Origin of the sequence: Burkholderia sp. S171 (genome assembly GCF_009766085.1) — a bacterium.
GTDB lineage: Bacteria > Pseudomonadota > Gammaproteobacteria > Burkholderiales > Burkholderiaceae > Caballeronia.
In genome coordinates, this window is the sequence record NZ_LMUF01000061.1 from 62,182 (window position 1) to 118,518 (window position 56,337).

General features: G+C 60.4%; 52 protein-coding genes and 1 pseudogene (1 of these 53 only partly in view). 28 read left to right on the top strand and 25 right to left on the bottom strand.

Annotated elements, in window-relative coordinates:
• Positions 1-148: 148 nt before the first annotated feature.
• The 7 genes from GSQ93_RS33595 to GSQ93_RS33625 all read left to right on the top strand — a co-directional run bounded on the left by GSQ93_RS33595 (position 149) and on the right by GSQ93_RS33625 (position 5,828).
• Positions 149-1,288 (top strand): ABC transporter substrate-binding protein, encoded by a 1,140-nt coding sequence (locus tag GSQ93_RS33595; protein ID WP_158940237.1) that lies wholly within the window; start codon positions 149-151, stop codon positions 1,286-1,288.
• Between the two features lie 219 nt (positions 1,289-1,507).
• A complete protein-coding gene (locus GSQ93_RS33600) occupies positions 1,508-2,371 on the top strand; it encodes an ABC transporter permease subunit (protein ID WP_254074210.1) in 864 nt (287 codons plus the stop codon).
• A complete protein-coding gene (locus tag GSQ93_RS33605; protein ID WP_158940238.1) occupies positions 2,368-3,201 on the top strand; it encodes an ABC transporter permease in 834 nt (277 codons plus the stop codon). Before GSQ93_RS33600 ends, GSQ93_RS33605 begins: the two co-directional genes overlap by 4 nt.
• Positions 3,202-3,215: 14 nt before the next feature.
• On the top strand, positions 3,216-4,283 hold the full coding sequence (locus GSQ93_RS33610; protein ID WP_158940239.1) for an ABC transporter ATP-binding protein: 1,068 nt from the start codon (positions 3,216-3,218) through the stop codon (positions 4,281-4,283).
• Positions 4,284-4,459: 176 nt separating this feature from the next.
• Positions 4,460-4,726 (top strand): BrnT family toxin, encoded by a 267-nt coding sequence (locus GSQ93_RS33615; protein WP_158940240.1) that lies wholly within the window; start codon positions 4,460-4,462, stop codon positions 4,724-4,726.
• Positions 4,713-5,018: a BrnA antitoxin family protein gene (locus tag GSQ93_RS33620; protein WP_158940241.1), complete on the top strand. Its 306-nt coding sequence runs from the start codon at positions 4,713-4,715 to the stop codon at positions 5,016-5,018. The genes GSQ93_RS33615 and GSQ93_RS33620 overlap by 14 nt, the downstream gene beginning before the upstream one ends.
• A gap of 264 nt (positions 5,019-5,282) precedes the next feature.
• Positions 5,283-5,828: a hypothetical protein gene (locus GSQ93_RS33625; RefSeq protein WP_158940242.1), complete on the top strand. Its 546-nt coding sequence runs from the start codon at positions 5,283-5,285 to the stop codon at positions 5,826-5,828.
• Positions 5,829-5,844: 16 nt separating this feature from the next.
• Here GSQ93_RS33625 and GSQ93_RS33630 read toward each other — a convergent pair whose 3' ends face one another.
• Complete coding sequence (locus tag GSQ93_RS33630) at positions 5,845-6,207, bottom strand: hypothetical protein (protein ID WP_254074203.1); 363 nt, start codon at positions 6,205-6,207, stop codon at positions 5,845-5,847.
• 347 nt (positions 6,208-6,554) lie between these two features.
• Between GSQ93_RS33630 and mprF the strand changes: the two genes are divergently transcribed.
• Together mprF and GSQ93_RS33640 are read left to right on the top strand one after the other, a co-directional pair.
• Positions 6,555-9,149, top strand: coding sequence for a bifunctional lysylphosphatidylglycerol flippase/synthetase MprF (gene mprF, locus GSQ93_RS33635; RefSeq protein WP_158940243.1), 2,595 nt, complete (start codon positions 6,555-6,557; stop codon positions 9,147-9,149).
• On the top strand, positions 9,146-10,408 hold the full coding sequence (locus GSQ93_RS33640; RefSeq protein ID WP_254074204.1) for a virulence factor family protein: 1,263 nt from the start codon (positions 9,146-9,148) through the stop codon (positions 10,406-10,408). Before mprF ends, GSQ93_RS33640 begins: the two co-directional genes overlap by 4 nt.
• Before the next feature lie 51 nt (positions 10,409-10,459).
• Here the strand turns inward: GSQ93_RS33640 and GSQ93_RS33645 are convergent, their stop codons facing one another.
• Positions 10,460-10,975: a DUF1993 family protein gene (locus GSQ93_RS33645; RefSeq protein ID WP_158940244.1), complete on the bottom strand. Its 516-nt coding sequence runs from the start codon at positions 10,973-10,975 to the stop codon at positions 10,460-10,462.
• Between the two features lie 245 nt (positions 10,976-11,220).
• Here GSQ93_RS33645 and GSQ93_RS33650 point away from each other — a divergent pair, with 245 nt between their 5' ends.
• Both GSQ93_RS33650 and GSQ93_RS33655 read left to right on the top strand, forming a co-directional pair.
• Positions 11,221-12,693: a M20 family metallopeptidase gene (locus tag GSQ93_RS33650; RefSeq protein ID WP_158940245.1), complete on the top strand. Its 1,473-nt coding sequence runs from the start codon at positions 11,221-11,223 to the stop codon at positions 12,691-12,693.
• Positions 12,694-12,824: 131 nt separating this feature from the next.
• Entirely contained in the window at positions 12,825-13,919 is a 1,095-nt protein-coding gene (locus GSQ93_RS33655; RefSeq protein WP_158940246.1) for a malate/lactate/ureidoglycolate dehydrogenase, read from the top strand.
• Positions 13,920-14,034: 115 nt separating this feature from the next.
• Here GSQ93_RS33655 and GSQ93_RS33660 read toward each other — a convergent pair whose 3' ends face one another.
• On the bottom strand, positions 14,035-14,937 hold the full coding sequence (locus tag GSQ93_RS33660; protein WP_158940247.1) for an NAD-dependent epimerase/dehydratase family protein: 903 nt from the start codon (positions 14,935-14,937) through the stop codon (positions 14,035-14,037).
• Between the two features lie 119 nt (positions 14,938-15,056).
• Between GSQ93_RS33660 and GSQ93_RS33665 the strand changes: the two genes are divergently transcribed.
• The 3 genes from GSQ93_RS33665 (at position 15,057) to GSQ93_RS33675 (ending at position 17,996) form a co-directional block, all read left to right on the top strand.
• Positions 15,057-15,962: a LysR family transcriptional regulator gene (locus GSQ93_RS33665; protein WP_158940248.1), complete on the top strand. Its 906-nt coding sequence runs from the start codon at positions 15,057-15,059 to the stop codon at positions 15,960-15,962.
• Positions 15,963-16,020: 58 nt separating this feature from the next.
• Positions 16,021-16,410 carry a RidA family protein gene (locus GSQ93_RS33670; protein WP_158940249.1) on the top strand — a complete coding sequence of 130 codons (390 nt, stop codon included), beginning with the start codon at positions 16,021-16,023 and terminating at the stop codon, positions 16,408-16,410.
• Between the two features lie 131 nt (positions 16,411-16,541).
• The gene (locus GSQ93_RS33675; RefSeq protein ID WP_158940250.1) at positions 16,542-17,996 is read left to right on the top strand and encodes an HdeD family acid-resistance protein; all 1,455 of its coding nucleotides are present in this window, start codon (positions 16,542-16,544) and stop codon (positions 17,994-17,996) included.
• A 243-nt stretch (positions 17,997-18,239) separates the two neighbouring features.
• Here GSQ93_RS33675 and GSQ93_RS33680 read toward each other — a convergent pair whose 3' ends face one another.
• Together GSQ93_RS33680 and GSQ93_RS33685 are read right to left on the bottom strand one after the other, a co-directional pair.
• Positions 18,240-19,928, bottom strand: a complete 1,689-nt coding sequence (locus tag GSQ93_RS33680) for an acid phosphatase (protein WP_158940251.1) — start codon at positions 19,926-19,928, stop codon at positions 18,240-18,242.
• Positions 19,929-22,136: 2,208 nt separating this feature from the next.
• Positions 22,137-22,955, bottom strand: a complete 819-nt coding sequence (locus GSQ93_RS33685; protein ID WP_158940252.1) for a sulfite exporter TauE/SafE family protein — start codon at positions 22,953-22,955, stop codon at positions 22,137-22,139.
• Positions 22,956-23,108: 153 nt separating this feature from the next.
• On the opposite strand from GSQ93_RS33685, the gene GSQ93_RS33690 reads away from it, so the two are divergent.
• Positions 23,109-25,457, top strand: coding sequence for an amylo-alpha-1,6-glucosidase (locus tag GSQ93_RS33690; RefSeq protein WP_254074205.1), 2,349 nt, complete (start codon positions 23,109-23,111; stop codon positions 25,455-25,457).
• Between the two features lie 55 nt (positions 25,458-25,512).
• Here the strand turns inward: GSQ93_RS33690 and GSQ93_RS33695 are convergent, their stop codons facing one another.
• Entirely contained in the window at positions 25,513-26,697 is a 1,185-nt protein-coding gene (locus GSQ93_RS33695) for a 4-hydroxybenzoate 3-monooxygenase (protein WP_158940253.1), read from the bottom strand.
• Between the two features lie 280 nt (positions 26,698-26,977).
• Between GSQ93_RS33695 and GSQ93_RS33700 the strand changes: the two are divergent.
• Together GSQ93_RS33700 and GSQ93_RS33705 are read left to right on the top strand one after the other, a co-directional pair.
• Positions 26,978-27,841: pseudogene (locus tag GSQ93_RS33700) on the top strand (glucose 1-dehydrogenase); the annotation flags it as partial.
• Between the two features lie 112 nt (positions 27,842-27,953).
• Positions 27,954-28,478, top strand: coding sequence for a GNAT family N-acetyltransferase (locus GSQ93_RS33705; RefSeq protein ID WP_254074206.1), 525 nt, complete (start codon positions 27,954-27,956; stop codon positions 28,476-28,478).
• On the opposite strand, the gene GSQ93_RS33710 is transcribed toward GSQ93_RS33705, so the two are convergent.
• A complete protein-coding gene (locus tag GSQ93_RS33710) occupies positions 28,475-29,521 on the bottom strand; it encodes an aldo/keto reductase (protein WP_158940255.1) in 1,047 nt (348 codons plus the stop codon). The genes GSQ93_RS33705 and GSQ93_RS33710 overlap by 4 nt on opposite strands.
• 384 nt (positions 29,522-29,905) lie before the next feature.
• On the opposite strand from GSQ93_RS33710, the gene GSQ93_RS33715 reads away from it, so the two are divergent.
• Positions 29,906-30,889 carry an AraC family transcriptional regulator gene (locus GSQ93_RS33715; protein WP_158940256.1) on the top strand — a complete coding sequence of 328 codons (984 nt, stop codon included), beginning with the start codon at positions 29,906-29,908 and terminating at the stop codon, positions 30,887-30,889.
• 98 nt (positions 30,890-30,987) lie between these two features.
• On the opposite strand, the gene GSQ93_RS33720 is transcribed toward GSQ93_RS33715, so the two are convergent.
• Complete coding sequence (locus GSQ93_RS33720; RefSeq protein WP_158940257.1) at positions 30,988-31,224, bottom strand: hypothetical protein; 237 nt, start codon at positions 31,222-31,224, stop codon at positions 30,988-30,990.
• 306 nt (positions 31,225-31,530) lie between these two features.
• On the bottom strand, positions 31,531-31,968 hold the full coding sequence (locus GSQ93_RS33730; protein ID WP_158940259.1) for a hypothetical protein: 438 nt from the start codon (positions 31,966-31,968) through the stop codon (positions 31,531-31,533).
• A 224-nt stretch (positions 31,969-32,192) separates the two neighbouring features.
• On the opposite strand from GSQ93_RS33730, the gene selD reads away from it, so the two are divergent.
• Both selD and GSQ93_RS33740 read left to right on the top strand, forming a co-directional pair.
• Positions 32,193-33,257 carry a selenide, water dikinase SelD gene (gene selD / locus GSQ93_RS33735; protein WP_158940260.1) on the top strand — a complete coding sequence of 355 codons (1,065 nt, stop codon included), beginning with the start codon at positions 32,193-32,195 and terminating at the stop codon, positions 33,255-33,257.
• A gap of 66 nt (positions 33,258-33,323) precedes the next feature.
• Entirely contained in the window at positions 33,324-34,244 is a 921-nt protein-coding gene (locus GSQ93_RS33740) for a cation diffusion facilitator family transporter (RefSeq protein ID WP_158940261.1), read from the top strand.
• A 72-nt stretch (positions 34,245-34,316) separates the two neighbouring features.
• On the opposite strand, the gene GSQ93_RS33745 is transcribed toward GSQ93_RS33740, so the two are convergent.
• Positions 34,317-34,592, bottom strand: coding sequence for a hypothetical protein (locus tag GSQ93_RS33745; protein WP_158940262.1), 276 nt, complete (start codon positions 34,590-34,592; stop codon positions 34,317-34,319).
• A 212-nt stretch (positions 34,593-34,804) separates the two neighbouring features.
• Here GSQ93_RS33745 and GSQ93_RS33750 point away from each other — a divergent pair, with 212 nt between their 5' ends.
• Positions 34,805-37,408: a mechanosensitive ion channel family protein gene (locus tag GSQ93_RS33750; RefSeq protein ID WP_158940263.1), complete on the top strand. Its 2,604-nt coding sequence runs from the start codon at positions 34,805-34,807 to the stop codon at positions 37,406-37,408.
• On the opposite strand, the gene GSQ93_RS33755 is transcribed toward GSQ93_RS33750, so the two are convergent.
• The gene (locus GSQ93_RS33755; RefSeq protein WP_158940264.1) at positions 37,333-37,713 is read right to left on the bottom strand and encodes a hypothetical protein; all 381 of its coding nucleotides are present in this window, start codon (positions 37,711-37,713) and stop codon (positions 37,333-37,335) included. The genes GSQ93_RS33750 and GSQ93_RS33755 overlap by 76 nt on opposite strands.
• Positions 37,714-37,860: 147 nt before the next feature.
• Here GSQ93_RS33755 and GSQ93_RS33760 point away from each other — a divergent pair, with 147 nt between their 5' ends.
• The 3 genes from GSQ93_RS33760 to flhC all read left to right on the top strand — a co-directional run bounded on the left by GSQ93_RS33760 (position 37,861) and on the right by flhC (position 40,781).
• Positions 37,861-39,132: a purine nucleoside permease gene (locus tag GSQ93_RS33760; RefSeq protein WP_367889799.1), complete on the top strand. Its 1,272-nt coding sequence runs from the start codon at positions 37,861-37,863 to the stop codon at positions 39,130-39,132.
• 656 nt (positions 39,133-39,788) lie between these two features.
• Entirely contained in the window at positions 39,789-40,106 is a 318-nt protein-coding gene (flhD, locus tag GSQ93_RS33765) for a flagellar transcriptional regulator FlhD (RefSeq protein ID WP_047845882.1), read from the top strand.
• A gap of 15 nt (positions 40,107-40,121) precedes the next feature.
• A complete protein-coding gene (flhC, locus tag GSQ93_RS33770; protein WP_158940265.1) occupies positions 40,122-40,781 on the top strand; it encodes a flagellar transcriptional regulator FlhC in 660 nt (219 codons plus the stop codon).
• A 157-nt stretch (positions 40,782-40,938) separates the two neighbouring features.
• Here flhC and GSQ93_RS33775 read toward each other — a convergent pair whose 3' ends face one another.
• The 11 genes from GSQ93_RS33775 to GSQ93_RS33825 all read right to left on the bottom strand — a co-directional run bounded on the left by GSQ93_RS33775 (position 40,939) and on the right by GSQ93_RS33825 (position 50,304).
• The gene (locus GSQ93_RS33775; RefSeq protein WP_158940266.1) at positions 40,939-42,054 is read right to left on the bottom strand and encodes a succinylglutamate desuccinylase/aspartoacylase family protein; all 1,116 of its coding nucleotides are present in this window, start codon (positions 42,052-42,054) and stop codon (positions 40,939-40,941) included.
• Positions 42,055-42,382: 328 nt separating this feature from the next.
• Complete coding sequence (locus tag GSQ93_RS33780; RefSeq protein WP_089159996.1) at positions 42,383-43,174, bottom strand: ABC transporter substrate-binding protein; 792 nt, start codon at positions 43,172-43,174, stop codon at positions 42,383-42,385.
• Positions 43,175-43,652: 478 nt separating this feature from the next.
• The gene (locus GSQ93_RS33785) at positions 43,653-44,582 is read right to left on the bottom strand and encodes a LysR family transcriptional regulator (RefSeq protein ID WP_158940267.1); all 930 of its coding nucleotides are present in this window, start codon (positions 44,580-44,582) and stop codon (positions 43,653-43,655) included.
• A 128-nt stretch (positions 44,583-44,710) separates the two neighbouring features.
• On the bottom strand, positions 44,711-45,730 hold the full coding sequence (locus GSQ93_RS33790) for a GlxA family transcriptional regulator (protein ID WP_158940268.1): 1,020 nt from the start codon (positions 45,728-45,730) through the stop codon (positions 44,711-44,713).
• 225 nt (positions 45,731-45,955) lie between these two features.
• Complete coding sequence (locus GSQ93_RS33795; RefSeq protein WP_158940269.1) at positions 45,956-46,705, bottom strand: CbtA family protein; 750 nt, start codon at positions 46,703-46,705, stop codon at positions 45,956-45,958.
• A 13-nt stretch (positions 46,706-46,718) separates the two neighbouring features.
• Positions 46,719-46,937 carry a CbtB domain-containing protein gene (locus GSQ93_RS33800; RefSeq protein WP_158940270.1) on the bottom strand — a complete coding sequence of 73 codons (219 nt, stop codon included), beginning with the start codon at positions 46,935-46,937 and terminating at the stop codon, positions 46,719-46,721.
• Between the two features lie 36 nt (positions 46,938-46,973).
• Complete coding sequence (locus GSQ93_RS33805) at positions 46,974-47,318, bottom strand: nitrile hydratase accessory protein (RefSeq protein WP_158940271.1); 345 nt, start codon at positions 47,316-47,318, stop codon at positions 46,974-46,976.
• Between the two features lie 2 nt (positions 47,319-47,320).
• Positions 47,321-47,953, bottom strand: a complete 633-nt coding sequence (nthA, locus tag GSQ93_RS33810) for a nitrile hydratase subunit alpha (protein WP_158940272.1) — start codon at positions 47,951-47,953, stop codon at positions 47,321-47,323.
• 21 nt (positions 47,954-47,974) lie between these two features.
• The gene (nthB, locus tag GSQ93_RS33815; RefSeq protein WP_158940273.1) at positions 47,975-48,718 is read right to left on the bottom strand and encodes a nitrile hydratase subunit beta; all 744 of its coding nucleotides are present in this window, start codon (positions 48,716-48,718) and stop codon (positions 47,975-47,977) included.
• Positions 48,719-48,771: 53 nt separating this feature from the next.
• Complete coding sequence (locus GSQ93_RS33820) at positions 48,772-49,275, bottom strand: DUF1097 domain-containing protein (RefSeq protein ID WP_158940274.1); 504 nt, start codon at positions 49,273-49,275, stop codon at positions 48,772-48,774.
• A 24-nt stretch (positions 49,276-49,299) separates the two neighbouring features.
• Complete coding sequence (locus tag GSQ93_RS33825; RefSeq protein ID WP_158940275.1) at positions 49,300-50,304, bottom strand: GTP-binding protein; 1,005 nt, start codon at positions 50,302-50,304, stop codon at positions 49,300-49,302.
• 405 nt (positions 50,305-50,709) lie between these two features.
• Between GSQ93_RS33825 and GSQ93_RS33830 the strand changes: the two genes are divergently transcribed.
• Positions 50,710-51,333: a LysE family translocator gene (locus GSQ93_RS33830; RefSeq protein ID WP_158940276.1), complete on the top strand. Its 624-nt coding sequence runs from the start codon at positions 50,710-50,712 to the stop codon at positions 51,331-51,333.
• A gap of 60 nt (positions 51,334-51,393) precedes the next feature.
• Here GSQ93_RS33830 and GSQ93_RS33835 read toward each other — a convergent pair whose 3' ends face one another.
• Entirely contained in the window at positions 51,394-52,149 is a 756-nt protein-coding gene (locus GSQ93_RS33835) for a GntR family transcriptional regulator (protein ID WP_158940277.1), read from the bottom strand.
• Positions 52,150-52,433: 284 nt separating this feature from the next.
• On the opposite strand from GSQ93_RS33835, the gene GSQ93_RS33840 reads away from it, so the two are divergent.
• The 3 genes from GSQ93_RS33840 (at position 52,434) to GSQ93_RS33850 (ending at position 55,633) form a co-directional block, all read left to right on the top strand.
• The gene (locus tag GSQ93_RS33840; protein ID WP_158940278.1) at positions 52,434-53,495 is read left to right on the top strand and encodes a proline racemase family protein; all 1,062 of its coding nucleotides are present in this window, start codon (positions 52,434-52,436) and stop codon (positions 53,493-53,495) included.
• A 58-nt stretch (positions 53,496-53,553) separates the two neighbouring features.
• Positions 53,554-54,450, top strand: coding sequence for a dihydrodipicolinate synthase family protein (locus tag GSQ93_RS33845; RefSeq protein WP_158940279.1), 897 nt, complete (start codon positions 53,554-53,556; stop codon positions 54,448-54,450).
• A gap of 115 nt (positions 54,451-54,565) precedes the next feature.
• Positions 54,566-55,633, top strand: coding sequence for a branched-chain amino acid ABC transporter substrate-binding protein (locus GSQ93_RS33850; protein ID WP_254074212.1), 1,068 nt, complete (start codon positions 54,566-54,568; stop codon positions 55,631-55,633).
• 58 nt (positions 55,634-55,691) lie between these two features.
• On the opposite strand, the gene GSQ93_RS33855 is transcribed toward GSQ93_RS33850, so the two are convergent.
• Positions 55,692-55,907: a hypothetical protein gene (locus tag GSQ93_RS33855; protein ID WP_158940281.1), complete on the bottom strand. Its 216-nt coding sequence runs from the start codon at positions 55,905-55,907 to the stop codon at positions 55,692-55,694.
• Positions 55,908-55,980: 73 nt separating this feature from the next.
• A protein-coding gene (locus GSQ93_RS33860; RefSeq protein ID WP_158940282.1) for an MDR family MFS transporter crosses the window boundary here: on the bottom strand, positions 55,981-56,337 show its 3' portion. 1,149 nt of this gene lie beyond the right edge of the window; 357 of the gene's 1,506 nt are visible here — the last part of the coding sequence; its start codon lies beyond the right edge, outside the window; it ends in the stop codon at positions 55,981-55,983.

Below are 56,337 nucleotides of genomic sequence, written 5' to 3' on the forward strand. Positions count from 1 at the left end.
TCGTCATTGTTCTTAAACATTTGGCCGCCAGAGTCGCGTGCGCGCCAGATGTGAGTGCGCATTAAAAAACAAGTTTCGGACTATGCAGCATGCACGCAGCACGCAACTTTCCAAAAACGTAAGCACGCAGGCAGAGGATGGAAACACCATGAATCAAGACGGGTTGCGAGTGACCACCACATTTCGCCGCTTGGGCGGCAAGGCATCCATTACGGCAGCGATCGCCGCGCTGACCGCGGTCGCGGGGCAGGCCGTGGCGGCGCCGCCGGCTTCTCTCATCGCTGCTGCGAAGAAGGAAGGCCAGTTGACCACGATCGCATTGCCGCACGACTGGTGCGGTTATGGCGCGCTGATCGAGGGCTTCAAGGCGAAATACGGCATCACGGTGAACGAGCTGAATCCGGACGCTGGTTCGGGTGACGAAGTCGAAGCCATCAAGGCGAACAAGGGCAACACGGGTCCGCAGGCACCTGACGTGATCGACGTCGGTTTGTCGTTTGGTCCGACGGCACAGGCCGCCGGCTTGCTGCAGCCTTACAAGGTATCGACCTGGGCGTCGATTCCGGATTCGGCCAAGGAGAAGGACGGCTATTGGTACGGCGACTATTACGGCGTGCTGTCGTTTGAAGTGAACACTGACATGATCGACAAGGTCCCGACCGACTGGGCCGATCTGCTCAAGCCGGACTACAAGAATGCGGTTGCACTCGCGGGCGATCCGCGCTCGGCTAACCAGGCTATTCAAGCTGTCTATGCAGCCGGGTTGTCGCAAAGCAAGGGCGATGCATCGAAGGCCGGCGCTGCGGGCCTGAGCTTTTTCAGCACGCTGAACAAGAACGGCAACTTCGTGCCGGTGATCGGCAAGGCGGCCTCGTTGGCGCAGGGCACCACGCCGATCATCGTGCGTTGGGACTACAACGCGCTGTCGGATCGCGATACGCTGAAGGGCAATCCGAAGGTGGCGGTGGTCGTGCCGAAGACGGGCGTCGTGGCCGGCGTCTATGTGCAGGGCATCAGTGCTTACGCTCCGCACCCGAACGCCGCGAAGCTGTGGATGGAATACCTGTATTCGGACGAAGGCCAGATTGGCTGGCTCACCGGCTACTGCCATCCGATCCGCTTCAAGGACCTCGAAGCGAACAAGAAGATCCCGGCAGCGCTGCTCGCCAAACTGCCGCCTCCGTCGGCCTACAAGAACGTGGTGTTCCCGACGCTCGACGAGCAAAACGCTTCGAAGGCGCTCATTACGAAGCAGTGGGATCAGGTGGTCGGCGCCAACGTGAAGTAACTGCTTGAAGTAGTCATGGCAGTCGTCACGTGAAGTAACGTAGTGCACGGGTAGCCGGACTTGAAGTCCGGCTACCCTTTCGGCTCGCGCTTTGTGCCTGGTCCCCAGCGCGGCCTGTCAGTCAAGAGCGACATCATGAGCACTTCATCGAAGATCGCCACGCCCATGTCCGGACATGAGGAGCGCGAGGAAAAGTCGAACCCGTCGCTCGGTCCCGGCATGAAGGCGGCGCGACGCGTGTCGCCCGCGTGGAATTATCTCGGCGTCTTACCGTTTTTCGCGTTCGCGGTCTTGTTCCTGCTGCTGCCCACCGCGTGGCTGATGGTCGGCGCGTTCCAGGACCCGCAGGGCCATTTTACGCTTGAGAATTTCCGCCAGTTGCTTCAACCCAGCGTGCTCGACGCGTACTGGATCAGCTTCAAGGTCAGCGCGGCATCGGCACTGGGTGGTGGCGTGCTCGGGCTCCTGCTGGCCTGGGCCGCCGTACAGGGCAAGCTGCCCGTGTGGATTCGCCCGACCCTGATGACGTTCTCCGGCGTGGCGTCGAACTTCGCGGGCGTGCCGCTCGCGTTTGCGTTCATCTGCACGCTCGGGCGCGTTGGCCTCGTCACGGTGCTGCTGAAGAAATATGTCGGCATCAACCTGTATTCCACAGGCTTCAGCGTGCTGAGTTTCACGGGGTTGACGCTGACCTACCTGTACTTCCAGATTCCGCTGATGGTTCTCATCATTACGCCGGCGCTCGACGGCCTGAAGCGCGAATGGCGCGAGGCTTGCGATTGTCTTGGCGGCAGTGCCTACCACTACTGGATGTTCGTCGCGCTGCCTGTTCTCTGGCCGAGCGTACTCGGCGCCACGCTGCTGCTGTTCGCCAATGCGTTCGGCGCGGTGGCAACGGCGTATGCGCTTACCGGCAGTTCGCTCAACATCGTGCCGATCGTGCTGTACGCGCAGATTCGCGGCGACGTGCTGCACAACGAAAATCTCGGTTATGCGCTTGCGCTCGGCATGGTCCTCGTGACCGGCTTGTCCAACGGCGGTTATATCTGGTTGCGCTCACGCGCTGAAAGGGGCCGTCGATGAGCACCGTCACCACAGTCAATCCGGCACCGGACAACAAGGTCCGGGCCCAGACCCGCGCGGGCGCGTGGATCGCGATGGTCATCGGCGCGCTGTACTTCCTGTTGCCGCTGGCGGCGACCGTCGAGTTCAGCCTGAAGATGCGCCGTAATGAATACAGCTTCGACGCTTACCGCGTTGTCCTAACCGATCCGCATTTCCAGGCGTCGTTCGGCTACTCCATCATGATGGGCGTGTTCGCCATCGTGCTTGGGGTGTTGCTGGTGGTCCCTACCGCCTACTGGGTGCAGTTGCGCTTGCCGAAGCTGCGGCCGCTGATCGAGTTCATCACGCTGTTGCCGCTGGTGATACCGGCCATCGTGATCGTGTTCGGCTATCTGCATATCTACAACAGCAGTTCGTTCTTGCCGCTCACCGGCAACGAGCGCGCGACCGATTTCCTGCTGATCTGTGGTTATGTCACGTTGTGTTTGCCCTACATGTATCGCTCGGTGGATGCGGGCTTGCGCGCCGTCGATGTCCGCTCGCTGACCGAAGCCGCTGAATGCCTGGGCGCGAACTGGCCGACCATTCTCTTCAAGATCATCTTTCCGAACGTGCGCTCCGGGATCCTGTCGGGTGCGTTCCTGACGTTCGCGGTGGTGATCGGCGAATTCACGCTGGCGAGCTTGCTCAACCGGCCGGCGTTCGGACCGTATCTGCAGTTGATCGGCGCGAACCGGGCGTATGAACCTTCGGCGCTCGCGATCATCGCGTTCGCTATTACGTGGGCCTCGATGGGGCTTATTCAGGTCTTCGGCTCGGCGCGCGCTCTCGCCGGACAAAAAATTTAAAGGGCAGGCTTGTCATGGCACTTCTCGAGATCGAAAACCTTTCCAAGACGTTCGGCACGAACACCGTGCTGCATCAGTTCGATATGCAGATCGAGCGTGGCGAATTCATCACCTTCCTTGGGCCCTCGGGTTGCGGCAAGACGACGGTGCTGCGAATGATTGCGGGCTTTGAAACGCCCACGCGCGGCACGATCAAGCTCGCCGGGCGCGACGTCACCCATGTGCGCACGCGCCAACGCAAGGTCGGCATGGTGTTCCAGTCGTATGCGCTGTTTCCGAACATGACGGTGGCGGACAACATCGGCTTCGGGCTGAAGGTGTTGGGGCGGCCGCAGGCCGAGATCAAGGGGCGGGTGAAGGAAATGCTCGAACTGATCAAGCTGCCTCACCTGGCCGACCGGTATCCGTGGCAAATGTCCGGTGGTCAGCAGCAACGGGTGGCGCTTGCGCGCGCGTTGGCCAACAAGCCGCAGGTACTGCTGCTCGACGAACCGCTGTCCGCTCTCGACGCAAAGATTCGCGTCTCGTTGCGTGAGGACATCCGTAGCCTGCAGCGCGAGCTCGGCATTACCTCGATTTTCGTGACGCACGATCAGGAGGAGGCGCTGTCTATTTCCGATCGTATCGTGGTGATGAACGAGGGGCGCGTGGAGCAGATCGGCACGCCGTCGGAGATTTATAACTTCCCGCGCACGCGTTTCGTGGCGTCGTTTGTCGGAACGTTGAACCTGTTGTCGGGGCAGGTGGTGGATCCGGCGAGCGGAAAGATCGTGGTCGGCGGCCAGGAATTGCGGACCTCGCACGCGCTTAATTCCGCCGATACCGGCAAGCAGCGGATGCTCGCGGTCCGGCCCGAGGCCATCGTGCTGGAAGCGCCGGCGAACGGGCGCAATACGCTTGCGGCAACCGTGGAAGAGGTCAATTTCCTCGGTGCCGTGGTGCGGATCAGGACACGCGTGGATCAGTCAGTGATTTCACTCGATGTATTCAACGACCCGAACCGGCGCTTGCCGGAACGTGGGCAACCCGTGGCGCTCGGGTTCTCGCATGAGAATTTGCTGGTGCTGGAGGAGGGGACTTGAACGTGGGCTAGCTGTAGCAACTGCAGCGGCTGAAAACAAGCGCTGGTTCAAGAGGCCGCTTTGCATTGTGCAGGCGGCCTTTTTTTGGACCCAGCGGGGACTGCATACGGAACGCCTACTTTCAGTAGCTACAAAAAGTAGTTGTAAGCATGGCTTTATGCATCTACAATAAGTAGATGGAAATTGCATTCGATCGCGTGAAAGACGCCGCTAACTTGCAAAAGCACGGCGTCTCGCTGGCGGATGCAGTTCATCTTGACCGGTCGAGCCTGTTCACTACGACCGATACCCGCCGTGACTACGGCGAAGATCGGTACCAGGGCTTTGGCGTTATCGGCGGCCGGTTGTACTTCGTGGCGTTCACACCCCGTGACGACACCATGCGGGTTATCAGCTTTCGAAAAGCAAATAACCGGGAGATACACGACTATGAACAAAACTAAATTGAGGCGGAACACGCCGGAAGAAGAAGCCGCGATCAATCGCGGCATCGCTGCTGATCCCGACACCGCAGCACTATCGACGCAAGAGATGAAGGCGTTGCGCCCGCTCCCGGAGGTGATGGCCGAACGACGCATGGGGCGCCCGCCGAAAGAGCATCGCAAGGAGCAGGTCAGCGTGCGTTATGACGCGGATGTGATTGCGGCCTTCCGGGCGACGGGCGAAGGCTGGCAGACACGCATGAACAATGCGTTGCGCACCTATCTCAGCGAGCATCCGTTGAAGGCCGCTTGAGCATGATCATTGACGCATGAATCATTGCCGCATGAGTCGCGAACACGACGGGTCGCCAGGCGAACCCTGACGCTCAGCGCCGCTTTCTTCCGTGCAAAGTCGACGGATCAACACAAGGGCCGTTCCGTACTTCAGCGTCGGTGGCCTTTGTTTTCCCCAACCCCGTCACCGTTCGATCACCTTTTCCAAAAGCGACACACTCTCCGCCTCCGTCTCAAAATGTTAAGGTAGGGCTCGGTTTATTTTGAGACGGACAGCAAAAGCGTGATTTTCACCACCCATCTGAAGGCTCTAGGCGTTTCCCTCGCCGCATCGATTCTTGTTCTTGGCGCCTGTGCGCCCCTTCCTCCGGACGGCAGCGCCAGCAGCGCGCTGCCTGCGTCGACCCCCGTGCAGGTGGCGGCCGCCAAACCGCAACCCCCCCAGAGACGCACCGCCCAAGTCGATGCTTCCGGCGCTCCCGCCGCACAACGCATAGAAGTGGGCGGCCCAAGCGGTTACCGGACGGAAGTCTCCATTACGCCGCCGAAGCAGGTATGCGATCTCGACGCCTTCGCCGACGGTGTCCAGTACGGATATGCCTACACGTGGAACCGCCTCGTGATGGAACAGGCACGCGACGGCGCCAAGCCTGCCGGTGCGCCGCCGCCCCAGTTCGATCCTTCATCCATCCGTTTGCAGGACGAGCAGTACAAAATCGTGTGGAACGGCGACCAGCGGGTGAATGCGTGTGCGTCCGATGGTTATCTGATCGGGCGCATCGTGGGTACACACCGGGCTTCCACCGACCTCAAGGCCACCGCGAGCTAATCCTTCAGTGCGTCGTTTAGTCGCATTTGTGGGCGTCGGCCACGTAGGCTGACGCGCTCACGGTATCGCCGTAAATCGTATATCCCGTACCGTTCGCCGACGGTTCCGCGTCGATCAGCAACAGGGTCTGCCCGTTCGCGCCGTGTACGGCGATCACGTCGCCGTCTGCGTTCGGCGAGTATTCGCTGATCTTCAACGGCCGCACGGCCCATTTCGCCTTCACACATGCAACGAACGGCAGCACGGGGAGGTGCGACGTGCCCGAGCCGACCGGCACCGTCTTGATCAGCGAATCGTATTGGGTCGCGCAGGCGCTCAAGGCGAGGACGCTGACGGAAAGGGCGAAGGTCACAGCGGCGGCGAGGCGTTGCGTTTTCATACGGTAGAACCTTTTTATCGATGATAAATGCGGTGCCTACGAGCGGGCATCGGAGCCAAGATGCTAACCGCTCGCCCGATCAGGTGTGAAGAAAACGACCGGAACGGCCGCAAAACCGCTGCTGGACCCGGCCGAACGGCATAGACTCCCACACTTTTCTTAAGTCCCGTCAACCTAGGCCGTTATACAACCGTTGCTAACCGTAACGTTCTATTCAGGCTTTTGAAATCTGAGTGAACGCCGGATAGTCTCGAAACGGTCCGGCATTTGGCCGCCAGAACCAAGAACCAACAAAACGCCTACAAGCCGCAAGGCCAGAAGGCGTTGAAGCAAGTCCGGTAATCAGCATGTCTCGCAGAAATAGTGTCAGTTCAGTTCCTTTGCTGGAATCGCTGCTTCGTTTGCCGAAAGCGTGGCGATTGCAGCGTTTCACCGCGCCCGTGCTCGCGCTGGTTGTGTGCGCGTTGCTGCTGGTGGTTTTCCAGCATCTGTCGCACGCCGTCGACTATAAAACGGTCGTTCACCAATTGCGCATGCTTCGCTTCGAGGCGTGGGCCGGGGCGCTTGCCGCCACCGTGCTGAGCTACGTAGCGTTGGCCGGCCGCGACGCGGTCGGCCTGCGTTATCTCGACGTCAAAGTGCCGCGTTCCGTGCTGTGGGTCGGTTCGACGGTCGCCTCCGCGCTCGGCAACGCGACCGGTTTTGGCGCGCTGACCGGCGGCGCCGTACGTTGCCGCGTGTATGGCGTCGCGGGCGTTACGCCCGTGCAGGTCGGCCGCCTGACGGTGTTCACGAGCGTCACGCTGGCGCTTGCCCTGGTGTTGATGACAGCCGTTGGCATGCTGTGCGCCGCCGATACTTTGGCCGCCATGCTGCATGTATCGCCGGATATCCTGCGAGTCAGCGGCGGCGCGGTCCTGGCCGGATTTGCGGTGATGATCGTGCTGTGCCGCGCCGCCCCCCGAACGCTGCAAACACGCTGGAACTGGCTCGCCGTCACCGTTCCGGCGCGCCGCGATCTGGTTGCGCAACTCGTGCTCGCCGCGCTCGACGTATGCGCCGCTGCGCTCGCGCTGTGGGCTGTGCTGCCGCACGCCCAGGTGGGCTTTGGCGAATTCCTCACGGTATTTTCCGCTGCCATGCTGCTCGGCATGATCGGCCATACGCCAGGCGGTGTCGGCGTGTTCGAGGCTGCGATGGTGTTCGCGCTCGGCGACAGCGTGAAGACGCCCGAGATGCTGGCTGCGCTGCTGGCGTATCGCGCGATCTATTTCGGCCTGCCGCTGATCGCCGCCACGTTCGTTCTGGCAGCGTTCGAAGGCCGTGCGCTCAAGGGGCGCTTCGCGTTCCTGAATCCATCGAATGTGTCGCAGCTCGCGCCCGTATTCCTGAGCGTGGTGACCTTCGTGGTCGGCGGCATGCTCGTGATTTCCGGCGCAACGCCCGCGTTCGGCAAACGCATTGCAGTGCTGCAAGCCGTGTTGCCGCTGTGGGTGCTTGAAAGCTCGCAACTGCTGGGAAGTGTGCTGGGCGTGGTTCTGCTGTTTGTTGCGCGCGGTTTGCTGCGCCGTCTCGATGCCGCCTGGTGGCTCGCCATCGCGCTCGCGGTGGCCAACCTGGCGCTGTCGATGGCGAAGGGGCTGGCGTTTGTCGAAACGGGCGTGCTCGCGCTGCTGATCGCGTTGCTGCTGGCGACCCGCGACCGCTTTAACCGGCGCTCGTCGCTGCTCGCTGAGCAGTTCACGGTGAGCTGGCTGGTGTCGGTCGCGATCGTGATCGGGCTGGCGGTCTGGATCATGTTGTTCGCTTTTCGCGATGTCAATTACAGCCGCGACCTGTGGTGGCAATTCGCCTTCGACGAACGCGCGCCGCGCGCGTTGCGCGCGACGCTCGCGGCCGGGTTGTCCGCTGCGCTGTTCGCCGTGTGGCAGTTGCTGCGTCCGGCGGCTGGCCGGTTCGAGAAACCCGCGCCTCAGGATCTGCTCGATGCCGCGCGCATTTTCCGCGCGCAGGAGCGCAGTGACGCCGGCCTCGCGATGATGGGCGACAAGAGTTTCCTGTTCTCGACCTCGCGCGAGGCGTTCCTGATGTACGCGAAACACGGGCGCACCTGGGCGGCGTTGCACGACCCGGTCGGGCCGCGCCGCGAATGGGCGGAACTGATCCGCCGGTTCGTGGAAATGGCGCATGCGCACAATGGCCGCGCCGCGTTCTACCAGGTTCGCGCCGACGCACTGCCGCTTTACCTCGATGCCGGTCTCACGCTGATGAAGCTCGGCGAGGAAGCCCACGTCGTGCTGGAAGATTTCGACTTGAAGGGATCGCATCGCGCTCATTTGCGATACGCGCTGAAGCGTGGCGAACGCGACGGTTTCGACGTGGAAGTCATCGATTCACCGCGTGTTCCCGAGACCATGCCCGTCCTGCGCGAGATTTCCGATGCATGGCTTGGAAGCCGCGAGGCGCGGGAAAAGAGCTTTTCGGTCGCCGCCTTTACTGACGATTACCTCGCCGCGCAGTCCGTGTTGCTGGTGCGTCAGGAAGGTAAGCCGGTGGCGTTCGTCACCTTCATGACGACCGATCTGAACACCGAGGCCACAGTGGGTGTGATGCGGCATCTGCCCGACGCGTCGCCTTACGCAATGGAATATCTGTTCACGAAGCTCGCGCTCCATTTGAAGCAGGCCGGGTTCCAGACCTTGAGCCTGGGCATTGCGCCTTTGTCCGGCATGCAGCCGACACCGCTTGCTTCGCCGTGGCATCGGCTGGCTGGGTTGGTCTGGCGATTTGGCGGTCGTTTCTATAATTTCCGGGGCTTGCGCGGTTTCAAGAGCAAGTTCCAGCCGCGTTGGGAACCGCGTTATCTCGCGGCATCCGGCTCGGTCGGCGTGTTTTTCACGCTTGCAGATCTCTCGTTGCTGGCGGGAGGCTGGCGTTCATGACATTTTTCAAGAAGTTCGCGGTTGTTTCTCTGTGGTGTGTGCTGTCGGTTTCAATGGCCCATGCCGGCACCTTGCCGGGCGGCCGGTATGGCGACGTGACATTCACGAAACCTGCCGGCCCAATGCGCGGTTTCGTCGTCTTGTTCTCCGACAAGAACTGGACCCCCGCCGATACCCAGACCGCCGATGCATTGGCCAAAAACGGCGCAATGGTGGTGGGCGTGGACACGGCGCGCTACGCGGCGAAATTGCCGGCAGAGAAGGAGACTTGCCACAACCTGGTGGGTGATGCCGAGTCGGTGAGCCATCAACTTGAACGCGAAGTGCAATCCAGCCGTTATTTCGCGCCCATCCTGATGGGCACGGGTCAAGGCGGCGTGCTGGCCACGAAGATCCTGGCGCAGGCGCCGGACAATACGGTGGCGGGCGCGCTCGCACTGAATCCCGATCCGCAATTGGACGCACGTTTCAACCTGTGCCCGCCCGATCCGACCATCACGCACGCGAAGGGCCTGCCCGGTTTCTTCGATAAAACCACGCAGCCCGCCGGTAGCTCGCAAGCCGATGCGCTGCTCGCGCTCGCCACGCCGCATCTGAAGGTCGAGCAAATGCGTGACGAAGATGTGACGGATTTGCCGCTCATTGAACTGCCCGCCGCGCGTCCGACGAACCTGCTTGCCATTGTGATTTCCGGCGACGGCGGCTGGCGCGATCTCGACAAAACCGTCGCGGAGTCGTTGCAGAAGGACGGAGTGTCCGTAATCGGTATCGACAGCTTGCGTTATTTCTGGAGCGCGAAGACACCCGAGCAGACTGCCCACGACCTTGCACGCGTGATCCAGGCGTATAGCGCCCGCTGGCACTCGGAGCACGTTGCGCTGATCGGCTATTCGTTCGGCGCGGACGTGATGCCGTTCGCCTATAACCGGTTGCCGGATTCGGTGCGCGCGAAGGTGTCGTTTGTATCGTTGATGGGCTTTGCGCCGGACGCTGATTTCCAGATTCGCGTCACGGGCTGGCTCGGCATGCCGGCGAGCAAGAATGCGCTGAATGTTCAGCCGGAACTGGCGAAACTGCCGCCGTCGATCGTGCAGTGCATCTACGGGGCAGCCGAGAAAGATACGCTGTGTCCGGCGCTGACGCAGACCGGCATAGAAGTGGTGAAGACCACGGGCGATCACCACTTTGGCGGCGATTACAACGAACTCGCGCGGCACATTCTGACTAGCTGGCAGAAGCAGATCGCCGCGCGGACCTGATCCGGGTGACGGTTGCCCTTCAGCTCGAATCGTGTGGCGCGCTTTGGACGATCAAGCCGGTTGGAGCGGCCCGAGGAAATCGAGCTTTCCTACCGGCACGCCGAGGTGCCGGAGGATGTCATAAGCCGTGACAATATGGAAATAGAAGTTCGGAAGCCCGAACTGGAACAAATATTCTGCGCCGCTGAACTGCAGCTCGAAGCCTTTTTGCTTGATCGTTACAACACGCGTATCAGCGCCTTCGAATGTTCCGGCATCAATCCCTTTCAGATACGCCGTCGTCTTCGCGATGCGTTCCCGCAGTTCCTCGAACGTCGTTTCGGTATCGTCGAAACTGGGCGCGGCGACGCCCGACAGCCGTAGCGCCGACGCCTTCGATGTATCGCTTGCGCGCTGGATCTGAGCCGAGAACGGCAGCATGTCGTCGGCTAGCTGCGCGCTCGTTACGTCGGTGTCGCTCAAGCCTTTTTCCTTCGCATGGGCGGCGGCTTTATCGAGCAGGGACGCGAGGACCTCGAGGCTACGGATGAAAACCGGAACGGTTGCGCGATACATTGAAACGGACATGTTGAAGCTCCTGATTTGATCGGGCCACAAGCATACCGGGACGTTGCAGATAGCGCTTTTTCCGCAGCTCGAACGCGCATTCGCCCCGCACGCACGTGCCATTTTTCAAGCTTGCGAAATGGCGGCCGCGCTCGCTGCTCAAGGCGAAAAGCCGAGCCGCCGATCGTCGGGTCGTGAGAAACTGTGCATTCGAAATACCGCTAAACGCGGCTATCATTGACATTTAAACGGCCGGGACGCCCGTCATGATCTCAGACGATATAACTCAAGAAATACAACGCACCGACCCACTCGATCGTCAGGCATTGCGCGAATTCATCGACCGGAAGTGGGACGACGAAATTCTCCCCGCACTCACGGACTACATCGCGGTGCCCGCCAAAAGCCCGATGTTCGACCTCGACTGGGTGCGCAACGGCTTTATCGAACGCGTCATTACGGATGCTGCGCAATGGGCCGAGCGGCAACCTGTGCGTGGCCTGAAGGTGGAAGTCATCCGCTTGCCCAATCGCACGCCCGTGATCTTTTTCGAAGCACCGGCTACGCGTTCGAATAGCGGCGACACCATCGTCCTGTACGGCCATCTCGACAAACAGCCTGAGTTCGACGGCTGGCGTCGTGACCTTGGGCCGTGGTCGCCCAAATACGAAGACGGCAAGCTCTACGGACGCGGTGGCGCGGACGATGGATACGCCACGTATGCATCCATCAGCGCGATCGCCGCGCTGGATGCGCAAGGCGTCGAACGGCCGCGTTGTGTCGGCATTATCGAAACGTGTGAAGAATCGGGCAGCTTTGACTTGCTGCCTTACATTGACGCGCTGCGTGACCGGCTCGGCAATGTGAGCCTGGTGGTCTGCCTCGATTCCGGGGCGGGCAACTACGATCAGCTTTGGCTGACAACGTCGCTGCGCGGTCTGGTTGCGGGCGACCTGGAAGTGCAGGTACTCGACGAAGGCATTCACTCGGGCACGAACGGCGGTATTGCGCCGTCCACGTTTCGTATCATGCGCAGGCTGCTGGAACGGCTGGAAGATTCGAGCACGGGCAACCTGCTGCCGAAGGGTTTTCATTGCGATATCCCGCCGCGTCGCTTGAGCGAAGCGGAAGCAACGGCACGCATTCTCGGCGACGACGTCTGGAAAAAGCTCCCGTGGACTTGCGGCCAGAATGGCGGCACGGTGTTGCCTGTTACAACTGATCCGCGTGAAGCGCTGCTCGATTCCACCTGGCGGCCGTCGCTGGCCGTGACCGGGGCGGAAGGGCTGCCGTCCCTGATCAATGCGGGCAACGTGCTGCGCCCGCGGACCGCGTTCAAGTTGTCGCTGCGTCTCCCGCCGCTGGTCGAAGCCACGAAAGCGCTTGCGGAACTCAAGGCCATGCTCGAAGACGATCCTCCCTACAACGCGAAGGTCACGTTCAAGCCCGAGCGCGGCGAAGCGACCGGCTGGAGCGCGCCCGAATTATCGCCGTGGCTGGGCGATGCGTTGAACGACGCGTCGCGGCGGCATTTCGGCGCGGATGTCGCGTTCCTCGGTCAGGGCGGTACCATTCCGTTGATGAGCACGTTGCAAGAAGGTTTTCCGCGTTCGCAGTTCATGGTATGCGGTGTGCTGGGACCAAGGTCTAACGCGCACGGGCCGAATGAGTTCCTGCATGTGCCTTTCGCAAAGAAACTCACGGCGACGGTAGCCGAGGTGATCGCGGCGACGCCTTGACGGCGTGGGCCTACCCTGACTTTCAGACGGCGCGCAGCTCTTGCGCGCCGTTTTATTTGCACGGTACGTGATGAACCGGTATGCCGCTGAACTTGAAGCGCAGTCATTTTTATATCAGGAGACGCAGTCGCATGAGCACTGAAACCACGCGCGAGTCGCGCATCGCCCCGGACACCTTGCACGCCTTTGTCAGCGCGATATGGACCCACGCCGGCAGTACGCCGCGTGAAGCTGAACTGGTGGCAGATCATTTGGTGATGGCCAATCTGTCGGGGCACGATTCGCATGGTGTCGGCATGATTCCGCGCTATATGGCGTCGCTCGCGGACAACGAATTGCAGCTCAATACGCACGCTGAAATTGTCCGCGATGTCGGCGCGGTGCTGACTATCGACGGTCGCAAGGGTTTCGGGCAAGTCGTGGCGTACGAAGCGATGGAGCATGGCATCGCGCGGGCGAAAAAGCTCGGCGTGTGTGCGGTTGGCTTGCGCAATGCGCATCACATTGGACGCATCGGGCATTGGGCCGAACAGTGCGCGGCGGCCGGTCTAGTCTCGTTTCACTTCGTCAACGTGGCGGGCGATCCGCTGGTTGCGCCGTTTGGCGGTATCGACCGGCGCTTTGGCACGAACCCGTTCTGCGCCGCGTTTCCGCGCGAAGGCAACACGCCGCTGGTGCTCGACTTTGCGACCGCCGGGATTGCCTACGGCAAGACGCGCGTGGCCTATAACAAGGGCGTCAAGGTCGCGCCGGGTTACCTGATCGACCACGCGGGCGTGCCGACGATCGAGCCGAAGGTCATGCACGAAGCACCGTTTGGTTCGCTGACGGCGATGGGCGCGCACAAAGGATACGGCCTCGCCGCCATGTGCGAGATTTTCGGCGGCGCGCTGTCGGGCGGCTTCACCACGCACGCGGACACCTTGGACACGACCAACGCGATCATCAATTGCATGACATCCGTGATCGTGGACCCGAATGCCTTCGATGCCCCCAACGCGCAGGCCGAAGCCGATGCGTTCGTCGAGTGGGTGAAGGCGTCGCCGCTCGCGGCCGGGACGGACAGGATCATGGTGCCGGGCGAGCCGGAACAGGCGCGGCGGGCCGATCTCAACGCGAACGGCATTCCCATCGATCCCACCACGTGGCAGCAAATTCGCACCGCGGCCGAGCAATCGGGCATGCCGGCGGGCAAGATTGAAGGGTTTGTGCAAGCGTTGAAGTGAGACTGGTTGTTCACGGGGCGTAGGCACGTAAGCGAGGGTTGTGCATGTATAGCCCCGCCGACGCGGAGGCTGGACGTTGGCGTCCAGCCTCGCACATGCAACGTAAAAACGCCGCTTAGCTCGTCTGCACCATCTCGTTGCTAATCCACTCTGTCACGGATTTCCGCTTTGGTTCCCAGCCCAGCAGTTCCCGCGGGTGTTTGCCACGCACCCGGCTATTCGATCCCAGTCCGTACGACGCCATTTCGTAGCCCCATTCCTTCTTGGCTTCGTCGAGCGGCCAGTCTTGCGGCGCTCCGAGGCCGAGGACTTTAGCCATCGCCGTCGTCATATCCCGGAAGGACGCTTCACCGCTTTCGACGAAATAGAACGTACCGGCCGGGGATTTCTCGAGCGCACGCGCGTACAGATCGGCAACATCGTCGATATGCACGTTCGACCAGATATTGCGTCCCGGTCCCACGTGCCGCACGATGCCGCTCTTTTTCGCCTGAGCCAGCAAGCGCGGCAACTGCACGCTTTTCGCGTTCGCCATCGCGCCGTGGCCGTAGATCAGCGTATTGCACAGCACGGACGCGCGCACGCCGCGCTTGGCTGCGTCGAGCACGAGGGTGTCGATAGCGACGCGTGCGGCTTTATCGGCGGTCGGTTCGGGCAGCTTGTCCTCGTAGTAGATCGCGTCCGATCCTTCGCCGCCGGACGCATCGCCAACAATGCTCGAGCCGCTCGTGTGCAGCAGGGGTTTGTTCGAGCCTGCAAGCCCTTCGATTAACGCTTCCACCGCGCCGCGATGGTCACTGCTGGCGGCGTTGATGACGCCATCAGCCGCTTTCGCCTGCGCGATCAGCAACGCCTGGTCGTCCAGGCTGCCGATCACGGGCTCAATGCCGAGCGCCTTGAGTTCGTCCGCCTGTTCCGGGCGGCGGATAAGGCCGCTGACCTGATGGCCGTCGCGAACCAGACGCGCCGCAATCGAACCGCCGATAAAACCACCTGCGCCAGTCACAAAAATTTTCATGTCCGCTCTCCTTTCTGAATTGAGCCATTGAGTCGATGCATGCAGTATCCCCGTCTCCGGCTTTCGCAAAAACAGTGTTAATCTCAAATGAATCTTGATTGAAAATCAACAATGAATAGATGAAAACGACCACCGAAGAACTGCTGGCGTTCGTGACCGTGATCGATAGCGGCTCAATCACAGCGGCCGCCGAGGCATTGCAGCAAACCGTTTCAGGCGTGAGCCGGGCGTTGACGCGGCTGGAACACAAGCTTGACGCCACGCTTGTGCGTCGAACCACGCGCCGCTTGCAGCTCACCGACGAAGGCGAACTTTTCCTGGTACGCGCCCGTGCCATCCTCGCCGCAATGGAGGACGCCGAGGAGTCGATCGCCCGGCAACGCGCGCGGCCAGCGGGGCGGCTGCGGGTGGATGCTGCGTCGCCGTTCATGCTGCATTGCATCGTGCCGCATGTGCAGGCGTTCGCTGCGGCGTATCCGGAGATCGTGCTGGAATTAAGCAGCAATGAGCGGATTGTCGACTTGATGGAACAGCGCGTGGATATCGCGATCCGGATTGGCGCCTTGCAGGACTCCACGCTGCACGCACGTTCGCTCGGCAGCAGCCGGTTGCGCATTCTGGCGAGTCCTTCTTATCTCGCGGAACATGGGGAACCGCGTACGGTAGCGGAATTGCGTCGGCATCGGCTGATCGGTTTTACAGCGCCCGAGAGCCTGAACGACTGGCCGTTAATCGATGACGACACCGAAAACCGGGACACAGGCGCGCGCTTTCGGATCGTGCCGGAAATAGCCGCATCGAGTGGCGAAACCATGCGGCAACTGGCGCTGGCCGGCGGCGGCGTCGTTTGCCTCGCCGCGTACATGACCCGCGCCGACGTGGCCAGCGGACGCCTGCACACCGTGATGGACCCCGTTTTGCTCGATGTCCGGCAACCGATCAGCGCGGTGTTTTACCAGAGCGCATCCATGGCGGGACGGGCAAAAGCCTTCCTCGATTTCATCGCCGGACGGTTGGTGCTTTGAAGCACGCGACGTATGCTGCCGATGTCCCTTTCCTTTGTTCCCCTTCGCGAGTGTTCGTATGCCTATTCAACTCATCAACGCGCCAGGTCTTCCGGTTCCCGCAGGCCACTACAGCCACGCGACTCGCGCGGGTAATCTCGTCTGCGTGTCCGGTCAATTGCCGATGCGTCCAGACGGCACGCATACCGGTGACTTGCCGTTCGAACACCAGGCTCAGCAGGCGCTGGACAATGTCAGCACGGTGCTGGCGGCGGCTGGAGCGGGGTTGAAGGACGTGATCGAGGTGACGGTGTATCTGGTTGGCGTGGATCATTGGAAAACCTTCAACGAGATCTACGCGCGTCATTTCGGCGACTGGAAACCCGCGCGGGCAGTGGTTCCCGTGGGCGCGCTGCATTATGGTTATCTGCTGGAAATCGCGGCGCGGGCTTGGGTGAAACCGGCTTGAATTGTTGTTTGCGTTATTGGTAGAGACGGATCGGGGCGAGCGCACAGGCGTTCGAATCCCGTTGGCGTAAAGCGGCGGCGCTTTTATGATGGCGAGGTCGCGTGCTCACAGGTGTCCTCACAGGTGGCGTCATGATCCAACTCGTGCTGTTTCTGCTGGGCGTGGACTACCTGCGCCGCCGATGGCTTACGCTGGCCTTGGCGGGAGGCATCTGGCTGGTGATCGGGGTGTCGGTGTTTATCGATGCCCTCGACGGTGTCCTGTATTTTCCTATCCACGTCTTCGCCTGGCTGCTGCTTGTTGAGGGTCTGGCGACGCTTGCTGTTGCCCGTGTTGGTGTGGGCGGCCAGCGCACGCTGCGTTACGTGAAAGGTGGCGCGTTCACGCTCGCCGCGCTGCTGATCATGGCGGGCAATCATCACGGCAACTTCGTTCTGTCGATGATCTTCGGTACGCTTTTTCTCGCCGATGGCTTGCTGCAAAGCGTGTCGGCCGTTGTGGTGCGTTATAGCCGATGGCGGATCGTGCTGGCGTTGGCTATCGTCGAAATCCTGCTCGCAATCTTTTTCTTCGAACCGTATCCCACGCATTACGTTGGCACCGCGCCTTATGCGATCGGGCTCGGACTCGCGTTCGGTGGCTGGAACATGCTGTGGATTGCGTTTCGCGTTCGCCGCATGGAAAGCCTGCCGCCTGAAAACGAGAAGGCGCTGGCGCTTTCCGATGATGTCATCGCCGATCCCGCCCTCGCTGAAAAGTCCGCTACGGCAAAGGCCGCTGCGGTGGCGGTGGCAACCGAGGCCGACAGCCCGTTCGAATGGGACGGGCCGCCCGCCGCCGATGAAAAAGCGCTCACCGTGCATGTGTGGACGCCCGTCGGATCCGCGAGGGCGCAGGCCAACCGGCGATTGATCGTGGACCGCTACATTGCCGCTGTCGATGCGAACGGCGTCATCTCGACGGGCCACGCAGCGTTGGAGTCACCCGAGGGCATTTACATCAGCCTGTATCCGGGCGTGGAACTCGACCGTTCGCCGGACGAGTTCGGACGGATCTTGCGCGCGACTCGCGAGAACAACGTGCCGGGCACGTTTCAGCCGGACTACGCGACGGAATCGAAGGCATGGTGCGAATCTACGACCCGGGTACGTATTCGCAATTACCGGCCGGACAGGTTGAAGGCGTTCTGGGAGAAATATCGGCAGGATCCGACCTATAACCTTACCTACCGGAATTGTTCGAGTACGGTCTCCAAGGCGCTGGAAGCGGCGCTCGAAGGGTCGGTGGGCACGTTTCATGGTCGCGATACCGGTTGGCGCGCGTTCTTGCGCCTGATCGTCACGCCAGAGCTGTGGGTCGCTGCGCAGATCCGCAAGCGCGCGGCCACCATGGCCTGGACCCCCGGTCTGACGCTCGACTACGCGCGGGCGCTGAGCATGCTGGCCGATCCCCGGCCATTTGGCTATCTCAAGATGGCGCGGCTCGCAGTGCGCAAGATGCTGCGCTCGCGGCGTGAGTGGCGACAGGAAGCAGCCGATGCGGCCGACGCCCGCGCAAGCCGCATGGATGGCTCGCGCATTTCATAGCCGGTGTTCGCCGACGTGACCTCGTGGTGCAACTTCTCGGTGCGCCGCCGTCGTTGATTGGCGAAGTCCGTTCGCTAGTTGTTGTCGGCGGCGAGCGCTATCGTTGCCGGGTCGGGCCGGCCCGGGCGGCGCGGCTCAAGCGTTTGCAGCTCAGGCATTTTCCTCTGAGGCCTTTGCGGCTTCCGCGTGCGTGGCCCAGGCGTTTGCAAATCAAGCGCTTGGAACGCCAGCGTTCTCGGCGGCTCACGCGAGATCGAGCGTGGCCGTCATGTCCCCTAGCGGCGCCTCGCCGTTTGCCGCGAATGCCCGGTCCCGCGCGACAACACCGTCAAGTGGCACCAGATTGTGGACGCGCGTGATGAAACGCAGGATGGAGTTTGTGTCGTAGACCGTATGGTCGACGAGCCCCTTCTTCGCGAAGGGCGCAATCATCAGGGCCGGAATGCGCGACCCCGGTCCCCATCGATCCCCTTTCGGCGGCGGCACGTGATCCCACCAGCCGCCGTTCTCATCGTGCGTGATGATGACCACCGTGCTTTCCCACTGCGGTCCACGCTGGATTCGCTCGACAATGTTGGCGAGATGCCGGTCACCCGATTCGACATCGGCGTAACCGGCGTGCATGTTCAGATTGCCTTGCGGCTTATAGAACGTCACAGCCGGCAGTCGCCCTGTGTCAATATCCGCAATGAGCTTGTTGGTCGACGGATCGTCGCCCAGACCGGCGTCGCGAAGATGTTGCGTGCGAGCCTGCGTGCCGGGAGCAAAGCTGCGGAAATAATTGAACGGTTGGTGGTGATACTGGAAATCGGGAACCATGCCGGTGTCGCGATGCGTGAGCGCATAGTCCCAGCCGCCGCTGTACCACGCCCAGTCCACGCCTTTGTCCGATAACCGGTCGCCGATGGTGGCGTAACTCTGCGGCGACAGCACGCGATAATTCGATGGATCCGCCAGCGCCGGATCGCCGCCTTCCGCTGGGCGGACATTGCTCGGCTGATACGGTGGCGCCATGGTGTTGACCGCGTAGCCGTCGGCTGTGAGCGCGCCGTCGTTGACGTAGGACGGCGGACCATCCAGCGCCGATGCCGGTGACTCGGCCGCGAGTTTCAGGCGCGTGCCCAGCGGATCGTCGCCGTCCAGTACGGACAGCAGCTTTTTCGCGGGGCCGTTCTGTGCATCCGGATAAAACGGGGCCTGTGCCGAGATCAAATAAATATGATTGAGCCAGGAACCGCCGAATGCGGCCATGAAGAAGTTGTCGCACAGCACGTTTTCCCGGGCGATGTTCCAGAGCTTCAGCGAGTCAGCCGAGTTGCGGTAATGTCCCATGACCAGGCCGCCGGAATCGCCCCATGCGGCGAACTGGTTGTTGCGGCCCGCGTTGATCTGCATCTGGTTCTGATAGAAACGGTGCACAAGATCGCGCGTGATGACGCCGTTCGGCAGTGGTTGCCCCTGCGCATCGACAAGATGAAACGGACCGTTCGGCACGCCGTCGATCTGCTTTTCCGAAATCATGTAGCGCTTGCCGTCCACTTCCTGCGCTTGCGGCACGAGGCCACCCCAGATTTTCGGCAGCACAGGCATGGGTGTGCGCCCGTCACGGTCCAGTTGCACGTAGCGCGACGCGGGCACGGCTTCCAGCGGATATTGCACGCCGGGATAGTTACCCCAGAGGTTACTGAAGCTGCGATTTTCCGCGTAGATCACGACAATATGACGGACCTGCGCCTGCAGCGTTTTGTCGAGCGCGATGTCAGCGGCGGTCTTGGGTGTAACCGGGCGCGAGTCAAAGAGATTACAGCCGCTCAGCGACAATCCGGTGAGGCCAGCCAGCCCGACCCCAGCCGCAAGCAGGCGGCGGCGTACGGGATCGTGAGGCAGGTCGGACGCGGGTTGTTCGTCGCGGGGATCATCAGTGTGGCTCATCGCAGCTCCTGGAATGTCTGGCTGTCTGGCGGTTCATCAATGTGTCTATTGATGCAGCTAAATATATTGTGACTCAATCTTGCGGCTGACTATTTTGAATCAAAGCAGCGATTTAAAGCATTAAATCAAACCCGCGAATCAAGGCAATGCAACAGTGCGAGGCGCTACTCGATCACCTATGGCGAAGAGCGTCTGTAGGTTGCTTCATCCGCTTGTCGTCTACCTGAATCTTGCCCGGAAACGCTTGGTTGCCGATAGCTGACCGAACGGCCTATGTGTTGAAAAAAAGGTGTTTGCGCAGACGTCGTATGCCGTTCGGTCGACTGGAAAGCAACACGCTGGGCGACTACTATCGTTCGAACTGCCCGGGAATCAACTGAGTAATGATTTTAACGTGTTTCCGATGCGGTCCATTCAAGACTGCCATTCCCTTTGATCGGATGGCTTTTGCTAAGAACTAAGTAGTCCAATATTATTCATCGCTGTACGCCGTGTTCCAGGAATTTTCGGACACGTGCCGAACATGGGAGACGAGGAGGCGGGAAATGAACGCGCTTGAGGCAGAAAAATAACTGCGGCGAAGGCACAAGATCGGCCTTACAAGCTGATCGATGGCAACGGATTGCAATCGGATTGCAACCCACGGCGCAAGTCCCCGCAACTGGCACCCTCACCGGTAAACTCAGGCTATAGCCCCTCGCGTCGCGGAGGATTTGGTGTAGTAATGCTTATCAACTGCCGTCTGGCCAAATTTGATCGCGCACTCGCAGGCTTCTTTCTCAGTGGCGAAATCCCCTAGCGAGCCGAGAGCGCGGCGGTTGCCGTCGGGTCCTCGTAGAACTAACATCGAAGCGAACGACCCCGCAGAACCGACAGCCAAGGGCAGCAAGATCCAACCCTTATATGGAACAGGAATGGCATGCATGTTCTCGGCGTCCGCTTAATAATTACGGGTGTCCCCACCCATAAATTCTAGGACACTCTTTACCGCTTTTCCGAGAATGCGCACTGCTCATCGAACTGATCAAGTGCGATGAATAGGGCGTCAGCGCGACGTAGTAGGGAGGGCGACCGTTCGATGCAATCCAGTATGTCGGAGAGTCGTTTTCGCCAGTAATCTGAGGTTAAGAAAGGATTCAGTTCTATTTCGGAGAGCGAATGCCGAATGATCGCCTCAATGTGGGTCAGTTCCTTGTCAATCAGTGCGTGCATTGGCAGTCCTGTCGATGAGTTCACCATATTATTTGTCGGATGATTGCTAGCTGTAGCATGGGCTGCAATTGTACTAAACGACTGGGGGGAGTGCTAAAAACGAGACCGCGGACCCCTTCTGTCACCGAATCAAAACTTCATATGAGTAGTCCGAACGTATTTTTTGATTTCCCTAAGCTCGTCCTCGCAATTGATTGCTTGACCGAGGCGGTGTCGGTGTTGCCACGTACCCGAATGATGACTTGCCTACGGGTGTTGTATGTCTTGGTTACTGCGTAGAGCGTTTCGCTCGCTGCAAGACGTTCAAGTACTTCTGCCCGGTACTGATGTCCTGCACTGACGAACTACCCAGTGTGGGGCTCTCGGCTTTGGCACGCGTTAGACGGTTATGTTCGCTGGTAATCAGGTCGCGCTTAAACAAACTGTGCCGTTGCTTCCAGCACGCCCATGGTCATCCCGCCGGCGCTGCTCGTCAGGTCCACACCACAAGGGCGAGATAGTGCACGCGTACACCGCCGCTTTCCAGCGCCTGCACAGTCTTGCCGTACATCAATGCTTTTGCGGCCCGACCTGGCGAACCTGGTCACAATCAGTACGTTATGTCGTCTGACTTCATCCGTTCTAACTGCTTGATAAGCCCGATCGTGCCTCGGCAGCGGTGCTACCGCTGATGTTCTCGCACACGACGCGCGAGGGCTGTACGTCGAATCCAGCAGCCTCGATTTCCTGCATCTGGTTCTTGGTCGTTTGATCGGAGGTGGAAACTGGCAATAGGCGCAAGTGCAGCTCACGGCGGTTCTTCGCCGCGGCAATCGTGCGGTTAGTCAAATAGGTTGTAGCCTGATGGCAGCGCTCTGGCCATGCTGATTTCGGGCACGATTTCGATTTCAGCCAAGTGCCGGACACGGACATGACGGTGCCGCAAAAAAGTGATAGCGTTACGCCCTAACGCCTTGTTCTGAAACAAGTTTTTAAGTTTTTCTTCGCGCCAAAAAACTAGCTGAGTACCAGTTTCACGCCGACAATCACCAGCGTGGCAGCCAGCACGTTGCGCAGCAACACCTCCGGCGCCCGGGCGGAAAGCATGCTGCCCAGCACAATCCCGGGCAGCGAACCCACGAGCAGGGACGCTAGCAGGTCCCAGTTGACGGAACCGAGCAGCCAGTGGCCGGTCCCTGCAATTAGCGTGAGCGGAACCGCGTGCGCAATATCCGACCCAACTATTCGCGCGGTCGGCAGTCGCGGGTAGAGGAGCAAGAGCACGGTCACGCCAATGGCGCCCGCGCCGACCGAGGTGATCGACACCAGCACGCCCAGGATTGCGCCGGTAAGCACGGTCCAGGCGACTGTGCGGGTTTCACGGCTCGCCGCTCCTGGTTTTCCGCTCGCCTCACGGGCCATCCCGGTTTTGTAGGCCAGGCGCGCAAGCTGTGGACGGAACACGAGCGAGACGGCTGTAACCAGCAGCGCGTAGCCAAGCACGAGCTGGATTACCCGGGCGGCGGCGGGTGTGTTCAAACCGTACCGGTTGAGCAGGAGCAGGGTGATGGCCGCAGCAGGAATACTTCCCGCCGCGAGCCGGCCCGTGATACGCCAGTCCACGGAACCCTTGATGCCGTGGACCAGCGTGCCGGCTGTCTTGGTCGCGGCCGCGTAAAGCAGGTCGGTGCCGACCGCGGTGGCTGGGTGGATGCCGAACAGGAGCACGAGCAGCGGCGTCATCAGGGAGCCGCCACCCACGCCCGTCAAGCCCACGAGGAAGCCGACGGCCAGGCCGGATGCTGAATACAGTAAGTTGATGTGCGGAAAAGACATGCGGCGAGGAGAACCGGTTGGGTGAGCGTCGGTCGAAAAACGGTCGATGATAGCGGGTCCGCGGTGCGCTTGCCTCCGGTCCGCAAAAATTGATTCGCAGGCTTCGGCCGTACAATCGCCCGAGTGTCCAGGCAACTCTTTCAGGAAGGTGTAATGGAAACGAAGGAACAACAGCAAGCAAAGCAGGCGCTCAGCGACCGGCAGGCCAGTGATATCGCTCGCGAAGGTGCCCATGGCCCCGCTCATGACGACATGCCCGACCCTATCCGCAGTACAGCCGGCGTTCGCGAGGTTCCTCCGTCGACGCCCGTCACAAACACGGACGGCGCGTTTATCGCGACCGAGCATACGAGCTACGCGAACGAGCGTCAGTTTGTGCTCAAGGCCGGCAATACCTTTGTGGTCAACGACGCAAACGGCGACATCCGTGGCAATGACGACGGCCTCTTCGTCAACGACACACGCGTGCTGTCGCAGTTGCGCCTGACTTTTGGCGGACGCTCGCCGTCGCTCTTGTCGGGCAGCGTGTCCAGCGACAACGCTGTCTTTACAGCGCATCTGACCAACCGGCCGCTGCCGCTTATCGGCGGGGCGAGCACGCCTGAGGGCGTGATCCACGTCGAGCGCCGCCGGGTGTTGTCGCGCCATGTCCTGCACGAAGCCATTGTGTTGACCAACTACGGCACGGAACCGGCCACCGTGCCGCTTTCAATCAACTTCGCCGCCGATTTCCACGACATGTTCGAGGTGCGCGGGTCCACCCGCCCGAAACGCGGAACAATGCGCGAGCCGTGCATCGAAAATGGTGAAGTCGTGTTGCGTTACACGGGTCTGGATGAAGTCGAGCGGACCGCGCGCATTCAGTTTTCGCCTGCGCCGCATTCGCTTTCGGTCAATCGTGCGGATTACGTACTGCGGATCCAGTCGGAAACGGCCATGTCGATCTACTTGTCGATCACGGCCGTCACGCACGCGTTGAGCGACGCCAGTGCGGAGAGCAAGAAGATTGCTGAGGAAGGCGCCGAATGCGCGCCGGAATCGGGGCGGCCGGCTATTCGCGAGGCACTTGTCGATGCCCATCGGCGGATGCGCGAGCGGCGGCGTTCGGTGGCGCGCGTGCGTTCGAGCAATCCGTTGTTCAGCGAATGGATCGATCGTTCGCTCGCGGATCTCGGTCTGCTGACGACTGACCTTGAAACGGGACCGTATCCGTACGCGGGCATTCCGTGGTTTTCCACGGCTTTTGGCCGCGACGCCATCATTACTTCGCTGCAAATGTTGTGGATCGATCCGTCGCTTGCCCGCGGCGTGCTGCGGTTTCTCGCAGCGCATCAGGCGCGCGAGGACTCAGCGTTCCGCGATGCGGAAGTGGGCAAGATCATGCACGAGACCCGCAATAGCGAAATGGCTGCGACGGGCGAAGTGCCGTTTGCGATGTACTACGGCGGGGTCGACAGCACGCCGTTGTTCGTTGCGCTGGCCGGCGCATACGCCGAACGAACGGGCGACACGGCGTTGATCGACGAATTGTGGCCCGCGTTGCAACTGGCCGCGCAATGGATCGCGCGTCATTGCGACAAGAACGAATTCGGCCTGTTGAGTTACCAGCGCGCAACGGAAGCGGGGCTTGCCAACCAAGGCTGGAAAGACAGCGGCGACTCCGTCTTTCACGCCGACGGCAGTTTCCCGATCGGACCCATTTCGCTAGTTGAAGTTCAGGCTTACGCCTCCACCGCGTTTGCCACCATGGCCCGCTTCGCGAGACAGCGCAACGCACCGGACCAAGCATCGGACTTTGAGCAGCGCGCGCAAAACATCCGTGAACGCGTGGAAACAATGTTCTGGATGCCCGAGTCGGAGTTCTACGGTATCGCGCTCGACGGCAAGGGTGAGCTGTGCAAGGTGTTGGCGTCGAATGCGGGACACTTGCTCGCCTTTGACCTCGTCGAACGCAGCCGCGGTGAAGCCGTCGCGCGGCAGCTTGAGTCGACCTTGTTCAATACCGGCTGGGGCGTGCGCACGTTGGCGGCTGGCCAGCCACGGTTTAACCCTATGTCGTATCACAACGGTTCCGTGTGGCCGCACGACAGCGCCATGTGCGCGCGTGGACTCGCACGCTACGGTGACCGCAGCGGCGCAGTGCGCCTGTTGCAGGCACTGTTCGAAGCGGCTGTCACGTTCGATATGCGTCTGCCCGAGCTGTTTTGCGGCTTCACCCGGCAACGTGGCGAGCGGCCGATCGGCTACCCGGTCGCTTGCTTGCCGCAAGCCTGGGCGGCCGGATCGCCGTTCATGATCCTCGAGGCATGTCTTGGGATCACGATCGACGCCGAGAACCACGAAGTGCGTATCGACCGGCCGCAGTTGCCGGATGGTATCGACTGGCTGGAGATTGGTGAACTGCGGGTCGGCGACAAGACCGTGTCTATCACTTTCCGGCGCGTGGGAGGGCAGATCGTGCCGTCTATCGAAGGCGATATCCGCGTGGTGGCGGTGCTTTAACCGCACCGCGAACCTCGCCGCCGCCATTAGCTGCCGGGTTATTTGAACCGCGTATTTAAACCGCGACGCTGCCGACGTAGTTCTCGGCCAGCGCCGTGGCGGCGGCGCGCGATGTGGTCACGTGTTCGAGCTCGGCCACTTGCAGGCGCTGTTCGAACGGCGAGGTGTCGTCGAGTTTGTGCAGCATCCGGGTCATCCACCACGAAAAATGCTCTGCGCGCCAGACGCGTTTCAGGGCGGTCTCGGTATAGCGATCCAGCTTGTCGCTCGCGCCTTCTTCGTAGAACGCCTGCAAGGCGGCGGTCAGAATACGAACGTCGGACACGGCCAGGTTCATACCTTTTGCGCCGGTCGGCGGGACAATGTGTGCGGCGTCGCCAGCGAGGAACAGCTTGCCGGATTGCATCGGCGTGGAGACAAAGCTACGCATGCCGACAATGTTCTTCTGGAAGATCCGCCCTTCCGTGATCTGCCAGCCGTCCAGCGTGTCCACGCGTGCGTGGAGTTCGGACCAGATGCGGTCGTCGGACCAGGCATCGACTGAGTCCTTCGGGTCACACTGGAAGTACATGCGCTGCACGTTCGGCGAGCGGGTGCTGATAAGCGCAAAACCGCGATCGTGGCGAGCGTAAATCAACTCGTGCGCCGAAGGCGGCGCTTCGACCAGGATCCCGAACCAGCCGAACGGATAGATGCGCTGATAGTCGTGCCTCAGTGCCTGGGGCATTGACCCGCGCGCGACGCCTTGCGAGCCGTCGCAACCCATGATGAAGTCGCACTCCAGCTCGTGCTCGAACCCTTCGTGCTTGTAACGGATGCGCGGCCGGGTGGTGCCAGGGGCATCGTCGAAATCATGCAGCGACACGTCGCTCACGCCGAATTTCAACGCACCGTCGGCGGCTACGCGCGCGGCGACCAGATCCTTGATGACTTCGTGCTGGGCGTAGACGGTGATCGAATGGCCGGTGAGTTCGGTCAGTGCAATGCGCTTGCGTTGCCCTTCGAACGCGAGTTCGAAACCATGATGCACCGCACCTTCGGCCAGCATGCGCGCGCCGAGTCCCGCCTCGTTCAGCAGGTCCATCGTGCCTTGTTCGAGAACGCCCGCACGAATGGTGGATTCGATATCGCCTCGGCTGCGTGCCTCGAGCACGACCGATTCGATACCGCGAAGATGGAGAAGATGGGAGAGCAGGAGGCCCGCGGGACCTGCACCAATGATGCCGACTTGTGTACGCATGAATGTCTCCGTAATGCGTGTTGATTTTGTGGACACAGTCTTGCGCATCGGCAAGGTATCGCGCAACGCGATAACGTGGATAGGCTATATCTGGAATGCGGATAAAGGTCGTCGCCCATATTTCGGTTTTGGACAGAATTGTCCGACCGTGGGCGTAATCACTTCAAAGCTGCTGCCGACCCGCCAACGTCCAATTCCCAAACCTGAACCATCAATCGACCCCTGGGTCCGCTGCTTGCTGAAACCCGGTCTTCCACCATCGTTTTCAGGGAGACCGCACATGACCCAGATTTCCTATCCCAAGCCACCCTTTCCGGACCAGCAGCAAGACCGGCAACCCGGCCATAGCGCACCGATGAATCCTCCGCCTGATTACGGCGAGAAAACCTATAAGGGCTCGGGCAAGCTTGCCGGCAAGATCGCATTGATCACCGGCGCGGACAGCGGCATCGGCCGAGCGGTGGCGATTGCGTTCGCCCGGGAAGGCGCGGACGTCGCGATCGCCTACCTGAACGAGCACGACGACGCCAAAGAAACAGCGCGTTGGGTCGAGGAAGCGGGCCGGAAATTCCTGCTGCTGCCCGGCGATATCACCAACCCCGCGTTTTGCCGCGAGCTGGTCGCGAAGACGGTTGAGTCGTTCGGGCGCGTCGATGTGCTCGTCAACAATGCCGCTTACCAGATGGTCTACGACAGCCTCGAGGACATCAGCGACGAAGAGTGGGACAAGACCTTTGCGACGAACATCGGCGCAATGTTCCGCATCACGAAGGCCGCTGTGCCGCACATGAAGCCGGGCAGCGCGATCGTCAACACGACATCGGTGAATGCGGACAGTCCGAATCCGGGATTGATCGCGTATGCCACCACGAAGGGCGCCATTCAGAACTTCACAGGCGGCCTCGCGCAGTTGCTGGCGGAGAAGGGCATTCGCGCGAACGGCGTGGCGCCGGGGCCGATCTGGACGCCGCTGATTCCATCTACGATGAAACCCGAGCAGGTCAAGAATTTCGGCTCGCAAGTCCCGATGAAACGCCCCGGGCAGCCGGCAGAACTGGCGGCGGCCTATGTGATGCTCGCATCGGATGAAGCAAGTTATATCTCCGGCGCGACCATCGCGGTGACGGGTGGCAAGCCGATCATCTCGACGGGCGGCTTGAGCAATCCGGCTTGGAGCGGACGCGCCGTGCGTGCGAAACTCGTGTTTTCGCGCTCGCAATCACGACACGCCGCTCAAGGTACCCACGCTCATGCCCATGCCATTCACCATCCGCCGTCTGACTGCCGCCGACGCCAGTGCCTATCGCGATGTCAGGCTCGAAGGTCTCGCCCGACACCCCGACGGTTTTGGGTCGGCGTGGGAAGACGAAGTCGAGCAGCCGCTCGCGTTGTTCGAGCAACGGATTGTGAACGCGGTCGTGTTCGGCGGTTTTTTAGGCGATGAAAACGAGCTGGCCGGCGTGGCCGGGCTGATTGTTCCGCAAGGCGCGAAACTGCGACACAAGGGCGTCTTGATGGGCATGTACGTGCGCCCGGCCGCTCGTGGAACGGGAATGGCATTGGCGCTCGTTCAAGCCGTCCTGAGCCACGCACGCACGGTGGTGGAAGAGGTCCAGCTGACGGTTGCGCCGCATAACGAAGCGGCGCAACGCCTGTATCGCTCGGTAGGATTCGTCGAGTACGCGCGTGAACCGCGTTCGCTGAAAATAGACGGCAAATATCAGGAGGCCGTGCTCATGACCTTGCCGTTCCAACGTGTCGCCAGCTTATCAACCGACTAGCCGCCGCTCGATTCCTGCAACTGTTTCAGACGGTATTCACCCTGCCGCGCGAACATCCAGCCCGGGTATTCACTAGCGAGCTGGCTGACTTCATCGAGTGCGGCGAGTTCGTCGTCGTTCAGCTTCACTTGCGTCGCTGCGATGTTGTCGTCGAGTTGTCCGACCCGCTTCGCCCCGATAATCACGCTCGTCACCACCTTCTGGTGCAGCAGCCAAGCCAGCGCGATTTGCGCGACCGTCACGCCCTTGGCTTCGGCCATCTTCGTCATGGCGTCGATGCAATCAAATGCACGATCCATGTTCACTGGCGGAAACGAAAAGTTCGTACGGCGGCCCGGTTCCGACGAGCTTCCGTCGCGCTTGTATTTGCCGCTCAGCAAACCGCCCGCGAGCGGACTCCAGACCATCAGGCCGAGGTTTTCGCTCTTCAGCATGGGCACGATTTCACGTTCAAGGTCGCGCCCGGCGATCGTGTAATACGCCTGTAGCGACTCGAAACGCGCGAGGCCGAGCCGCTCCGAAATGCCCAGCGCCTTGGCGATCTGCCACGCCGCCCAGTTCGATACACCGATGTAGCGGACATGACCGTGCTGCACGAGGTTGTCGAGTGCGCGCAGCGCTTCTTCGATGGGCGTAGCGGTATCGAAGCCATGCAGCTGATACAAATCGATGTGATCGAGTTGCAGGCGTTTCAAGCTCGCCTTCACGCCGTCAATGATGTGATAGCGCGACGCTCCGCGCGAATTGACGCCTTTCGTGCCGGTTTCGCCGTGGATCTTGCTGGCGACCACCACGTTTTCGCGCGGCACCTTCAGGTTCTTGAGCGCTTGGCCGGTCATGATCTCCGAGGCGCCGTCGGCGTAGACGTCGGCGGTATCGATAAAGTTGATGCCCGCATCCAATGCCCGGCCGACGAGTTTGTCCGCGTCCGCCTGCTGCAGGCCGCCAATATTGGTCCAGATGCCGCCCTCGCCGAAGGTCATGGTGCCGAGGCATAATTCCGAAACGAACAAGCCGGTATTGCCGAATTTTCTGTTACGCATGCTGGGTTCCTTAGAATTCGTCCTTGAACTAGCGGGCTGTAGACTTCACGTTCGACTGTGTCGTCATCCGCTTCACGGCGGAACAACCGAACGCCCGAACGCCCGTTCGGTGTTTCAGCAACGCCGCGATGAAGCAGTATCTGCCTGTGGCGTCTCGCCCGGCTAGCCTGATCCTGTCAGATCCTTGCCCGATCCTGCAAAGGCCGCGCGTAGCGCTGGGCGAAAACCCGCAGGCACGAGTAAGCTGGGTGCCATTCGCCGGCAGTGCATGATTGATCGCGATTTGAACCTGACTAGCATCTGACTGACGGCAATTCTTCTCCATCCTTGCAAGACTGTGGCCGTTTCCGGGCAGCAGCCGCGCAAACTCACTATCTGCGAATCATGGCCCTGAATGAGACGGCGGATTCCGCCATCGACCCAACGAACCACGCTGACCACGGCGGTGCATCAACGCCGCTTGATCCGGGCCTCGATCACGCCCGGCTAGATCTGGTCGCGTTACTGGACCGCTTCACGGCAGACACCATTGGCACGTTCCAGACGGCGGTGCACGGTTTGTTCCTGCACCGGATCGTGCATTGCGGCGGCCCGAGCCACGGCATTCAGACACCCGCGCTTGGCGTGATCGCGCAAGGGTCGAAGCGGATCATGGTTGGCGACGAATTGTATGTGTATGACCCCATGCACTATCTGGTTTCATCGGTGGATTTGCCGGTGATGGGGCAGGTGACGGGCGCGACCGAGGAAACACCGTATTTGGGCATGCGGCTTGATCTCGATGTCGAGGAAATCACCACATTGATCCGCGATGAAAGCCTGCCGCCGTCGACGCCCGCAGATGCCTCGCGCGGCCTCTATGTCAACCGGCTCGGCACGTCGCTGCTGGATGCCGTTTTGCGTTTGCTGCGCCTGCTGGATACACCGGAGGACATTCCGATTCTCGCGCCGCTGGTCAAGCGCGAGATCCTGTATCGGCTGCTGATGAACGGTCCTGGCGCGCGCTTGCGTCAGATCGCGCTGCAGGACAGCCAGACACAGCGCATTGCGAAGGCGATCATGATGCTGCGCCAGCACTTCGATCAGCCGTTACGCGTGGAGTCGATCGCCCGCGACGTGCATATGAGCGTCTCGTCGCTGCACCATCATTTCAAGGCCGTCACGGCGATGAGCCCGCTGCAATACCAGAAGCAGTTGCGGCTTCAGGAAGCGCGCCGCCTGATGCTGATCGACATGACCGATGCAGCGACAGCGGCGCATCGCGTGGGTTATGAGAGCGCATCGCAATTCAGCCGCGAGTACAGCCGCCTGTTCGGTGCGCCGCCATTACGCGATACCCGCAAATGGCGCGAGACCGCCAGCGCGTGATCAGGACGTGCGGTTTTGCAGCAGCAGAAAACGAAAAAGCCAGGGACGTCCCTGGCTTTTTCGTTTTTAACGCTTGTTTTTAAGGCCTGCGCGACCAATCAATAGTAACGATGCGGAGGGCCGTCATAACGCGGTGCGTGATGGCGCTCCCACTCGCGCCGTTCCCAATAGCGATGCCCGTCGTAGTACCGGTCGCCGTGCCAGCCGCGGCTGTCGACATGAACGTAGCCGGGGTGGAAGTGGTCGTCGGCGGATGCGATGTTCGAGAAGCCGAGACTCGTTGCTGCCGCCACCGCGAGCGATGCGGCTGCCAAGCTTTTTTTGAGTGTCAACATGTTGGTTTCCTTCGCGCTTGTTGTTTGGTTTGTTGCTTTATCCCGCAAAGCCACGCTTAGTAGCGGCCGTAGTAGTCGTGATGGTGATATCCGCCGCCATCCGGTACGACGATGCAACCACCCAGGGTGCTGCCGAGGAGTACTGCGAGCGTGGCTAGAATCGCTAATCGTTTCATCGGTTTCTCCAAGTGAAATCCGTGAAATCAATTTAGCGATTAGCTAAATGACAAGCCGTTTGCGTTTGTAAGGAAAAGTGTGGCCGGAAATATTCGGGAGAGGCAGCGAAGGCTTGGCGCCCCGGCGCTGTTACCGAACGATCGCGGGCCTTACATTTGGGGTGAGCGAAACACCGACCACACGGCCGTCGCGCACGCCGCAGCGGCTGTCAACGCGCGTCCACTGCGCCTGGCCGCGGACTTTGGCGAACGCGCGCATGGCGATAACTTCGTCGACGGGAATGGGATTGCCCGCGCTGAAGATAGTCGTGTCGCTATCGATCTTTGCGCGCAGCACACGCCGGTCGGGGACGATGAACGTGTCGTACTTGGGCGTCAACGCGACCCAGCGATCAAACGCCGCCACGCAGCGAATCACCGGTTCAGGGACGCGCATGCGGGTCAGGTAGGCGTAGTCTTCCTGCGAGGGGTCAGGCGATTCCTGAGCGTGAGCGAGTTGCCCGAATTGCCCGAATTGACACAGCGACGCGCAGAGGATCAAGCCGAAAACAAGAGGTAAAGATTTCATGCGGGTAAAGGTACGGGGCACAAGGCGGTTGATGGGTAACGTTGAAAGACGGCATGGGACCGTGACTCGAAGTGTACCGCGTGAGCGTTTGCATGACAGTTTTCGACATTGACGCGGACTCGGCGCCCTGGTCATCAGCATGGCGTGTTGAATCGCGATTGCCACGTCCGGACGTCACAACCACCATAATATCGGTCACACGCCACTTTGCCGGATAACCGCGAATGACTGACATCAAGCTGAATGCATCCCCGTCGCCCCGACTGACCAGCCTGTCCCACGGCGGCGGTTGTGGCTGCAAGATCGCGCCGGGCGTTCTCGCCGACCTGTTGAAGCGCAGCGTGCCAATGCCGTTCTTCCCCGACTTGCTGGTCGGCAACGACACCGCCGACGACGCGGCGGTTTATCGTTTGAACGACGAGCAGGCGATTGTTGCAACGACTGACTTCTTCATGCCGATCGTCGATGACCCGTTCGACTTCGGCCGTATCGCGGCAACCAACGCACTCTCCGACGTCTACGCGATGGGCGGCAAACCGATCCTCGCGCTCGCGCTCGTCGGCATGCCGATCAATGTGTTGCCGCACGAGGTGATCGCGGCCATTCTGAAGGGCGGCGAGTCGATCTGCGCCGAAGCGGGCATTCCTCTCGCGGGTGGGCATTCCATTGATTCCGTCGAGCCTATCTATGGCCTGGCGGCCATCGGGATCGTGCATCCGAAGCGCGTGAAGCGTAACGCCTCCGCTCGTCCCGGCGACGTACTGATCCTCGGCAAGCCGCTCGGCGTGGGCGTTTTATCGGCGGCACTGAAGAAGGATCAACTCGATGCCGCCGGCTACGCCGCGATGATCGCCGCCACGACCAAGCTGAACCGCCCGGGCGCGGATCTGGCTCTACTGGACGCCGTGCACGCGCTTACCGACGTCACCGGCTTCGGCCTGCTGGGCCACACGCTGGAGCTCAGCCGCGGTGCCGGGCTGACGGCACGCCTGCGATACGCCGACTTGCCATGGCTGCCCGGCGTGGAGGCGTTCGCGAAAGCGGGCGTGGTCACCGGGGCATCCGGGCGTAACTGGACTGCATACGGGCACGAGATCATGCTGGCGTCATCGTTGCACGATGTGGCACGAAGCCTGCTCACCGACCCGCAGACTTCGGGCGGATTGCTGGTGTCGTGCGCGCCCGGAGCAGTTGACGAAGTGCTCGCCATTTTCCGCGCGGACGGCTTCGATCAGGCGGCTGTGATCGGAGAAATGATCGATGGCGAAAGCCGCGTGGAAGTCGTTTGACGCGTTGGTTGTTTGTTCGTTGTTGATGTCCGGGAGCGTCCCGGACTCACCGCCGCCAGGAGCACGATGAAAGAAGAATCGCCGAAAGCCATTTTCTACGCGCTCGCCGCCAACTTCGGCATCGCCGTCTGCAAGTTCGGGGCGGCTGCGTTCACCGGCTCCGGCTCCATGTTTGCCGAAGCTATCCACTCCACCGCCGATTGCGGCAATCAACTGTTGTTGCTGTTCGGGCTCAAGCGTTCACAGGCGCCCGCCGACGTGTTGCATCCGCTCGGCTCGGGCCGCGAGATCTACTTCTATTCCATGCTCGTCGCGCTGCTGCTGTTCTTTGTCGGCGGCGCGTTTTCGGTGTACGAAGGCGTGCATCGGATTGCCCGGCATGAGGTGGTCAGCAACCCGATTGTTGCGCTTGTCGTGCTGGGGATATCGGTCGTACTTGAGTCATTTTCCTTGGCCGGCGCGTTGCGCGAGATCCGCAAGACGTCGGGGAATAAGTCTCTCTGGAGATGGTTTCGCGAGACGCGCGAGTCCGAATTGATCGTGGTTACAGGCGAAGATGTCGCCGCGCTGGCGGGGCTCGCCATTGCGTTTTGCGCCGTGCTCATGACCATGATCACCGGCAATCCCGTCTACGACGCAGCGGGATCGATTGGCGTCGGCGTGCTGCTCATGGTGATCGCGTACCTGGTCGCACGTGAAGTGAAGTCGATGATCGTCGGAGAATCGGCGAGTCCGGAAGTGCGCCGGGCTATCGACGCGCACTTGAGCGCGCGCCCCGAAATTGTGCGCGTGATCAACCTGATTACGCTGCAGTGGGGCAAGCAGATCGTGGTGGCCGTGCAAGCGGAGATGGTGGACTACGACAGCGGCCGCGCGATGGTCGATGCAATCAATGTGATCGAAGCGGACCTGCAGCGCGCGTTCCCCGAAGCGCGTTGGGTCTTCTTCGAGCCGGATATTCCCCGCGTGGCAGAGGCGCGTGCTTGAGCAGGCAAGGTAACGTCCAACAAAGGTTCCACTAAACTTCGGAACTGCAGGGACGCTGGGGAGAATCCGGCATCACGGCAAATGTGCCGGTGGCTTGTCGTAATGCGGTCGCGGGGTATCGGGCGTGGCGGGAAGCTGAGTGTCGCCGCTGGCGGGAAGTAGCGTGGTGCCTTCATCCGGCGGCGCAACGCTGTCCACGTGCTTGCTCACTCCCGCAGCCGAGGGCGGGATGGGCTTCGCGGCGTGCTCAAGGTTGGCGTGTTCGGCGGCGGATCCGCGTGCGGGCGCAAGAAGTGCTACCAGCAGTCCGGTCGCCGACAGCAACATGGCGGTGCCGGCAAGGGCCATTCGGCGGGATCGCGTGGATCGGACAGTTCGCGGAATTTGGACGTGCATGCCCGAATCCGGTAGTTATGATCAGACGTTTGATGCACGAACCATTCCAGTTCGTCTAGTTTGTCCAGTTTGCACCGCTTGAGAGTGATCACCGCAGGTTCAATCGCGCTGCATGCCGGGCGCATCCGTGGCGGTTTTCCTAACCGAGTTCCTCATCCTCGCCCATGCGCAAAATTGTTCTCGTTGTCTTTCTTTTTGTCCTGAGCGTGCTGAGCGGCACGCTTGCATCTGCCGCGAACGCCGCCAGCGCCGCCAAGCCAGCCACAGCTGCCGCAGGTGCATCAACCGTCACACTGACCCCCGAACAGGCGCGCGCCGCACTGGCGGTCCTCAACGACCCCGCACGCCGCAGCCAGATCGAGGACACCCTACGCGCCGTCGCGGCTGCCGGAGCACTCTCTACGCCCGTCCAGGCAGCCTCAGGCAGCGCTGCGCCGGCGATCGCCTCGGCTGCAAGCGGAGCATCGGGCGCGGCGGGCGTTCTGGCGAAGTCACTCACGAGCAACGGGCTGGCATCGCAGATTTCGCATGAGGCGGGTTCCTGGCTCGGCGAACTCAGCGGCGGCTTGCGCCGTTCGGTCACCGCGTTGCTCGACTATGGCTCGGTGATGCAGTGGTGGCACCAGCGCACTGCCACTGCCAGCGGGCGCGATCTGGTGGGCCAGGTGATCGGATCAATCTCGATCTCGTTATTGCCCGCCCTGGTGCTGGAATACCTGAGTTCGCGATGGCTGCGCCGGTGGCGCGCACGGATCGCGGCCCGCGGGGTCGTGGATGTCGATGCAACCCAGCCGGAATTGGCGAAGGACGAGCGGGCGGCGGTGCACGCCGAAGCCGTGGCCGAGCGCTCAGGCAACGAGGCGGCTATCGAGGTCGCTGAACGCAAGACCGATACCGCCCGCGGCGTGCGCCACGCAGCGCGGCACTGGACGCTGTTGCAGCGGCTGCCAAGCGCCATTCTTCACAGCTTGCTCGCGTTGCTGCCGCTGATCGTGTTCACGATTGCGACTGCGGTACTGATGTCTATTTTCATCGACGACAGCACGCCGCAGGGACGTTCCGTCGGCGCGTTGATCGACGTGTACCTGGTGTGCCGCGGCCTGGTGATCGCGAGCGGTTTCTTCATCGCGCCGCGCGCGCCGGGCCTGCGCCTGATCCAGATCAGCGACGATGCCGCACGCTTCTCGCACGACTGGCTCGTGCGCATCGTGTGGGTGGCGGGCGCGGGCTCGGCGCTCGCTGAGGCTGCGGAACCGCTAGGCATGACCGACACGGCTCACGACGCGATCCTGAAGGCGGTCGCGCTGGTCGTGCACGTGCTGATCGCTATCGTGATCCTCAAATGCCGCGTGCCGGTTGCTGCCTGGATTCGCGAAAGCGTCAAGGGACGTCGGTCATTCGTACTGCTCGGTAATTGGATCGCCGATGTCTGGGCCGGCCTCTCGGTGTTTTTCGTGTTGGCGCTATGGTTCGTCTGGGCGCTCGATGTACGCAACGGGTATCGCACGCTATTTCATCTGTTTGGCATCTCGGTGCTCGTGCTGGTGGCGGCGCGCGTGGTCGCCATTGTCGCGTTCGGCGCGCTCGGCCGACTCTTTCATACGGCGGGCGGTGAAGACGACTTGTCGAGCAAGTCGATCGCGCATCGGCACGCCTATCGCTATTACCCGCTGCTGCGGCGCACCGTGCAGACGGTGATCATTGTCATTACCTTGCTGACGCTGCTGCAGGTCTGGGGGCTTCACGTCCTGACGCTGTTCTCGTCGGGCGGCGTGGGTCATCGGCTTGCGTCTGCACTCATTACTATCGGGGTGGCCGCCGCGTTCGCAGTGATCGTGTGGGAAGGCGCAAATGTGATGGTCGAGCAGCGGCTGGAAACGTGGACCACGAGCGGCGACCGTTTGCGGGCCGCGCGCCTCACGACCCTGCTGCCGATGATGCGCAGCGCGCTTTTTATTGTGATCGCGATGGTCGTCGTGTTGACGGGGTTGAGCGAGATCGGTGTCAACACCGCGCCGCTGCTCGCGAGCGCGAGCATCTTCGGCGTGGCGCTGGGTTTCGGTTCGCAAAAGCTCGTGCAGGATTTGATCACTGGCATCTTCCTGTTGATGGAAAATGCGATGCAGGTGGGTGACTCGGTCACGCTCGCGGGGGTGTCGGGCACGGTCGAATATTTGTCGATCCGCACGGTGCGTCTGCGGGGCAGCGACGGCTCGCTGTTCACGGTGCCGTTCAGTTCGGTATCGACGGTGAACAACACGAATCGCGGCATTGGCAACGCCGCGGTACGCGTGAGCATTGCGCTCGGACAAGACGTGAACCTGGCTGGGGATACGCTCAAGGAAATCGGGGCGTCGCTGCGTGAAGACGACGCGTTCAAGGACGGCATTCTCTCCGACTTCAGCCTGTGGGGCGTGGACGCGGTGGATGGGTCGAGCGTCACGCTCGCCGGTCAGATCCAGTGCCGCGATAGCGCGCGCTGGGGCGTGCAGCGTGAATTCAACCGGCGCATTGTGGACCGCTTCACGGAACGCGGTATCGAGATAGCGAATCCGCAGCGCAATTTCGTGATCGTGAAGGGCGGCGATGCGGGTGAGTCGGCTGCAGCCTTCAAGGGAGATCAGCGTGACGATCCCTCAACCGATGCGAATGTGAACGTGAATGCGCACGCTAACGCTAATGACAACGCCGATCAACGCGGTGGGCGCACCATCACTGGCGAGCCTTCGAACTTGCCGCCCGATGGTTCGAAGCCCAGCCTGCCATAAAACGCTTCGAGCGCGGCGCTATCGGGTGCGGTGTGATCGACGGAAGGCGCGGCGGGGCCTTCCCCTTTCTGCGTGAGCGGCCGCGGCACGAGTGAAAGCATGACGCCGTGCTTGTCCGCCAGCGCGACCAGCCGGTCCATGGCCGCGCGTGCATGTCCCCGATGATGTTCCCCCTCGGACCACAAGGCCTCGAGCGCGACGGCGCAGTCGCCGGTAACTTCGAGCCACATCTCGACGTGCTGGCGGTCCTCGACATGACTGGCGTGAAATGCATCGATCATTCGTGAAGCGGCGGTGTCGGACATGGGCGCCTTGCAGGGGAGTGGACTGAACAGCGAACGTGCAAACAAGCAAGTAAGTGAAACAGCAAGACTAGTGCTTGATGGCCGTTACCGGAACATTTTATGTTCCTTACAACGGTGTTCGTAGTCCTTTTATAATGCGCCCGATGCATGAACACCCGGCGAGTGGTACTGACGGTATCGACGAGACGGGCGTATGGTTCAGTCGTGCATCTTGCCGTGCGTTTCACCTCGCGTTCTCCTTCCACTTACGGTGCCGCCCAGATGAAATCGATTGTCCGTTCCTCGCTCGACCTGCTCCTTCATATTCCTCGCAGCCGCGCGCGCATCGTCAGTCAGCCCACGCCCATCCCCGCACGACTCGCGACATTAAGCCTGACGGTCGCGACGGCTTCGCTCTTGTTCAGCGCGTGTGAGCCAACGTTTGCGCGGGAGCCGTTTAGCGTTCATAGCGGTAATAGCACCGGCCACGGTCAGCTCGTCAAGGTCATGATCATTTCCATGTTCGGCCCCGAGGCCCAAGTCTGGCGCGACAAGCTCGGCCCTTGGAAGGCCATTCACGTGGCTGGACTCTCTCCGGATTATCCCGTTGTGAACTGCAACCGGCAGGAGGTCTGCGTGATGACCACCGGCATGGGGCACGCGAATGCGGCCGCTTCGCTGATGGCGCTCACTTTCTCCGATAAATTCGATCTGCGCCGGACCTATTTCATGATCGCGGGGATCGCCGGTATCGACCCGATGCAAGGCACGATCGGGTCTGCCGCATGGGCGAAATACCTCGTCGACTTCGGTATTCAATGGGAACTCGATGCGCGCGAAAAGCCGGATAGCTGGCCAAGCGGTTATCTCGGCATCAATACGAAGAGCCCGACCGATAAACCACCGCTCGATTACAAGACCGAAGTGTTCAAGCTGAATCCGGATCTGGCCGATGCCGCTTATGCGTTGTCGAAGAACGTGATGCTTGCAGACAGTCCCGAAGCGCAGGCCGCGCGCGCCAGGTTCAACTACGCGCCGGCGAACCAGCCGCCCAAGGTGATCCAGTGCGACACGCTGGCGAGCGATACGTGGTGGTCGGGGAAATACATCGGCGAGCGGGCGCGCGACTGGACGAAGCGCGTGACTGACGGCAAGGGGGTGTATTGCACGACGCAGCAAGAGGACAACGCGACTTACGAGGCGTTGTCGCGGGCGGCGAGTGTGCATCGCGTGGATTTGAACCGGGTGGCGGCCGTGCGTTCGGGTTCGGATTTTGATCGGCCATATGACGGGCAATCAGCCTCCGATAACCTCCTCAATTATGCGGCGCAAGGCGGTTTCGCGCCGGCTATCGACAACTTGTATAGGGCGGGTAATCCGCTGGTGCAAGAGATTGCAACTCACTGGACTGAATGGCGCGATGGCGTGCCGCAACACTAGCGGTTGCAGAGCGTTCGATGGCGTCTGCGCAGCGACGCAAGGCGCTTGGGAGGACCCATCTCTATCGGTTTTCTAGTTTTCATAGTCTCTGCGGACGCTGTTACAACTAAGTGCAACATGTGCCGTCCGACTGTCAGTCGGACATTTTGTTAGCCGAATTTCCGCATTAAAAATGAAAGGGAATCGACAGCATTTATCCGAGGGTTTTCCTTCTCTGCAATTCTGAAAGTCCAATGACTGGCTGTTACAACTTCGCCATTCATCGCAATCCGATTAATTCAGCGGGCATGTCAACCGACTTTCCGCCCCATCCGTTTTTTCCCTAACAAATCAACCGCCAAGCAAATCCCCTGTCAATTGAGGCAGTGCATTTCGCTTCAAAAGTGCCGCCAAAAATCGGTCACCCTTTCCTGTTACATCTTTAGGAAAAAATTACCGTTTCTCTTTGTTGTTTTATGGAAATTTATTATTGAGATGTTCTTGATTTCCCGCTGCGTGGTACTTACAATCCGTTTCACAGTGTTGTTACAAGATGTAACTCACTGAAACAAAGTTTAAACGTAGCCGAACAGAACAAACGTTTGGCTAGGCAAAAAAGATAGCTGGCAAAAAATGCCGGCAGGGTACTCGGGGTTTATATAGAACGCGGGAAAATCATGAACGGTCGCGAAACGCTGGACTCGATTCGAGAAATCAACTTGTCGTACATCATGCTCGCCCAGCGCATGCTGCGAGAGGACCGTGCCATCGGGATGTTTCGACTGGGTTTGTCCAAGGAACTCGCCGACCTTCTGTCCGGGCTGACGCTCGCGCAGGTTGTCAAACTGGCGGCTTCGGACCAGTTGCTGTGTTTTTTCCGTTTCAACGATCACACCATGCTGGCTGCACTCACGTCGCCCGCGAAGCATGCGGATATTGCCCCGACGCACGCAGCCATCTTGCTGGCCGGTCAGCCAGCAGAACAGTTCCTCTAAGCACGAGGCCTCGCCATGCTTAAGAAGAGCCTCACCGAAGATGCACAGGAAGTTTTCCGCGCGATCGCATTGATCGAACTCGGGGCGCGGATGCAAGTGCTCGAAAGTGAACTGACACTGTCGCGCGACCGGATGATCCGGTTGTACCGCGAGGTGAAGGGTGTATCGCCGCCCAAGGGCATGCTGCCTTTCTCGGCTGACTGGTATATGACGTGGCTCGCGAATATTCACGCTTCGCTCTTCTACAACACGTACATGTTCCTGAAGAAAGAAGCGGGTTGCTCGCACCTCGATGCCCTGACGAAGGGGTATCGGCTGTATCTCGAACACTGCAGAAATAGCGATGTCGAGGCGGTACTTGATCTAACGCGGGCCTGGACCCTTGTGCGCTTTTTCGATGCGGGCATGCTGCAGCTTACGAAATGCTGCCGCTGCACTGGAAAGTTCATCGCGCACAAACATGATTTGCAAGAAAACGTGGTGTGCGGGGCTTGTCAGCCGCCGTCACGCGCGGGGAAGACCAAGAAAGCGGCAGCCGCCCGTCAGGCGAGCCTTGAGACCGCGCTGTTGGAGTTGAGTCTGGTATCGAACAAAGAAGTGCCGGAATCGACGGTGCTCGAACACGCGGCGATGTTACAGCCGCGCACAGAAAGCCTGATTGCACAGGCTGCTTGAGCGGTAAGCGGACCGGCGGCCCCGAGGACCATCGTTTGATGGGGTGGCCGCAGGACCCGTTGCTGTTATTTTAAGTTTTTAAGGGGTGTTGGAATTTTTGGGGCTACCGAGGTTGGTAGCCCTTTTGCTTTTTCAGAGCCGCAGAGCTCTCCCACTTCTACGCCGACAGCAACGACCCTGTCCTATAAGCAGTAGCACTGGCGACTCGGGCCACTTCCATTCCCGCGGTAGCAAACCGTGCAATCTGCCGTGCATACAGCACACCGGTGGTCACGCAATTCAAGGGCGTAACGGTGTCCGTCAGCGGATCGACCACATCGGCAATGGCATCGCCGGCTTTGACCAGCGCTCCGACCTTCGCGCGAAACACCAGCACGCCGCTCACAGGAGCAACAATAGGCTCGGCGCCGGCAAGCGGCGTCGCCGGATACGAAAGCGCCGGCATGGCGGGCGCAGTCGCATCGATCACGCCGCGATGCATCAGGTAATTGATGATGCCCTGGGCGTCGGCATCGGCGAATTCATACGATACGTCGTGCTGGCTGCGCAGTTCCACCGTCACCGAAATGCCGGCATTAGGCACCGGAAAGCGATCGCCAAACTTGGCTCGCAGGTCCGACCAGCAGAAACTGTGAATCTCGTCGAACGGGTTACCCACTGAATTCAACGCCAGCAGCGATGCCTTCGAATCCAGATATCGCGCCAGCGGCTCGACTTCGTCCCAGATATCCGGATTGGTGTAGATGTGCAGCGCTGCGTCGAGGTCACAATGCAGGTCGAGCACGACATCGGCATCGTAGGAGAGCTTCTGCAATGCAAGGCGTTGCGACTCAAGCTCGGTCTGCGGTTTTTGCTCGTCCAGTACCTCACGCATCGCACGGCGCACGGCAAGCTTGTTGGCATTGCTGTCGCCGGACAGCCGGCCTTCAATACGCGGCGCGATCAACGCGGCCAGATCGTGGAAATTGCGGTTGAAGTTGTGGCCGCTGTTCAGCTCAAAACGCCCGAGCAGGGTGCCGTGCATGTTCTGGTTCAAGCCGATCGGGTTCGACACCGGCACGATCACCACTTCGCCGTGCAGCTTGCCCGCCGCTTCGAACTCGGCCAGTTGGCGCCGCAGACGCCAGGCGACCAGCATGCCGGGAAGTTCATCGGCATGCAGCGAGGACTGGATATAGATCTTTTCGCCGCCGCCCGGGCCGTAGTGAAAACTCAGGATATTGCGGGTGGTGCCGATCGACGGCGAAATCAGGGTGTGCGTTTTGGTTTGCATGATTGTCGGTGCATGGCGCGCTGGATACGCGTCGCGCTTGGGAAAAGTGTCGGCGTGTTCAGGAGAGCGGGGCGGAACGTTCGCGACGGCCACCGGGTTTGCCGATGCCGGTGGCGCTGGCTATTGCCTGCGGATACCTGCCAATGCCTGCAGCGGCGCCTGCCCCAGACGTTCGATCTTAGCTGAAAACGAGGGTTTTGCCGCGCCGGGCGAAAAAGACGGCCAGGACGCCGAAAACAAAACGGGCTCCGCGTTTGCCGCGGAGCCCGTTTTTTCAAGCGCTCAAGCTGTGCCCGGAACGCGTTCCGGAGTCAGGCTTGGGGACTGCTTAGCTGCCGTACACGTCGAAGTCGAAGTACTTCTTTTCAAGCTTCTTGTACGTGCCGTCCTTGATGATCGAGGCAATTGCCTTGTCGATCTGTGCCTTCAGGTCGGTGTCTTCCTTGCGCAGGCCAATACCAGCGCCATTGCCGAGGATCGTCGGATCGACCAGATCCTTGCCCACGAACTCGTAACCCGTACCGCGCGGTGTCTTCAGGAAGCCCACCTCAGCTTGCACGGCATCTTGGAGCGCTGCATCCAGGCGTCCAGCTTGCAAGTCGGCGTAGACGCCGTCCTGGTTCTGGTACGGCGTAACCGTCACACCCTTCGGCGCCCAATAGGTCTTGGCGTAGGTTTCCTGGATCGTGCCTTGTTCCACACCCACCGTCTTGCCCTTCAGGCCATCCGGTGTCGGCAAGATGCCGCTGCCCTTCTTGGCGATCAGGCGGGTCGGCGTGTTGAACAGCTTGCTCGAGAACGCAATTTGTTCGGCGCGTTGCGGCGTCATGGACATCGACGACAGCACACCGTCGAACTTCTTCGCCTTCAAGGCCGGGATCATGCCGTCGAAATCGTTTTCCACCCATACGCACTTCGCATGCAGGCGTGCGCAGATTTCATTGCCGAGGTCGATATCGAAGCCGACCAGCTTGCCATCCGGACCTTTCGATTCGAACGGGGCATAGGAGGCGTCGACGCCGAAACGGATGGTCGAGTAATCCTTCGCATTGGCGGTGACGGAGGTGATCGATGTGACGGCGAGCAAGGAAATCGTCAAAGCCGCGAGCAGTTTTTTCACTGTTTTTACTCCAAAGGTGGTCAGTACATCCCGGATAGGTCGATAGGTGAGCATCCGGGTTCGTCCGGCGTGAGGCCCCTCGGCGCCGGACAGCTTACATTCAGCGGATTGTGTCCGCCATAGAACCGCAGCAGGTTACCAAGCCAAAAAAATAAGGGAGTTGGTGAAAATCCCGATAGCTAATCTTGCAACCCTTATGCGAATGGGCATCTCGGCCTGTGCAGATAGTTGAATTAATTTTCTGCAACACGATTGTAAGTCCGATTGGTCGGTCCGACGATGCGTCTTGTTATGAGCGGCGGCCTATCGCGCGCGGCGGGGACGTTCCGGCCGTCGATCGGAGCCGATGGAATAAACCCGGCGTTGCGGCCGTTCAGGTCGAATGGTGTTTTATCGCGTGCTTCGCCGCGTTTTCGGCCGCCTTCTGCGTCAGCGAACACGTGGACGTTTGCGTGAGTCGAAAAGTCCAGTAGGCATCCTATGCAGTCAGATCCTCTATTGACGTACCCGTCAACGAAACGACGAAATCGGAAAACTCCCTCACTTTGGCCGGCAGATGATGACGCGACGGGTAGGCAGCATAGAGCGGAAAGGTCTCGTCGGGCCAATCGGGAAACAGGTCCACTAAGCGGCCACTGGTCAGCAATTGCTCGGTGCCGAGCGCGAGGACTTGCGCAACCCCGTGTCCAGCGAGACATACGCCGTGCATCGTCCCGACGTCGTTCGCGGTCAGGCGTCCCCGGGCGGCAACCAGAACCTTCTTCTTGCCGCGATGAAATTCCCACTGGAAGGGGCGCCCCGTTTCCGGATCGCGGAAATGAATGCACGTATGTGGCTCGCGTTCGAGATCGGCCGGGGCGAGCGGGCGGCCATGTTTCTTGATGTACCCCGGCGATGCAACGGTAATGACGCGCGTATCCAGCAGCTTGCGCGCAACCAGCGTGGATTCGCGCGGCTGACCAAAGCGAACGGCGAGGTCGAAACCGTCCGCGACCATATCGCCAAGCTGATCGCGCGTGATCAGGTCGAGTTGCAGTTCGGGGTACTTCTCCACGAACGCGCCGAGCCGGGGCCCAAGGAATAGGCGCGAAAAGAACGGATCGATATTCACGCGCAAGCGCCCGCGCACTGCCGTTGCCCCTTGCGACGCAGACGAAGCCGCTTCTTCAAGTCCGCTTAGCAAGGGCACGATCTGTTCGTAGAAACGCCGCCCTTCGTCGGTGAGCTTGACTGAGCGTGTAGTACGGTCGAATAGCCGGATACCCAGTCGCGCTTCGAGCCGTGCTACCGAGCGGCTCACGCCGGATTGCGACATATCGAGCGCTTCGCTGGCCGCGGCAAAACTGCCGCTGTCGACAATCGCGCTAAATACACCCATGCCGTTCAGCGTCCTTTCATCGAAACTCATGCACATGCGCTCCTGTCATTAATCGGCTGGAGGTCATGCTATCGCGAAATGAGTGCGACGGTGGCGAAGGCGTGGGCGACCGGGCTCCTAGCGCGGTGCAGTCACGCCAATCACATGCTTGCCGACAGTCAAACTTTCGCGGGGACCTTGGTCTGCTTGAGCAAGGTTCCTGGACTCGACATGTCGCTCGAACGGAAACGCTGCCGGTATTCCATCGGGCTGATATGAAGGCGCTTGCTAAAGGTTCGCCTGAGGGTGTCAGCGCTTTCGAATCCACATCGGCGCGCGATGTTTGAAACGGGATGGTCCGTGCTTTCCAGATATCGCCGGGCGGCGTCGATGCGTGCGTCATTGAGAAAGGCGATCAGGCTGACGCCGCACTCCTTGCTAAAGACGCGGGACAGGTTACGCGCGCTCATGTTCAGCCGCTGCGCAAGAGAGGCCATGGTGTGCGGCAGTTGAAGATTGTCGAGCAGGTACTGCTGAACCGGCTGGATCTGTGAATCGGCGGCAGCTTGCGTTTCCAGCAGAGGGCTGAATTGCGATTGGCCGCCCGCGCGCCGCACATACACAATCAGGTACTTCGCTACGTCCAGCGCCATCTTCTTGCCGAAGTCTTCCTCGATCATGACAAGCGCGAGGTCGATGCCCGCGGTCACGCCGGCGGTCGTGTAAAGACCGCCGTCCTTGACATAGATCTGATCCGGTTCGACTTTCGCTTTTGGAAACATGGCGGCGAGTCTTGCCGCATCCATCCAGTGAGTCGTCACGGTCTTGTGATCGATCATGCCAGCCGAACCGAAGGCGAATACGCCGTTGCAAATAGCGGCAACGCGACGGCTGATGCGACGTTGTTTCACCAGCCATTCGCTGAGGGTGGAGTCCTCCAGAACTTCAAAAATGCCGAGACCGCCTGGGATGATCACCGTATCGAATTCCGGGCAGGGGTCGAAGATCGTCCGGTCCGGCACGACCGTTAGACCACTGGACGAGAGCACGGATCCGCGCGTCGTGCCGACGGTCAGCATTTCGTATTCACACTGCCCCTGGCTCAAGATGCGGACCTCGGCGAATGCATCTTTCGGCCCGGCGATATCGAGCAACTGGAAGCCGGGAAACAACACCATGGCGACGGTGATCTTGCGCATATGCGAGTCCGATGAATTCGGGATCCGGGCAGGCGAAGCTTGCGCCGCTGCGGCACCCGTTCACGCGATGAAACCACGCCGGAAAGCAGGCTGGCCCCAGCCGACGCCAGGAACAATTATTCTAAGGTGACAGAATTTCGATGACCAGCGGGACGTGATGCCAATTGATCAACATGAGCACGGCGCACTTGGAATGCGCCGCGCCGTTCTGTTTTAACAAAATGCTTAGACAGCCTGCTGAAGTGAACGCGCATTCGCCGGCTGGGAACCGGCATGCAAGCTACGTTGTGCCAGGTTGCCGAACAGCAAACCCAGCGTGGTCCACATGATCACTTGCATGCCGATGGCAGCAACGCGGAATTTCCAGAGCAACACGGCAGGAAAGGCGGCTGGCACCTCGTTGATCGCCGGCATGCCAATCTGCACGGCGGCAATGATCACGGCAAACACCGCTGCGCCAGCAATGGATGCATTCCATGATCCGACGCGGGCAATTGCCGCCCGGCGAACCTTCAGCGAAAACACCATGGCGGCTAGCGAGATCACGATCATAAAAAAGAACAGGCCGGTGCGATAGCCGATGGTCGCCGGGTCGCCAACCGAAGGTGGATTGGCGGGATACTTGAGGTTCGGCACGATCACTAAAGCGATGAATCCCGCGATAGCCAGCCACGCCGACAAAGCATTTGCGCTGAGCGTGCCGGCCCGGCCAACCATGGCCGAGAAGGTCAGCGCGAACAGGCCGCCAATAGCGGCGCTGTAAGCCATTACGCCCGTGAGCAAACCGAGGCCTGCTTGCGTGTGACGGCTGACGAGTTCCGGTTCCGGCGCTTCGCCCTTTGCCGCATCCGCCTTTTCCTCAAATGAGATCGCCTGATCGACTTGAGGCTCGCCGACTATTTTCGCGAAACCGAACGTAAGCAGCCCGGCGGCAATGCCAGCGAGCATGCCGCGCACCAATAATTTTCCGACCATGGGAGTCTCCGGATCAATGGCAAGGGAAGCCAAGCAGGTGCCGGCCATCGTGTACAAATTCATGCACATACATGCCGGGAATCAGCGATGTCGCGCCTTCTTCCGCACCCACGAAATAGATCGCGAGCAGCATCAGCAAGCCACCGAAAATCGCCCACGGGATCAGCTCACGAGTGGGAAGCGGTAACGGCGGCAACGGCATGGCGGTTGAATCCAGAACAGCGTCGGTCATAAGGATCTCCAAAAACATTAAAAAATGCGGCCCGGTTCAAGCGTCAGCGGTGACGACTGCAGCATCGATCGCTGCTATTTCCGCCGCCGAGAGCACGTCGGCTTCCACCAGGGTTTTCTTGAGTGCGAGGAAAAAACGTTCGTAATAGTCCCAGCGCGGCTGGCCTGCGCAATAGCCGTCTTCCCATTCGGCAATCGATTCGATCAGGTTCTGCCGGAAGCCTTCCCACTCGAAGTAGCCAGCCTTCGATAACGACAGCGCGAGGCCGAACACATCGCGCTCCCAAGGTTTGTCGAAGAGAAATTTGCCTTGCTGGCGAGGCGGTGAATCGGGTTGACCCAGCATGCTTGATGCAGCGTATTCCTCGAAGCGCGTGAACATGATCAGCCCGCGGCGAGTGATGGCGACGGTACCAACGCAACGCCCATCATCGCCTCTGGCGTGATGAGTGCAGCCAGTGCCTCTTCGCTCATGCCATCCGTTCCCGCTGGACGTTCCGGTACGACAAACCAGCGAATCTGCGCACTGCTGTCCCACACCTTGACCTCGGTGTCCGCCGTTACAGGCACGCCGAATTCGCGCAGCACCGCACGCGGTTCACGCACGCCGCGCGCACGAAATACGGGGTCTTTGTACCAGTACGGCGGCAGCCCGAGTACCGGCCAGGGGTAACAGGAGCACAGCGTACAGATGATCAGGTTATGCACGCCGTCGCCGTTCGCGACTGCGGCCATGTGTTCGCCTTCCGCGCCGTCCATCCCTTGCGGCAAGTCCATTGTCGCGATGGCTTTGGGCGTGTCTTCGATCAAAAGCTGCTTGAACGCGGGATCGACCCACGCACGCGCGACAATGCGCGCGCCGTTGAAGGGGCCCGCCACGGTTTCGAAATGGCCGAGCACGGTATCCACTGAGTCGCTGCCCAGCACGCCTTTCTCGATCAACAGCGCTTCGAGCGCGCGCACTTTTGCGGCGCTGGCCGCTTCGCGCTCATCGTCGTATTTGAATAGTTCGCTCATGGTCGTGGTTCCTGGCATGGTTCAGTTGGCTGCAAGCAGATAGGCATCGAAGAGATCGGCGTAGATGGTCGTATTGGGCTCGCTCTTCTCCTCGCCCCAGATGTCGGCGGCATTGAACGCGACGCGATACACCGGCATGGCCTGACCGATGCCATCGGGTCCCGTCGAAACGAAATACGAAAATGCGCCGGGATAAACAAGGTCCACCTTGCCGCGTTTGTTACGCAGATATCCGGGCAAGCGCGTGTGCTCGACAGCATCCGGGTCCGCCACGCACACTTGCGCTCCCTGCGAAAAACGTGGCGCTTGTTCGAATGCGTGAAAACCGGAATCGCCGTTGACCAGGTACGCGTTGATTTGCGCGGCAATCGCGGGATTAGGCTTGGCGGGAAGCGCGGCCTGCGGATCAGCACGGTAGTGGCGGGTCTTTTCGTCGAGTTCATCAGCCGACAAATACCCTTCATCGATAAAAAACTGCGAGATGCCCATCAACCATTTTTCGTAGTAGCGGTACTTGAAATACTCGAACGGCTGCATGCCTTCGGCACCCGTGCGCAATGACGCCCAGGTCCAGGTATTCCTGAATGTAGTGGGCAGATCGGCGATGGGATAACGCGGTAATGCGTCGGCCAGATGCGTGCTCTCGGCCATCATCACGGTATGGATGCCGAAGATGCGTTTCTCCCACGGCTCGACGAACACTTGCGTGTCCCCATTGACCGGACCGAGATTTTCCAGTCCGCCTAAGTTGTGCTGTAGTTTCATTCGATGGTCCCGGACGAAAGGGGGTTGAAGTTCAGTCGAAGTTCAGTCGACGCTCAGTTGAGTTGCGGCTCGGGTTTGCGGGTCAGGGCGTCGCCGACGAATTCCGACACGATCCCGAACAGCGCGCCCGTGATCAACGCGGCCGCTGCAACGAGTGCGGGGTTATGAATGCTGGCCGTAGTGATGGCTCGGCCGGTAGCCACGGTCGTGCCCACGGTCGACGCAAAACCCCACACGACCGCGGGCAGCACGCTCAGCAACTTGACCTTCGATGCCTGCACCATTGCTGCGCTGCCCGCGCCTACACAAATCGCCGCGATGGCGGGTGTCTGCGCCGAACTCGCGATGGCCAGCAACGACAGCGACGCAATGACAAGACCCGTGAGGTTCGAAGCAACGCTTTGCACGAATCCGGCCGAGCCGCCACCGACCACGAAGAACGATGCCCATGCGATAAATGTCACCCAGACGGGGACGGGAAATACCGTGGCGGTGATGTACGTATCGACTACGGCCAACACGCCGATGCTGACCGTAAAGGCTTCGGACTTTTTCATTGCAGGCTCCTTGAGGGTAGTGGTTCAGGATTGATGCAGGCAATCGAGGAAGGCTTCGCGCAGGCGCGGCATGTCGAGGTCGCGACCGATGAATACGAACTTGCTGTCACGTGTTTCATCGGCGCGCCACACGCGTCCGGGACGTGCTTCGAGCAGCATGTGGACGCTATGAAAATGAAACTGCCGCGGCTCGGACTGGAAGTGCAGCACGCCCTTCATCCGCATCAGTTGCAGGCCGGACTGCTGCACGAGCTGGTTGATCCAGCGATTGAAGCGATCCGGATCGAGGGCGCCGCTTTCAACCAGCGCACACGATTGAATCGATGAATCATGTTCGTGGTCGTGAGCATTTTCATCGAGCAGATCGGGCTCGATTTCAAGTAGCGCGGGCAAGGAAAAACGCCGTACGCCAAGCAGAGAATCGGCTGGGACGCGCGAATGGCTGGCAGTGGTGATGGCCGCGGTCCGGTTCAGTGCACGCACCTGTTGTTCGAGCTTCTCCAGCGCGTGAGCGTCGATGAGATCGACCTTGTTGATGACCACAATGTCAGCGAACGCTACCTGCTCGCGCACGATCTCGTCCTGCAGTTGCTGAGCGAAATGATGTGCATCGACCAAGGTGATCACCGCTTCCAGTTCGACCGCTTCACGCAAATCCGGGTCTGCCAGGAAGGTCTGCAAGACGGGCGCAGGATCGGCAAGTCCCGACGTCTCCACGATCAGGCGATCAAGTCTTGCGTGCGTGCTGCCTTGCGTGCGCATCAGCAGTTCCTTGACGCTCGAGACCAGGTCAGCGCGCACCGTGCAACACACACAGCCGTTGTTGATTTCGATCAACGCTTCTTCTTCGGCGACGATCAGCTGGCCGTCGATGCCGACCTCACCGAACTCGTTCACGACAACGCCAATGCGTCCGGCCGTGCTGTGCTGCATCAGGTGATTGACCAGCGTGGTCTTGCCGGCGCCTAGAAAGCCTGAAATCACGGTGACGGGAATCTTGCGCTGCGGCTTGGGTTGAGGTTGGTGCATGGCTGATCTCGACAAGGGCCTGAGGGATTTGGCCTTGTAAAGAGCGAGTACCAGGCCCGGTTTTGCCGGACGGCTTGAGTGAAACGCGCTCTGTCTCGATTGCCCCGCTCTGATGACCGTATTGGTATTAACGGGAGATAACGGACAAAATTTGAATCTGCCCAGCTTCAGGTTCAGGACGGAATAGGGTGCATTGACGGGCAGGCGTGCCCACGCGGGGTGCGCGATGCGCCTTGATGAGTGGAGTCGGATTGAGCGCGTGGTCAACGGCAGGAGCGACTAACGGCTTCGCAAACGAGGCGACCATTCAGCACGTAGGGGTGAGCAATCGCTTGAACAGACCTCAGCGATAATGCATTCCCCGGCGCTGCCTTCCCGCGCGTCGATCTTTGAGGGAGCGTCGGCGTGGTCGATTCATCCGCAGTCTTGGCTGTTTTGTCTGTCTATATTGCAGGTGTGGTTATTCCCGGACCGAACTTTGTCGCGGTAGCGCACAAGGCGGCTTCGTCGACACGCTCCGAGGCCTTGGCGGTCGTCGCGGGCATCGTCTTGGTCAGCCTGTTCTGGGCGACGTGCGCCATTCTTGGCGTGGGGATTGTGTTCGCCGCCTTCCCGTGGATGGCGCTGGTCGTCAAGATTGGCGGCGCAGGGTATCTCATGTGGTTCGGCTGCCGGCTGATCATCAAGGCGCGAGCTGGCGAGTCGTCGGGCATGACCGCGGCGAGCGTGCCTGGCGGATTGCGCAAGGCATTTGTGCAAGGCTTCGCGACAAACATCACGAACCCGAAGTCGGTAGCGTTTTTCGCCGCTATCTTCGCTTCCGCCACGCCCGCGCATATGTCGCCGGTTACCTTCGTGGCCATGCTTGCCATGGTCGCTCTGGTCGCAACGACGTGGTACGGCTTCGTCGCACTCGTCCTGTCGCACGCGGGAATTGCGTCAGGCTACCGCGGTTACCGGGCATGGATCGACCGCGTGTGCGGCGGGTTGATCGTGGCGCTGGGCGTTCGCCAGCTATTGACGCGCTAAAACGCGAGTACCGTCCGTGCCGTTTTAAAAGGCCTGGACTTCGCGCCGGCCGATGACCGCTCAAACTCGCGTCGAACGCGACGCTTCGCGCCGTAACAGCGCTTCCGCTACCGACACAATCTGGTCCATCGCCTTCTTCAAATGGTCTCGAAGAATGCGCGTGCCGAGGCGGACGTCTCGCGCGCGGCTCGCCTCGATCATTTCTATATGTTCACGGCGCGTGTTCTCCCTGATCGGAACATTGACCACCTGAAAACGGAAATAACGCTCGTTCCGGTCGTTCAGGCGCTTGAGCGTCTCTATAGCTAGATGAAGCCCCGACGGCGCATACAGCGTTTCGTGAAAGCGCCAGTTCAATTGGCCCCACGTGCTTTCAGTGGCGTTCTCCATCTCGTCGACAACGTCGAGCGCCTTGGCGAGGACTTCGTCACTGGTGGATGCCATCGCGGCGCCAAAGATCCAGGGTTCCAGCCGCAGGCGTATCTCGAAGCTTTCCCTCACTTCGTCGGCGGAGATGCCGCACACGAACGCACCTTTGTGCGGAATCAGCGTCACCAATCCCTCGCCGTGCAGGCGCGTGATGGCTTCGCGAATAGGCACGCGGCTGACGCCAAGTTCATCGGCAAGTGCTTCCTGCCGCAACGCCTCTCCTGAGCCGAGTTCCCCCCGCAGGATTTTTCCGCGAATCGCTTCCAGCACGAGATCGACGGTAGTCGCGCGGGTAATTTTGGGTGCACGCGGGGCGATAAGAGACGGCGGCGCTTCCTCGAGAAGAATCTCGTCCACGGAAGTTGGAGCGGAAGATGGGCGCTGCATAAAGTCTGTTCCAGAAGAATTTCGTCACGAACATGATGCCACAACTGGATAGTGTATCCACACGCCGCTTTCAGCCAATCTCCCCGGAGACCTCGCCCGGCCGGGCTTGACGATTTTTAAGTCGCGATTTCCCGTCTCTGACGCCTTTGTTCTTCGACAAAATCATCTTGACACGATCTTTTGTAAACATCATATTGGATACAATCTCCAGTACTCGGGAGTAAAAACAACGGCGCGCTTGAGGACGATTTCCAGCGCAGAACGGCCAATTCAAGAGGATTTTCATGCGTTGGAGCAAGGTGCTTACTGTGGTGAATTGTCATGCCGAGGGTGAAGTCGGCAACGTGGTAACCGGGGGCGTTTTCGATATTCCCGGCGCCACCATGTTCGAAAAAATGATGTACCTGGAGGAAAGCCGGGACGACTTGCGCAAGCTCTGCTTGTTCGAGCCGCGTGGTTCTGCGAATCAGAGTGTCAACTTCATCCTGCCGGCGACCGATCCACGCGCGCAGATGGGCTATGTGATCGCCGAGTCGACGGAATATCCCGCCATGTCCGGCTCGAACACCATGTGCGTCGCCACGGTGTTGCTGGAGACCGGCATCCTGCCCATGACTGAACCCGTCACCGAGCTTGTGCTCGAAGCGCCGGCGGGGCTCATCAAGGTTCGTTGCGAATGTTCACAGGGCAAGGTCACCAAGGTCGAGTTCACGAACCAGCCCGCCTTTGCGAATCACCTGAACAAGGTCGTTGAGGTTGAAGGCCTCGGCAGCATTACGGTCGACGTGGGCTATGGCGGCATGACGTACGTATTGGTCGATGCGCAAACCTTGGGCTTCAGCATAACGCCCGACGAGGCGCGGGATTTATGCGAGCTCGGCCAGACGATCAAAGCCGCGGCAGCGGAACAATTACCTTCACCGCATCCGCTGAATCCGCTTATCAAAGGCATTACGCAAACGGAATTCGTCCTGCCGCTGCGACGCGAGAACGGCGTACTGACGTCGCGCAATACAGTGATCGTTTCGCCCGGCCGCTGCGACCGCTCGCCGTGCGGCACGGGTACGTCGGCGCGCCTTGCGGTCATGCACGCAAAAGGCCAGATCGGCGTAGGGGAAAAGTTCATCCATGAGTCGATTATTGGCTCGGTGTTCGAAAGCCGGATCGAGTCGGTCACGCAGCTCGGTTCTTATCCGGCTGTCGTGCCGGTTGTATCGGGACAAGCGTGGATCAGCGCAATTTCCCAGGTGGGTGTTGATCCATCGGACCGCTTTCAAACCGGTTTTACCCTGTCCGATACCTGGCTGGAAGCGGTCGACCACAAACTGATCAAATCGAGGGTGTAGTCAGCAGCAACGCGAATTTATCGATTAGCCGACGGCTAACTAACTAGGAGTACTTTTCATGTGGCATGGTGTTTATCCTGCGGTGACGACGAAATTTCACCCGGACGGCAAGCTGGATCGCGATGAAATGACGTTGGGTTTTTCGATCCAGCTAGATGCAGGCTGCGATGGACTGATCGTTTGCGGATCGCTGGGCGAGGGGCCGATGTTGACCCACGCCGAGCGTATAGAAGTGCTTGATACAGCACTCTCGATTGCAGGCGGCAAACCTATCCTGATGACGGTGGCGGAGGCGTCGACCCAGGACGCCTGTGCTTTGGCCCGGAGCGCGCGTGCAGCGGGTGCCGCGGGTCTGATGGTGGTGCCCAGCATGGTGTATCACACGGACGAGCGCGAGACAGTGGCCACGCTGAAGGCGGTGGCTGCGGCTGGGGAATTGCCGGTCATGATTTATTCGAACCGGCTTGCTTACAGGGTGGACGTGACCTCGCCCATCCTGGATGCGCTTGCATCGGACGAACACTTTGTCGCGATCAAGGAGTCCTCCGACGACATTCGCCGGACCACCGAAATCCTGAACACGTTCGGCGACCGCTTCGATGTATTGACTGGTGTCGATAACCTCGCGTTCGAGGCGCTGGCCGTCGGTGCGCATGGTTGGGTAGCGGGATTGTGCTGTGCGTTTCCGGCTGAAACGGTCGCCATTTACCGCTTGATGAAAGCGGGCCGTTACAACGAAGCGCTGTCCATCTACCGTTGGTTCCGTCCGTTGCTCGACCTTGATGTCAGTACCTACCTCGTCCAGAACATCAAGCTGGTAGAGGCGATTTCCGCGAACTCCAATGACCGTGTGCGGATGCCGCGCATGGCCCACGAAGGCGCGCGCCGGACGGCCATTGAAGCGCTGGTGCGGCATGCTATTGAAACCCGTCCGGTTATTCCTTCGGATATCTAATTATTAGACGGCTGCTCCGGGGAATCGCGAGCCGCTCCGTATAGAACATTATTTGTGGGAAGAGAAAATGCGCTTAACCAGAAACTTCGTTGTCTGTTGCGGTCTTTCGGCAATCATGGGGTCGGCTCTCGCGGATACCACCGTGACAATCGGTCTGTCGGGGCCGCTCACGGGCAATCAGGCCGGTAGTGGCAAGGACAATGAGAATGGCGCGCGTCTGGCCATTCAGGACCTGAACGCGAAACCGATGACAATCGGCGGCCAAAAGGTCACGCTGAAACTTGATTCCGAGGACGATCAGGGCGACCCGAAGGTGGGGGTGCAGATCGCTCAGAAGCTGGTGGACAGCGGTGCGATTGCCATACTTGGGCCGAACAATTCCGGTGTCGCCATTCCCGCGTCTCGCGTGTTTAACGGAGCGGGCGTTGCCATCCTTCCGGTCGCTTCAAATCCGGCGCTGACTGCGCAGGGTTTCAACAACATCTTCCGCATTGGCGCGAGCGATGCTCAGCTTGGCGGCTCCATGGCCGACTTCGCGAAGAATGTCTTGAAGGCCAGCAAGGTTGCTGTGATCGATGACCGCACTGCCTACGGCGAAGGTATCGCGACCGAGTTCCTGCGCGAAGCGAAACAGATCGGTCTGACGGTGGTCGAGCAGGACTACACCAATTCGAATGCGGTGGACTTCAAGGCGATTCTCTCGACGCTCAAGGCGAAAGAACCGGATGCCATCTTCTACGGCGGATATACCGCGCAGGCGGGCCCCATGGTCAAGCAGATGCACCAGATCGCGCTGAACGCGAAGCTGATGGGCGGCGACGGTATTTGTTCCGCAGAGATGGCGCAGTTGGCGGGCGAGCTTTCATCGGGTGTCTATTGTGCCCAAGGCGGATCAGCACTGGATAAGACGGAGGCGGGACGAGCGTTCATCAAACGCTTTAAGTCGACGTACAGCATGGACATGCTCGTCTATGCCGCCAATTTCTACGATGGCACGATGATGATCGCCCAGGCCATGCAGGCAACGAATACCACAACCGATCGCGCGAAGGTCCGGGCGTATCTGGCAGGTGCGCAGTACGACGGTATTGCGGGGCATTACGCATTCGACTCGAGCGGGAATCTTAAGGGCGCACCGACCACGGTCTACACCTTCAGGAAAGCGCAACTTGTGCCTTACTGAACGGCGTTAGTGTCAATCGTATCCGTAGCGGCGGCGTCAGGTGTCCCGAAGCCGAGGCTCAAGGATGCGTATAGGTACCGTTGTTGGTATTCGCAGCCCCTCGCGTCTTCTTGTGCTTCTTATGTTTGGGCGGCGGCGCGTGCCGCGAAGCGCCGCCGTTTCCCGACATGGACGACTGTCCCTCGCCGAAGTGATACGTATCCGCCAATGCAGCGGTTGAGATAAAAGCAAAAGCGCTGAGGGTCGAGGCAATCACTATGTGCGTAAGCTTCATTGCGCGGGCGTTCCAAAGTTAAAGTGCGTCAGCTTAAACCAAAGCGCTGGTGACGCACTTCATCTCATCCCCGTCACTTGCCGCGAAGCGGCTTGTCCTGCATGAACCAGGACAACGCGAAAGCAAGCAGCACCACTGCGCCGGCCACGAGAAACACGACATGCATCGATCCCGAGAACGCGTTGAGATAAGTCTCGCGGAAAGCGGCGGGAAGATGCTGGACCATCGTTGGCCCCATCGATCGCGGTAATTCCGCCCCCGGCGGCATGGCGTCTGCCAGACGCGAATGCAGACCGTTCGTAAAGATAGCGCCGAATGTTGCGACCCCCACCGAACCGCCGATCGACCGGAATAGCGTCGCGCCGGATGTTGCCACGCCGACATTCTTGAAGGGCACCGCATTCTGCACGGCGAGCACCAGCACCTGCAT

What these genes read in the sequence shown, in the direction of transcription:
- GSQ93_RS33595 (WP_158940237.1), top strand. Translation starts at nt 149, where the DNA reads ATGAATCAAGACGGGTTGCGAGTGACCACCACATTTCGCCGCTTGGGC.
- GSQ93_RS33600 (WP_254074210.1), top strand. Translation starts at nt 1,508, where the DNA reads ATGAAGGCGGCGCGACGCGTGTCGCCCGCGTGGAATTATCTCGGCGTC.
- GSQ93_RS33605 (WP_158940238.1), top strand. Translation starts at nt 2,368, where the DNA reads ATGAGCACCGTCACCACAGTCAATCCGGCACCGGACAACAAGGTCCGG.
- GSQ93_RS33610 (WP_158940239.1), top strand. Translation starts at nt 3,216, where the DNA reads ATGGCACTTCTCGAGATCGAAAACCTTTCCAAGACGTTCGGCACGAAC.
- GSQ93_RS33615 (WP_158940240.1), top strand. Translation starts at nt 4,460, where the DNA reads ATGGAAATTGCATTCGATCGCGTGAAAGACGCCGCTAACTTGCAAAAG.
- GSQ93_RS33620 (WP_158940241.1), top strand. Translation starts at nt 4,713, where the DNA reads ATGAACAAAACTAAATTGAGGCGGAACACGCCGGAAGAAGAAGCCGCG.
- GSQ93_RS33630 (WP_254074203.1), bottom strand. Translation starts at nt 6,207, where the DNA reads ATGAAAACGCAACGCCTCGCCGCCGCTGTGACCTTCGCCCTTTCCGTC.
- mprF (WP_158940243.1), top strand. Translation starts at nt 6,555, where the DNA reads ATGTCTCGCAGAAATAGTGTCAGTTCAGTTCCTTTGCTGGAATCGCTG.
- GSQ93_RS33640 (WP_254074204.1), top strand. Translation starts at nt 9,146, where the DNA reads ATGACATTTTTCAAGAAGTTCGCGGTTGTTTCTCTGTGGTGTGTGCTG.
- GSQ93_RS33645 (WP_158940244.1), bottom strand. Translation starts at nt 10,975, where the DNA reads ATGTCCGTTTCAATGTATCGCGCAACCGTTCCGGTTTTCATCCGTAGC.
- GSQ93_RS33650 (WP_158940245.1), top strand. Translation starts at nt 11,221, where the DNA reads ATGATCTCAGACGATATAACTCAAGAAATACAACGCACCGACCCACTC.
- GSQ93_RS33655 (WP_158940246.1), top strand. Translation starts at nt 12,825, where the DNA reads ATGAGCACTGAAACCACGCGCGAGTCGCGCATCGCCCCGGACACCTTG.
- GSQ93_RS33660 (WP_158940247.1), bottom strand. Translation starts at nt 14,937, where the DNA reads ATGAAAATTTTTGTGACTGGCGCAGGTGGTTTTATCGGCGGTTCGATT.
- GSQ93_RS33665 (WP_158940248.1), top strand. Translation starts at nt 15,057, where the DNA reads ATGAAAACGACCACCGAAGAACTGCTGGCGTTCGTGACCGTGATCGAT.
- GSQ93_RS33670 (WP_158940249.1), top strand. Translation starts at nt 16,021, where the DNA reads ATGCCTATTCAACTCATCAACGCGCCAGGTCTTCCGGTTCCCGCAGGC.
- GSQ93_RS33675 (WP_158940250.1), top strand. Translation starts at nt 16,542, where the DNA reads ATGATCCAACTCGTGCTGTTTCTGCTGGGCGTGGACTACCTGCGCCGC.
- GSQ93_RS33680 (WP_158940251.1), bottom strand. Translation starts at nt 19,928, where the DNA reads ATGAGCCACACTGATGATCCCCGCGACGAACAACCCGCGTCCGACCTG.
- GSQ93_RS33685 (WP_158940252.1), bottom strand. Translation starts at nt 22,955, where the DNA reads ATGTCTTTTCCGCACATCAACTTACTGTATTCAGCATCCGGCCTGGCC.
- GSQ93_RS33690 (WP_254074205.1), top strand. Translation starts at nt 23,109, where the DNA reads ATGGAAACGAAGGAACAACAGCAAGCAAAGCAGGCGCTCAGCGACCGG.
- GSQ93_RS33695 (WP_158940253.1), bottom strand. Translation starts at nt 26,697, where the DNA reads ATGCGTACACAAGTCGGCATCATTGGTGCAGGTCCCGCGGGCCTCCTG.
- GSQ93_RS33705 (WP_254074206.1), top strand. Translation starts at nt 27,954, where the DNA reads ATGCCATTCACCATCCGCCGTCTGACTGCCGCCGACGCCAGTGCCTAT.
- GSQ93_RS33710 (WP_158940255.1), bottom strand. Translation starts at nt 29,521, where the DNA reads ATGCGTAACAGAAAATTCGGCAATACCGGCTTGTTCGTTTCGGAATTA.
- GSQ93_RS33715 (WP_158940256.1), top strand. Translation starts at nt 29,906, where the DNA reads ATGGCCCTGAATGAGACGGCGGATTCCGCCATCGACCCAACGAACCAC.
- GSQ93_RS33720 (WP_158940257.1), bottom strand. Translation starts at nt 31,224, where the DNA reads ATGTTGACACTCAAAAAAAGCTTGGCAGCCGCATCGCTCGCGGTGGCG.
- GSQ93_RS33730 (WP_158940259.1), bottom strand. Translation starts at nt 31,968, where the DNA reads ATGAAATCTTTACCTCTTGTTTTCGGCTTGATCCTCTGCGCGTCGCTG.
- selD (WP_158940260.1), top strand. Translation starts at nt 32,193, where the DNA reads ATGACTGACATCAAGCTGAATGCATCCCCGTCGCCCCGACTGACCAGC.
- GSQ93_RS33740 (WP_158940261.1), top strand. Translation starts at nt 33,324, where the DNA reads ATGAAAGAAGAATCGCCGAAAGCCATTTTCTACGCGCTCGCCGCCAAC.
- GSQ93_RS33745 (WP_158940262.1), bottom strand. Translation starts at nt 34,592, where the DNA reads ATGGCCCTTGCCGGCACCGCCATGTTGCTGTCGGCGACCGGACTGCTG.
- GSQ93_RS33750 (WP_158940263.1), top strand. Translation starts at nt 34,805, where the DNA reads ATGCGCAAAATTGTTCTCGTTGTCTTTCTTTTTGTCCTGAGCGTGCTG.
- GSQ93_RS33755 (WP_158940264.1), bottom strand. Translation starts at nt 37,713, where the DNA reads ATGTCCGACACCGCCGCTTCACGAATGATCGATGCATTTCACGCCAGT.
- GSQ93_RS33760 (WP_367889799.1), top strand. Translation starts at nt 37,861, where the DNA reads ATGAACACCCGGCGAGTGGTACTGACGGTATCGACGAGACGGGCGTAT.
- flhD (WP_047845882.1), top strand. Translation starts at nt 39,789, where the DNA reads ATGAACGGTCGCGAAACGCTGGACTCGATTCGAGAAATCAACTTGTCG.
- flhC (WP_158940265.1), top strand. Translation starts at nt 40,122, where the DNA reads ATGCTTAAGAAGAGCCTCACCGAAGATGCACAGGAAGTTTTCCGCGCG.
- GSQ93_RS33775 (WP_158940266.1), bottom strand. Translation starts at nt 42,054, where the DNA reads ATGCAAACCAAAACGCACACCCTGATTTCGCCGTCGATCGGCACCACC.
- GSQ93_RS33785 (WP_158940267.1), bottom strand. Translation starts at nt 44,582, where the DNA reads ATGAGTTTCGATGAAAGGACGCTGAACGGCATGGGTGTATTTAGCGCG.
- GSQ93_RS33790 (WP_158940268.1), bottom strand. Translation starts at nt 45,730, where the DNA reads ATGCGCAAGATCACCGTCGCCATGGTGTTGTTTCCCGGCTTCCAGTTG.
- GSQ93_RS33795 (WP_158940269.1), bottom strand. Translation starts at nt 46,705, where the DNA reads ATGGTCGGAAAATTATTGGTGCGCGGCATGCTCGCTGGCATTGCCGCC.
- GSQ93_RS33800 (WP_158940270.1), bottom strand. Translation starts at nt 46,937, where the DNA reads ATGACCGACGCTGTTCTGGATTCAACCGCCATGCCGTTGCCGCCGTTA.
- GSQ93_RS33805 (WP_158940271.1), bottom strand. Translation starts at nt 47,318, where the DNA reads ATGTTCACGCGCTTCGAGGAATACGCTGCATCAAGCATGCTGGGTCAA.
- nthA (WP_158940272.1), bottom strand. Translation starts at nt 47,953, where the DNA reads ATGAGCGAACTATTCAAATACGACGATGAGCGCGAAGCGGCCAGCGCC.
- nthB (WP_158940273.1), bottom strand. Translation starts at nt 48,718, where the DNA reads ATGAAACTACAGCACAACTTAGGCGGACTGGAAAATCTCGGTCCGGTC.
- GSQ93_RS33820 (WP_158940274.1), bottom strand. Translation starts at nt 49,275, where the DNA reads ATGAAAAAGTCCGAAGCCTTTACGGTCAGCATCGGCGTGTTGGCCGTA.
- GSQ93_RS33825 (WP_158940275.1), bottom strand. Translation starts at nt 50,304, where the DNA reads ATGCACCAACCTCAACCCAAGCCGCAGCGCAAGATTCCCGTCACCGTG.
- GSQ93_RS33835 (WP_158940277.1), bottom strand. Translation starts at nt 52,149, where the DNA reads ATGCAGCGCCCATCTTCCGCTCCAACTTCCGTGGACGAGATTCTTCTC.
- GSQ93_RS33840 (WP_158940278.1), top strand. Translation starts at nt 52,434, where the DNA reads ATGCGTTGGAGCAAGGTGCTTACTGTGGTGAATTGTCATGCCGAGGGT.
- GSQ93_RS33845 (WP_158940279.1), top strand. Translation starts at nt 53,554, where the DNA reads ATGTGGCATGGTGTTTATCCTGCGGTGACGACGAAATTTCACCCGGAC.
- GSQ93_RS33850 (WP_254074212.1), top strand. Translation starts at nt 54,566, where the DNA reads ATGGGGTCGGCTCTCGCGGATACCACCGTGACAATCGGTCTGTCGGGG.
- GSQ93_RS33855 (WP_158940281.1), bottom strand. Translation starts at nt 55,907, where the DNA reads ATGAAGCTTACGCACATAGTGATTGCCTCGACCCTCAGCGCTTTTGCT.